This window comes from Microvirga lenta, from assembly GCF_020532555.1.
Taxonomy (GTDB): domain Bacteria; phylum Pseudomonadota; class Alphaproteobacteria; order Rhizobiales; family Beijerinckiaceae; genus Microvirga; species Microvirga lenta.
Map to the genome: position 1 here is coordinate 57672 of NZ_JAJBBR010000008.1, position 57138 is coordinate 114809.

At 66.5% G+C, this 57138-nt stretch carries 49 protein-coding genes (2 of these 49 running past the window's edge); 25 read left to right on the plus strand and 24 right to left on the minus strand.

From position 1 onward, the window contains the following. On the minus strand, positions 1–51 hold the 5' portion of the coding sequence (locus LGR44_RS12990) for a Crp/Fnr family transcriptional regulator (RefSeq protein ID WP_226741123.1). 636 nt of this gene lie to the left of the window's left edge; only the first 51 of its 687 coding nucleotides appear in the window; it begins with the start codon at positions 49–51; its stop codon lies beyond the left edge, outside the window. A gap of 174 nt (positions 52–225) precedes the next feature. Between LGR44_RS12990 and LGR44_RS12995 the strand changes: the two genes are divergently transcribed. Beyond that, positions 226–2103, plus strand: a complete 1878-nt coding sequence (locus LGR44_RS12995; RefSeq protein WP_226741124.1) for an ABC-F family ATP-binding cassette domain-containing protein — start codon at positions 226–228, stop codon at positions 2101–2103. 27 nt (positions 2104–2130) lie between these two features. Here LGR44_RS12995 and LGR44_RS13000 read toward each other — a convergent pair whose 3' ends face one another. From LGR44_RS13000 to LGR44_RS13015, 4 genes are all read right to left on the minus strand, one after another. Next, complete coding sequence (locus LGR44_RS13000; protein WP_226741125.1) at positions 2131–2508, minus strand: hypothetical protein; 378 nt, start codon at positions 2506–2508, stop codon at positions 2131–2133. 5 nt (positions 2509–2513) lie between these two features. Beyond that, positions 2514–4049, minus strand: coding sequence for a S10 family peptidase (locus tag LGR44_RS13005; RefSeq protein WP_226741126.1), 1536 nt, complete (start codon positions 4047–4049; stop codon positions 2514–2516). Positions 4050–4120: 71 nt separating this feature from the next. Beyond that, on the minus strand, positions 4121–4573 hold the full coding sequence (locus LGR44_RS13010; protein ID WP_226741127.1) for a DNA polymerase III subunit chi: 453 nt from the start codon (positions 4571–4573) through the stop codon (positions 4121–4123). Positions 4574–4641: 68 nt separating this feature from the next. Next, positions 4642–6132 (minus strand): leucyl aminopeptidase, encoded by a 1491-nt coding sequence (locus LGR44_RS13015; RefSeq protein WP_226741128.1) that lies wholly within the window; start codon positions 6130–6132, stop codon positions 4642–4644. A gap of 198 nt (positions 6133–6330) precedes the next feature. Here LGR44_RS13015 and lptF point away from each other — a divergent pair, with 198 nt between their 5' ends. The 5 genes from lptF to rsmA are packed head-to-tail and all read left to right on the plus strand — an operon-like array spanning position 6331 to position 13020. Beyond that, positions 6331–7482 carry an LPS export ABC transporter permease LptF gene (lptF, locus tag LGR44_RS13020; protein ID WP_226741129.1) on the plus strand — a complete coding sequence of 384 codons (1152 nt, stop codon included), beginning with the start codon at positions 6331–6333 and terminating at the stop codon, positions 7480–7482. Positions 7483–7484: 2 nt separating this feature from the next. Next, entirely contained in the window at positions 7485–8570 is a 1086-nt protein-coding gene (gene lptG / locus LGR44_RS13025) for an LPS export ABC transporter permease LptG (RefSeq protein WP_226741130.1), read from the plus strand. A gap of 36 nt (positions 8571–8606) precedes the next feature. Continuing rightward, a complete protein-coding gene (locus LGR44_RS13030; protein ID WP_226741131.1) occupies positions 8607–11150 on the plus strand; it encodes an LPS-assembly protein LptD in 2544 nt (847 codons plus the stop codon). Further along, entirely contained in the window at positions 11150–12169 is a 1020-nt protein-coding gene (gene pdxA, locus LGR44_RS13035; RefSeq protein ID WP_226741462.1) for a 4-hydroxythreonine-4-phosphate dehydrogenase PdxA, read from the plus strand. Before LGR44_RS13030 ends, pdxA begins: the two co-directional genes overlap by 1 nt. After that, entirely contained in the window at positions 12166–13020 is an 855-nt protein-coding gene (rsmA, locus tag LGR44_RS13040) for a 16S rRNA (adenine(1518)-N(6)/adenine(1519)-N(6))-dimethyltransferase RsmA (RefSeq protein ID WP_226741132.1), read from the plus strand. Before pdxA ends, rsmA begins: the two co-directional genes overlap by 4 nt. Positions 13021–13092: 72 nt before the next feature. On the opposite strand, the gene gmk is transcribed toward rsmA, so the two are convergent. The 8 genes from gmk to LGR44_RS13080 form a co-directional block, all read right to left on the minus strand. Beyond that, positions 13093–13734 carry a guanylate kinase gene (gene gmk, locus LGR44_RS13045; RefSeq protein ID WP_226741133.1) on the minus strand — a complete coding sequence of 214 codons (642 nt, stop codon included), beginning with the start codon at positions 13732–13734 and terminating at the stop codon, positions 13093–13095. Between the two features lie 15 nt (positions 13735–13749). Continuing rightward, positions 13750–14637 (minus strand): YicC/YloC family endoribonuclease, encoded by an 888-nt coding sequence (locus tag LGR44_RS13050; RefSeq protein ID WP_226741134.1) that lies wholly within the window; start codon positions 14635–14637, stop codon positions 13750–13752. A 77-nt stretch (positions 14638–14714) separates the two neighbouring features. Next, on the minus strand, positions 14715–16088 hold the full coding sequence (gene mltG / locus LGR44_RS13055; protein WP_226741135.1) for an endolytic transglycosylase MltG: 1374 nt from the start codon (positions 16086–16088) through the stop codon (positions 14715–14717). A gap of 95 nt (positions 16089–16183) precedes the next feature. Next, positions 16184–17446, minus strand: coding sequence for a beta-ketoacyl-ACP synthase II (gene fabF / locus LGR44_RS13060; RefSeq protein WP_226741136.1), 1263 nt, complete (start codon positions 17444–17446; stop codon positions 16184–16186). A 64-nt stretch (positions 17447–17510) separates the two neighbouring features. After that, positions 17511–17747 carry an acyl carrier protein gene (locus LGR44_RS13065; RefSeq protein ID WP_114185050.1) on the minus strand — a complete coding sequence of 79 codons (237 nt, stop codon included), beginning with the start codon at positions 17745–17747 and terminating at the stop codon, positions 17511–17513. 235 nt (positions 17748–17982) lie between these two features. After that, positions 17983–18720, minus strand: a complete 738-nt coding sequence (gene fabG / locus LGR44_RS13070) for a 3-oxoacyl-[acyl-carrier-protein] reductase (protein ID WP_226741137.1) — start codon at positions 18718–18720, stop codon at positions 17983–17985. A 10-nt stretch (positions 18721–18730) separates the two neighbouring features. After that, positions 18731–19678, minus strand: a complete 948-nt coding sequence (fabD, locus tag LGR44_RS13075) for an ACP S-malonyltransferase (protein ID WP_226741138.1) — start codon at positions 19676–19678, stop codon at positions 18731–18733. A gap of 57 nt (positions 19679–19735) precedes the next feature. Beyond that, positions 19736–19888, minus strand: coding sequence for a hypothetical protein (locus tag LGR44_RS13080; protein WP_226741139.1), 153 nt, complete (start codon positions 19886–19888; stop codon positions 19736–19738). A 1122-nt stretch (positions 19889–21010) separates the two neighbouring features. On the opposite strand from LGR44_RS13080, the gene rpoZ reads away from it, so the two are divergent. The 9 genes from rpoZ (at position 21011) to LGR44_RS13125 (ending at position 30881) form a co-directional block, all read left to right on the plus strand. After that, positions 21011–21418 carry a DNA-directed RNA polymerase subunit omega gene (gene rpoZ / locus LGR44_RS13085; protein WP_226741140.1) on the plus strand — a complete coding sequence of 136 codons (408 nt, stop codon included), beginning with the start codon at positions 21011–21013 and terminating at the stop codon, positions 21416–21418. 158 nt (positions 21419–21576) lie between these two features. Then, the gene (locus LGR44_RS13090) at positions 21577–23748 is read left to right on the plus strand and encodes a RelA/SpoT family protein (RefSeq protein ID WP_226741141.1); all 2172 of its coding nucleotides are present in this window, start codon (positions 21577–21579) and stop codon (positions 23746–23748) included. Positions 23749–23755: 7 nt separating this feature from the next. Further along, positions 23756–24457, plus strand: a complete 702-nt coding sequence (locus LGR44_RS13095) for a gamma-glutamyl-gamma-aminobutyrate hydrolase family protein (RefSeq protein ID WP_226741142.1) — start codon at positions 23756–23758, stop codon at positions 24455–24457. Between the two features lie 491 nt (positions 24458–24948). Further along, positions 24949–27102 (plus strand): peroxidase family protein, encoded by a 2154-nt coding sequence (locus LGR44_RS13100; protein WP_226741143.1) that lies wholly within the window; start codon positions 24949–24951, stop codon positions 27100–27102. A gap of 109 nt (positions 27103–27211) precedes the next feature. Then, positions 27212–27406: a hypothetical protein gene (locus tag LGR44_RS13105; RefSeq protein WP_226741144.1), complete on the plus strand. Its 195-nt coding sequence runs from the start codon at positions 27212–27214 to the stop codon at positions 27404–27406. 220 nt (positions 27407–27626) lie between these two features. Then, entirely contained in the window at positions 27627–28364 is a 738-nt protein-coding gene (locus tag LGR44_RS13110) for a hypothetical protein (RefSeq protein ID WP_226741145.1), read from the plus strand. A gap of 117 nt (positions 28365–28481) precedes the next feature. Beyond that, positions 28482–29264, plus strand: a complete 783-nt coding sequence (locus tag LGR44_RS13115) for an outer membrane protein (RefSeq protein ID WP_226741146.1) — start codon at positions 28482–28484, stop codon at positions 29262–29264. Between the two features lie 138 nt (positions 29265–29402). Beyond that, entirely contained in the window at positions 29403–29987 is a 585-nt protein-coding gene (pyrE, locus tag LGR44_RS13120; RefSeq protein WP_226741147.1) for an orotate phosphoribosyltransferase, read from the plus strand. Between the two features lie 246 nt (positions 29988–30233). Next, the gene (locus tag LGR44_RS13125) at positions 30234–30881 is read left to right on the plus strand and encodes a LabA-like NYN domain-containing protein (protein WP_226741148.1); all 648 of its coding nucleotides are present in this window, start codon (positions 30234–30236) and stop codon (positions 30879–30881) included. A 31-nt stretch (positions 30882–30912) separates the two neighbouring features. Here LGR44_RS13125 and smpB read toward each other — a convergent pair whose 3' ends face one another. Together smpB and dapA are read right to left on the minus strand one after the other, a co-directional pair. Beyond that, positions 30913–31386: an SsrA-binding protein SmpB gene (gene smpB, locus LGR44_RS13130; RefSeq protein ID WP_226741149.1), complete on the minus strand. Its 474-nt coding sequence runs from the start codon at positions 31384–31386 to the stop codon at positions 30913–30915. Positions 31387–31391: 5 nt separating this feature from the next. Next, positions 31392–32276, minus strand: coding sequence for a 4-hydroxy-tetrahydrodipicolinate synthase (dapA, locus tag LGR44_RS13135; RefSeq protein ID WP_226741150.1), 885 nt, complete (start codon positions 32274–32276; stop codon positions 31392–31394). Between the two features lie 188 nt (positions 32277–32464). Here dapA and LGR44_RS13140 point away from each other — a divergent pair, with 188 nt between their 5' ends. Beyond that, entirely contained in the window at positions 32465–34531 is a 2067-nt protein-coding gene (locus LGR44_RS13140) for a lytic transglycosylase domain-containing protein (RefSeq protein ID WP_226741151.1), read from the plus strand. A 40-nt stretch (positions 34532–34571) separates the two neighbouring features. After that, positions 34572–35453 (plus strand): alpha/beta fold hydrolase, encoded by an 882-nt coding sequence (locus tag LGR44_RS13145; protein WP_226741152.1) that lies wholly within the window; start codon positions 34572–34574, stop codon positions 35451–35453. A gap of 412 nt (positions 35454–35865) precedes the next feature. On the opposite strand, the gene LGR44_RS13150 is transcribed toward LGR44_RS13145, so the two are convergent. From LGR44_RS13150 to LGR44_RS13165, 4 genes are all read right to left on the minus strand, one after another. Then, entirely contained in the window at positions 35866–37149 is a 1284-nt protein-coding gene (locus LGR44_RS13150) for a porin (RefSeq protein WP_226741153.1), read from the minus strand. A 498-nt stretch (positions 37150–37647) separates the two neighbouring features. Next, entirely contained in the window at positions 37648–38763 is a 1116-nt protein-coding gene (gene hppD / locus LGR44_RS13155) for a 4-hydroxyphenylpyruvate dioxygenase (RefSeq protein ID WP_226741154.1), read from the minus strand. 86 nt (positions 38764–38849) lie between these two features. Next, positions 38850–39476: a maleylacetoacetate isomerase gene (maiA, locus tag LGR44_RS13160; RefSeq protein WP_226741155.1), complete on the minus strand. Its 627-nt coding sequence runs from the start codon at positions 39474–39476 to the stop codon at positions 38850–38852. Further along, positions 39473–39970, minus strand: coding sequence for a MarR family winged helix-turn-helix transcriptional regulator (locus tag LGR44_RS13165; protein ID WP_226741156.1), 498 nt, complete (start codon positions 39968–39970; stop codon positions 39473–39475). The genes maiA and LGR44_RS13165 overlap by 4 nt, the downstream gene beginning before the upstream one ends. A 126-nt stretch (positions 39971–40096) precedes the next feature. Between LGR44_RS13165 and hmgA the strand changes: the two genes are divergently transcribed. Continuing rightward, positions 40097–41464, plus strand: a complete 1368-nt coding sequence (hmgA, locus tag LGR44_RS13170) for a homogentisate 1,2-dioxygenase (protein ID WP_226741157.1) — start codon at positions 40097–40099, stop codon at positions 41462–41464. 6 nt (positions 41465–41470) lie between these two features. Here hmgA and LGR44_RS13175 read toward each other — a convergent pair whose 3' ends face one another. Both LGR44_RS13175 and LGR44_RS13180 read right to left on the minus strand, forming a co-directional pair. Continuing rightward, positions 41471–42457, minus strand: coding sequence for an endonuclease/exonuclease/phosphatase family protein (locus LGR44_RS13175; protein WP_226741158.1), 987 nt, complete (start codon positions 42455–42457; stop codon positions 41471–41473). 28 nt (positions 42458–42485) lie between these two features. Then, positions 42486–43574, minus strand: coding sequence for a TRAP transporter substrate-binding protein (locus tag LGR44_RS13180; RefSeq protein WP_226741463.1), 1089 nt, complete (start codon positions 43572–43574; stop codon positions 42486–42488). 80 nt (positions 43575–43654) lie between these two features. Here LGR44_RS13180 and LGR44_RS13185 point away from each other — a divergent pair, with 80 nt between their 5' ends. The 3 genes from LGR44_RS13185 (at position 43655) to LGR44_RS13195 (ending at position 45901) form a co-directional block, all read left to right on the plus strand. Then, positions 43655–44674 (plus strand): fumarylacetoacetate hydrolase family protein, encoded by a 1020-nt coding sequence (locus tag LGR44_RS13185; protein WP_226741159.1) that lies wholly within the window; start codon positions 43655–43657, stop codon positions 44672–44674. Continuing rightward, the gene (locus tag LGR44_RS13190; protein ID WP_226741160.1) at positions 44674–45030 is read left to right on the plus strand and encodes a VOC family protein; all 357 of its coding nucleotides are present in this window, start codon (positions 44674–44676) and stop codon (positions 45028–45030) included. Before LGR44_RS13185 ends, LGR44_RS13190 begins: the two co-directional genes overlap by 1 nt. A 109-nt stretch (positions 45031–45139) precedes the next feature. After that, entirely contained in the window at positions 45140–45901 is a 762-nt protein-coding gene (locus tag LGR44_RS13195) for a tellurite resistance TerB family protein (protein ID WP_226741161.1), read from the plus strand. Between the two features lie 59 nt (positions 45902–45960). Here LGR44_RS13195 and LGR44_RS13200 read toward each other — a convergent pair whose 3' ends face one another. Beyond that, the gene (locus tag LGR44_RS13200) at positions 45961–47952 is read right to left on the minus strand and encodes a methyl-accepting chemotaxis protein (RefSeq protein ID WP_226741162.1); all 1992 of its coding nucleotides are present in this window, start codon (positions 47950–47952) and stop codon (positions 45961–45963) included. A gap of 115 nt (positions 47953–48067) precedes the next feature. Then, positions 48068–49885 carry an ABC-F family ATP-binding cassette domain-containing protein gene (locus LGR44_RS13205; protein WP_226741163.1) on the minus strand — a complete coding sequence of 606 codons (1818 nt, stop codon included), beginning with the start codon at positions 49883–49885 and terminating at the stop codon, positions 48068–48070. A 111-nt stretch (positions 49886–49996) separates the two neighbouring features. On the opposite strand from LGR44_RS13205, the gene LGR44_RS13210 reads away from it, so the two are divergent. Next, positions 49997–52048 carry a sensor histidine kinase gene (locus tag LGR44_RS13210; RefSeq protein ID WP_226741164.1) on the plus strand — a complete coding sequence of 684 codons (2052 nt, stop codon included), beginning with the start codon at positions 49997–49999 and terminating at the stop codon, positions 52046–52048. A 13-nt stretch (positions 52049–52061) separates the two neighbouring features. Here the strand turns inward: LGR44_RS13210 and LGR44_RS13215 are convergent, their stop codons facing one another. Continuing rightward, positions 52062–53489, minus strand: a complete 1428-nt coding sequence (locus tag LGR44_RS13215; protein ID WP_226741165.1) for a coniferyl aldehyde dehydrogenase — start codon at positions 53487–53489, stop codon at positions 52062–52064. 232 nt (positions 53490–53721) lie between these two features. Between LGR44_RS13215 and LGR44_RS13220 the strand changes: the two genes are divergently transcribed. The 3 genes in view from LGR44_RS13220 to LGR44_RS13230 are tightly spaced (at most 50 nt apart) and all read left to right on the plus strand, a layout consistent with a single transcriptional unit that may run on beyond the window. Beyond that, complete coding sequence (locus LGR44_RS13220) at positions 53722–55332, plus strand: ABC transporter ATP-binding protein (RefSeq protein WP_226741166.1); 1611 nt, start codon at positions 53722–53724, stop codon at positions 55330–55332. Positions 55333–55382: 50 nt separating this feature from the next. After that, the gene (locus LGR44_RS13225) at positions 55383–56819 is read left to right on the plus strand and encodes an aldehyde dehydrogenase family protein (protein WP_264196527.1); all 1437 of its coding nucleotides are present in this window, start codon (positions 55383–55385) and stop codon (positions 56817–56819) included. Between the two features lie 34 nt (positions 56820–56853). Then, positions 56854–57138, plus strand: the 5' portion of a protein-coding gene (locus LGR44_RS13230; protein ID WP_226741168.1) for an SDR family oxidoreductase. It continues 465 nt past the right edge of the window; 285 of the gene's 750 nt are visible here — the first part of the coding sequence; it begins with the start codon at positions 56854–56856; its stop codon lies off the right edge, out of view.

The window sequence follows — 57138 nt, forward strand, 5'->3', positions numbered from 1 at the left end:
AAGGTCGATGTCCAACCCCTTGAAGAGCAAGACGCTCGCGAGCCGTGCCATCGTTCGCCTCCCTTCATCCCCTAAAGGGCCTTCCGAGCCACCTTAAGGCCAAGCTTCAATTATATAGCGTAGCCACTCTCAATAAAAGGTCCCGAAGAGGCGCCACATGCTGCTGTTGCTTCGGAAAATCGGCAACCGTCTTGTCAGGAACCCCATGACGGGCCAAAAGGCGCCATGCTTCACGTATCCGACCTGACCTATCGTATTGGAGACCGGCTGATCCTCGATCGGGCCTCCTTCGCCCTGCCCCCCGGCAGCAAGGTCGGCCTTGTGGGACGCAACGGCGCAGGCAAGACCACCCTGTTCCGCATCGTCCAGGGCGAGATCCCGGCGGAGAGCGGGGATATTTCCCTTCCCCGCGGCGTGAAGATCGGCGCCGTCGCCCAGGAGGCCCCCGGCGGGCCGGAGACGCTGATCGAGGTGGTGCTGGCCGCCGACAAGGAGCGCACTGCCCTTCTGGCGGAGGCCGAGACGGCGGACGGCTTCCGCCGGGCGGAAATCGAGACCCGGCTCACCGATATCGGCGCCTATTCGGCGCCCGCCCGCGCGGCCTCGATCCTGCACGGCCTCGGCTTCGACGCCGAGGCCCAGAACCGGCCCTGCTCGTCCTTCTCGGGTGGCTGGCGCATGAGGGTGGCCCTGGCCGCCGTTCTGTTCGCCGAGCCGGACCTGCTGCTCCTCGACGAGCCGACCAACTACCTCGATCTCGAAGGCACGCTCTGGCTCTACGACTATCTGGGCCGCTACCCCCACACGGTTCTGGTCATCAGCCACGACCGCGAACTCCTCGACACCTCCGTCAACCACATCCTGCACCTCGACCGGGGCAAGCTGACCATCTATCGCGGCGGCTACACCTCCTTCGCCAAGCAGCTCGCCGAGAAGCGCGAGCTGACCGCGAAGCTCAAGATGAAGCAGGAGGCGGAGCGCAAGCACCTGCAGGCCTTCGTCGACCGCTTCAAGGCGAAGGCCTCCAAGGCGCGCCAGGCGCAGTCGAGGGTGAAGCGGCTGGCAAAGCTCGAGCCCATCGCCACCATCGTGGAAGACGACGTGCTTCCCTTCGACCTGCCGAGCCCGGAACGCCCCCTCGCCCCACCGCTGATCGCCATCGAGAGCGCCGCCGCGGGCTACGGGGACCGGACGATCCTCGACCGCCTGAACCTGACGATCCAGCCGGACGACCGCATCGCGCTCCTCGGCGCCAACGGCAACGGCAAATCGACTTTCTGCAAGCTCATCGGCGGCAGGCTGGCGCCCCTGAAGGGCGAGATCCGCCGCCCGGGCAAGATGGAGGTCGCCTACTTTGCCCAGCACCAGGTGGACGAGCTGAACCCGAACGCCACCGCCTATGACCATGTGGCGAAGCTCATGCCCGACGTTCCGGTCGCCAAGGCGCGGGCCCGCGCGGCCCGGTTCGGCTTCGGCGGGCCCAAGGCCGACACGCCGGTCTCGTCGCTTTCCGGCGGCGAGAAGGCCCGCCTTCTCATGGGTTTGGCGGCCTTCCACGGCCCCAACCTGCTCATTCTCGACGAGCCGACCAACCACCTCGACATCGACAGCCGCACGGCCCTCATGGAGGCGATCAACGACTATACGGGCGCCGTGATCCTGGTGAGCCACGACCGCTTCCTGATCGAGGCCTGCGCCGACCGGCTCTGGATCGTCGGCAACGGCACCGTCAAGCCGTTCGACGGCGACATGGACGATTACCGGCAGCTCGTGCTTTCGGGCGACCTCGAACCGCAGAAGCGCCAGGACAAGCCTCAGGCTTCCGGGGCGTCGAAGGTGGACGAGCGCCGGGCCGCCGCCGAGCGACGCGTGGCGCTGGCACCCCTGCGCAAGAAGCTGGAGGTCCTCGAAGCCCGCATGTCCAAGCTCTCGGACGTGATCGCCAAGGTCGATGCGGCGCTCGCCGACGGCAGCGCCTTCCAAAAGGACCCGGCCAAGGCGAGCGAACTGGCCAAGATGCGCGCCGAGGCGGCACAGACCCTCGCCTCCGTCGAGGAGGAGTGGCTGACCGTCAGCAGCGAAATCGAGGAAGCTTCGGCCTGAGCCCGAAGCCGGTCAGGATGCGGCCCCTTACCTCACCACCCGGTCGAGCCGGTTGTTGACGAAGAAATAGAGCTCGCGACCGCCCGGCTCGGAATAGAGCACCTGCACCTCACGCTGGCCCTTGCCGCTCTCGCCGACGAGCACATCCGTCGCGGGTTTTCCTTTCAGGAGAACCAGTTCGCATTCCGTGATCCCGGGCGCGATGACGGTGGCCGTGGTGGCGGCGGTTCCGGTGCAGCGCCCGTCCGGCCCGAGCACCGGGCCGTCGACGACGGGTCCCGAGGCGGCCATGGGAGCCGGCGCAGAGGCAACGGTGGCGACGGCCGGCGCTTCCGTCCGGCCGCTGTTGCAGGCGGCCAGCCCAAGAGTCACGAGGGCCAGCATCGATACGACCTTCACACGCATTCCGTTCAATCCCTGTTACTCGCAGCCCGCGCCTGCAGGGCCTCCTCGAAGAGGCGCCGCACGTCGTCCCGGAAGGCCTGGCGCGAGTCCTGGCGCGAATAGAACATGTGGCCGCCTTCGTAAACCTCGAGGGACAGGCGCTTCTCCGGACCGAGATCCGGGATCTGGTTCATGATGAGCTGCGATGCGTAATAGGGCGTCACCAGATCGGTGAAGCCGTGAGTGACGAGAACCCTTAGGTTTCCGTCGAGCGCCATGGCCTGCCGCAGCTCCTCCACGCTTTCGGGAGCGTCGCGTCCGCCGCCCCACCTCCATGCCTGGTTCACACCGCCGTTGAGCAGGTTGTACCGGCCTTCCGCCTTGTAGTTCAGGGTCCTGGTGAGATGATCGATCGTGGCGCTCGTCAGAGGAGCGGTCATGCCGTCGAGGACAGGATCCTCATAGCGGGACATGTAGTTCGTGGGGTTGGGATCGGCTCCCGAGACATTGGTGTCGTAAGCGCTGACCACCGTCGAGGAGCCACGGCGCAACTCCCGCTGGAGGGTCGTCACGTCGATACGGCCGGCGAGACGGCGGACCAGATCGGCATCGAGTCCCGTCAGTTCGGTCACCCGGCGGGCGACGCGCTCCACTGCCTCCTTGTCCTGCACGCCGCGGATCAGATCGACCAGATACTCTCCCGAGGCATAGCGCTCGGCCTCCGCCAGAGCCTCCCGGGTGACCGGTCCTCGGTCGCTCATGGCCGCGGCGGCGGCGGAAGGCAGCCTTGCGGCGACGGCCCAGGGATCGGTCACGTCCTGATCGATCCAGGCGAAATCCAGAACGGGCGAGACGAGCACCAAACCGCTGAAGCCGATGCCCTGATCGCTTTGCAGCTTCTGAGCCAGCAGGGGACCGCGGAACCCGCCATAGCTCTCGCCGGCGAAGAACTTGGGCGATTGGAGCCGGTTCTTCTCCTTCAGCCAACGCATGACGAAGGCGGCGAGACCGTCGATATCGCCCTGAATGGAATAGAACCGCTCCCTAACCTGGTCGCCGCCGACGATGCGGCTGTACCCCGTTCCGGGCGGGTCGATGAAGACGAGGTCCGTGAATTCGAGCCACGTCTCCGCATTCGGGACCAGGCCCGGCGAAGCCGAAGGGTTGATGGTCGGGCCGTCCAGGGGAAGGCGCCAGGGCCCTATAGCCAGGAGATGGAGATAGGCCGACGAGGCTCCTGGCCCGCCGTTCACCGCGAAGGTCACCGGCCGTGTGGCGGGATCGGCGTCCTCCCGCGTGTAGGCGGTGAAGCCGATCTCGGCCTGCGGAGCTCCTTGCGGGTCGGTCAGGGTCAGGGAACCCGCCGTTGCGATGAAGCGCAAGGTCCGGCCGGGAAGCTCGAGGGTATGCCGTGTGACCGATTCCGGCGGAAGCTGCGCCTCGGGGCGCCGCGGCTCCGGCCGCTCCGCGGCCGGCCTCGCCTCCTGGGCCTGAAGCGTGAAAGGCGCCGCCAGGGACAGGCACAGCGCGGCGAGCAGGGAAAAACGGGACATCCGGGTCATCAAGGGGATCCTCCTGGCTTCCTTGCAAATGGGAAAGCCGCACCTGCGTTCCACAAACGATTCCGCGAGGTTCAGGCCTTGCGCTGCCAGCGGCCCCGCTCGTCCTGCTGCCAATAGGTGGCGTCGTGCCCCTCCTCCTTCACCTTTCGCCATTGGTCGCGCGCCAGGGCCAGGGCCTGGACGTCGCCTCCATCGAAGAGGATCGCGATCCTCTGATAGGCGGAGATGTCCGACGGCAGGTCGGCGCCCTCGGCCAGGAAGCGGATCGAGGCGCCGTTGGGATTGCCGTCGGAGAGGGTGATCAGCACGGGCTGGTCCGCCGCATGGGCCTCGCGGTCGGTGCCGTGCGGAAGAAAGCTCTCATCCGTGAAGGTCCAGAGGTGGTCGTCGAGGGCGGCCAGACGCTCCTCCGTCGTCACCTGGACCACCGCGCGCCAGTCCCGCTCCAGGGTCTTCTGGAGCAGGGTCGGGAGAACGGCCTCGAGAGGCTGGTTCTGGAGATGGTAGAAAAGGACCTCGGCCATCGCCTCTCACGATCCGAAAGGGCGGTGAGAGGCTGCGAGCTCCGGCAGGTCCTTTCTGGCCGTCATCCTCAACCCTCGTAGTGGTCCCGCACGAGGCGGTCGAGCAGGCGGACGCCCCAGCCGGAGCTCCAGCCCTTGTTGATCTCGGTCTGGGGCGAGCCCATGGCCGTGCCGGCGATGTCGAGATGGGCCCAGGGCACGTCGTTGACGAAACGCTGGAGCAGCGCCGCCGCCGTGCTCGACCCGCCGTGCCGGCCGCCGGAATTCTTCATGTCGGCGAATTTCGACTCGATCATCTTGTCGAATTCCGGACCGAGCGGCATCCGCCAGACCCGCTCGCCGGTGGCCTGTCCGGCCGCCGTGATGCGCTGGGCGAGTTCGTCGTTGTTCGAGAAGAGCCCGGCATATTCCTGGGCCAGCGCCACGAGGATCGCGCCCGTCAGGGTCGCCAGGTCGATCATGAACTTGGGCTTGAACCGCTCCTGCACGTACCAGAGCACGTCTGCCAGGACCAGACGGCCCTCCGCATCGGTGTTGACGATCTCGATGGTCTGGCCCGACATGGTGGTGACGATGTCGCCCGGGCGCTGGGCATTGCCGTCGGGCATGTTCTCCACGAGGCCGATGACGCCGACCACGTTCGCCTTCGCCTTCCGGCTGGCCAGCGCATGCATGAGGCCGACCACGCAGGCCGCGCCGGCCATGTCGCCCTTCATGTCCTCCATGCCGCCGCCCGGCTTGATGGAAATGCCGCCGGAATCGAACACCACGCCCTTGCCGATGAAGGCGACGGGCTTGTCGGCCGCCTTGCCGCCGTTCCAGCGCATGATGGCGACGCGGCTGCCGCGGACGGAGCCCTGCCCGACGCCCAGCAGCGCGCGCATGCCGAGCTTCTGCATGGCTTTCTCGTCGAGGATCTCGACCTCGACGCCCACCTTCGTCAGGGCCTCGGCCCTGGCGGCGAACTCCTTGGGGCCGAGCACGTTCGGCGGCTCGTTGACGAGATCGCGGGCGATGAGGACGCCGGCCGCCACGCCCTCGCGCGCCTTGTAGGCCTTCTTCATGGCCGCGGGATCCGCCACGCTGAAGGTCAGGCGGGTGGTGCCGTTCGGCTTGGAATCATCCTTCTTGGTCTTGTAGCGGTCGAAGCTGTAACGCCGGAGCTGGACCCCGAGCGCCATGTCCGCCACCGCATCCGGCGTCACGTCGATCCCGGGCATGTCGAGCACGGCGGTCGCGGTCTTGCCCGAGGCCTTGCCGGCGATCAGGCCGCCGAACTGCGCCCAGTCCAGGGAGGCCCGGTCCTTCTCGCCGCCGACGCCGATCACGACTAGGCGGTCCGCCGCAATGACCGTCGGCGCAGGAATGGTCAGGCTCGATTTGGCCTTGCCCTTGAAGCCCTCGGCGGCAGCGGCCCTGGCGATGAGATCGACAGCCTTCGGCCCGATCCGCTTCGCGACCGAGGGACTCGGCTTGAGATTTTCGTCGACGAAGACGATGAGATCACCGGCTCCGACGTCCCCATGGGCCTGGAAATCGATCTTGAAGCTGTCGGCCATGAAATCCTCTTGATGGTGGCTGCTGACGCCGGCTCGGGACCGGCTGCGACTTGTTGACATACAGCATATAGGGCACGGGATCACGCAGGCATTGCCGTGAAAGCGGCGCAATCCCAAGCTGTTGAGACGGCGCCGGCCTTGCCTGCGAGCAGGTGACAATGTACCCAGGGCGTTCGCGCCCAAGAGGCGAAGGGCTTCATGACACTTCTCGAACGATACATCCTGAAGATCGCATTCACGGCCTTTACCGCGTGCCTGATCGCCCTCACGGGGGTCATCTGGATCACGCAGGCCCTGCGGGAGCTCGACCTCCTGACCGGCAAGGGCCAGACGCTCTTCATCTTCATGACCGTGACGGGGCTGTCCCTGCCCGCCCTCATCAGCGTGATCTCCCCCGTCGCCCTGTTCCTGGCGACGATCTACGCGCTCAACAAGCTCAACAGCGATTCCGAGCTGATCGTCATGAGCGCCGCCGGCATGCGGCCGCTGCGCCTCCTGAGGCCGTTCGTCACCCTGGCGGCCTTCGTGTGCCTCGTCGTGGGAATGATCACCGTCTACGTGATGCCGGCGAGCTTTCAGGAGATGCGAAACCTCGTCACGAAGATCCGGGCGGACTTCGTGGCGACCATGGCCAAGGAGGGCCAGTTCATCACCCTCGAGAACGGCATCACCTTCCATTACCGCGAGCGTTCGGGCGATGCCCTGCTGGGCATTTTCATGGAGGACCAGCGGGAGAAGGACAAGGTCATCGTCTACCTCGCCGAGCGGGGACAGACGGTCGAGAACAACGGACAGGCCTATCTCGTCCTCGAAAAGGGCAGCGTTCAGCGCAAGGAGCCGAACAGCCGCGATTCGTCCATCGTGGCCTTCGAGCGCTATGCGGTCGATCTGTCGGCCTTCAACCAGGACGGCAACGGCGAGATCGTCTATCGCCCCCGCGAGCGGAGCACCACTCAGCTCCTCTTCCCCAATAAGGACGACGCCTTCTACCAATATCAGGAAGGCCGGTTCCGGGCGGAGCTCCACGACCGCCTTTCGTCCTGGCTCTACCCGCTCGCCATGATGATCATCGCCTTCGCGGCTCTCGGCGACCCGCGCACGACGCGTCAGGGGCGCGGCCTCGCCATTGCGACGGCGGTGGTGGCCGTGGTCGCGCTTCGAATCGCCGGCTTTGCCGCTTCGAGCGCCGTCGTGCGGTCGGAAGCGGCCGTCATTGCCGTCTATGCCGTTCCCCTGTCGGCGATCGTCATCTCCCTGATGCTGATCATGCAGGGCTCGACCACCAGAGCCATCCAGGCAAGGATCCGTGCCCTGATTCCCTCCAGAACCCCCGCCATCCGGAGGGCCTGAGCATGCTTATCGGCGCAACGCTCGGCACCTATTTCTCACGGCAGTTTCTGAAGACTATTTTCCTGGTCTTCGCAACGGTCTTCGCCCTCGTCTACACCCTCGATTTCGTGGAGCTGATGCGCCGGGCCGGCGATACGGAGGGAGCCACGGCCCCTCTCATGGCCCAGCTGGCCCTCTTCCGGACGCCGGCCATCGCCGAGCAGGTCATGCCGTTCGCCGTTCTCTTCGGAAGCATGGCCACCCTCCTGCAGCTCAGCCGCAAGCTCGAACTGGTCATCGCCCGGGCCGCCGGGATCTCGGCGTGGCAGTTCCTGCAGCCGGGCCTGTTCGTGGCGCTGGCGATGGGCATCCTTTCCGTAACGGTCTACAATCCTGTCTCCGCATTCCTGAAGCAGCAGGCCTCCGACATGGAGGCGAAGGTCTTCAGCAATCCCGTGCAAAGCAGGGACAAGCCGATCTGGATTCGGCAGAAGAGCCTCGACGGGCAGGCGATCTTCCGCGCCGAGGGAGCGCTCCAGGATTCCACGACGATCACCGGCGTCACCGTCTACGCCTTCGACAATTCGGGTGCCTTCAGCCAGCGAATCGAGGCCAAGGAGGCGACCCTTCACGAGGGCTACTGGGAGCTCAAGGAAGCCAGGGTCCTGAGCGCGACGGAGGAGCCGCATTCCTATGACCGGTACCAGGTTTCCTCCAGCCTCCAGCCTTCAGAGGTCAGGCAGAGCTTCACCAATCCCGACGCGGTCCCCTTCTGGAACCTGAAGGAAACGATCGACCGCCTGGAGCAGGCCGACATCAACACGACGGCCTATCGCCTGCATTACGACATCCTTCTCGCCCGCCCCCTTCTCTTCATCGCGATGGTTTTCGTAGCGGCATCGGTGTCGTTAAGATTCTTTCGATTTGGCGGTGTAGCGATGATGGTTCTGGGTGGCGTCGCCGCCGGCTTCATGCTTTATGTCGCGACGGAGCTTATGGCGGAGCTTGGGGCGGCCGGAATCATCAGTTCGGTTGTCGCCGCCTGGTTCCCTGCTGTAGTAGGCAGTTTGTTAGGGACTCTGGCGTTGTTGTACCAAGAGGACGGCTGACCGTTCTCGACAAAGGGGCGCGGTAGGGGAGTAGGCATGGAACGGTTCACGACAACGATCGCAACGTCTGCGGTCGCGATGGCGCTCCTTTGTGCCGTCGGGTCTGAGCCTGCGCTTGCCCAGTCCCTCAACGACGCCATCAGCGCGCGGGCGCAGTCCGGCTCGGGCCAGGACCGCCTCCTCGTCGATGCCAACGAGATCATCTACAACAACGACAACAACACCATCGCGGCCTCCGGCGATGTTCAGATGAACTATCAGGGCCGGACCCTGCAGGCCGATCGCGTCACCTACGACCGGAACACCGGGCGGGTTTTTGCCGAGGGCAATGCGAGGCTGACCGATTCGAGCGGCGCCGTCGTGACCGGCGACCGTTTCGAACTGACGGACGACTTCAAGAACGGCTTCATCAACTCGCTTCGGGTCGTCCAGACGGTCGAGGAGAACGGCCGTCCCGTCACGACCCGGTTCTCCGCCCCCCGCGCCGAGCGCTCCGAGGGCGAGACGACCGTTTTCGAGCGCGGCACCTACACCGCCTGCGAACCGTGCAAGGACAATCCGGAAAGGCCGCCGCTCTGGCAGGTCAAGGCCGCCCGGATCATCCACAACAACAGCGAACAGACGATCTATTACGAGGATGCGAGCCTCGAAATTCTCGGGTTGCCCGTCGCCTATCTGCCCTATTTCTGGACCCCCGATCCGACGGTCAAGCGCAAGACGGGCTTCCTGTCCCCGCGCTACGTCTATTCGAGTTCTCTCGGCATCGGCGCGTCGATCCCGTTCTTCTGGGCCATCGCACCCAACTACGATCTCACGGTCACACCGACCATCCTGAGCCGCCAGGGCGTGCTCGGGGAGGTCGAGTGGCGGCACCGTCTGGAGAACGGCGCGTATAACATCCGCGCCGCCGGCATCTTCCAGCGTGACGGGGACGCATTTCTCAGCAGCCCCTACGGGGCGGGCGACCGGGATGCGCGCGGCTCGCTGGAATCCACGGGTCTCTTCTACATCAACGAACGCTGGAAATGGGGCTGGGACGTCGCCCTGCTCTCGGACAAATGGTTCCTGCAGAACTACCGGATCCGCAGCGAAAGCCTCAGCTCGCTGTATGCCAAGGAATCGATTTCGACTCTTTACCTGCAGGGTCAAGGCGACCGTTCGTTCTTCGATGTCCGGGGGTACTATTTCCAGGGCCTCTCGACGAGCGACTGGCAGAAACAGCAGCCTGTCGTGCATCCTGTCCTCGACTATAACAAGCGCATCACCCCGGCCGGGATCGGCGGCGAATTCGCGATCGACGTGAACGTGACGAGCCTCTCTCGCGAGGCCGCTCAGTTTCAGAGTCTGACGAGCCAGAAGGGCTATCTCTTCGGTCAGTACGAGACCTGCGCCGTCTATGACCCGGAATCGTGCCTCGTTCGCGGCATCAGCGGTTCCATGTCGCGCGCTTCGGTCAACCTGTCCTGGCGTCGCGAATTCATCGATCCCATCGGGCAGGTTTGGACGCCGTTCACCTATTTCCGCGCCGATTCCTTCTGGATCGCCCCGGACTTCAACGGCTATCCGAACATCGAACTGTCGAACTTCATCGGCGGCGACGACGATTTCCTCTTCCGGGCCATGCCGGCTGTCGGCCTCGAGTACCGGTTCCCGTTCGTGGCCGATATCGGCACCTCGGGTACGCAGATCATCGAACCGATCGCCCAGATCGTTGCCCGGCCCAACGAGACTCGAATCGGACATCTGCCGAACGAGGACGCGCAGAGCCTCGTCTTCGAGGACAGCTCTCTGTTCGATTGGGATAAGTTCTCCGGCTATGACCGTGCGGAAGGCGGTGTGCGCGCCAATCTCGGCCTCCAGTACACTGTCACAGGCGCGGAAGGCTTCTATGCCAACCTACTGTTCGGCCAGTCCTTCCAAGTGGCGGGGCGCAATTCCTTCCGACAGGGAGATCTTGCGAATGTCGGCCCGGCCTCCGGCTTGGAATCCCGTGCATCGGACTATGTCGGCCGTTTCCAGCTCAAGCCGAACAACAATTTCTCGTTCGTGACCCGTGCCCGGTTCGATCAGGAGGATTTCAGCCTCAACCGCTTCGAAGCCGGCGTCACTGCGAACTTCGATCCCTACCTGCCGATCTCTGCGTCGCTCACCTATGCCCGATATGCGGCCCAGCCCGAGATCGGCTTCAATCATCGCCGCGAAGGCCTCCAAGCCTCTGCGCGGTGGAATATCACTCCGAACTGGTACGTCTCAGGCTCGGTCCTCTTGGATCTCGACCGTTATCTCCTCGCCCGCGATCTTTACGCTGCCCAGTACGCCGTGGACCCTGTGAATGCCGTCTACAATCGCACGGATTCGGCCTATGTCAGCTCCTTGGGCCTCGGCATCGGCTACATCGACGAGTGCACGACCTTCTCGGTCAACTACTCCGTGGCACCGCGCGACACGGCTATCACGTCGGGCGAGAGCGAGCGGAACCATACCGTGCTGCTGCGGCTCGAACTGCGGACGCTCGGTGAGGTCACGCTCAATCAGAATCTCGGCAACGAAGCCGGACAAGAAGGCGTTGCCGCCCAGTGATGGACGCGGACGGACGGCCGCTCCTCGTCACCCAGGGCGATCCGGCCGGCATTGGGCCTGAACTGACCCTCAAGGCATGGCTCCAACGGAAGGAGGCGCGCCTTCCGGCTTTCGCGGTCCTGGCCGATCCCGATCACTTGAACGGACTTGCCTCCAGATTGGGATGGAACATCCCCATCGTGCCGGTCCGTCCCGCCGAGGCTGTGGCCGCCTTCGATGGCGCCCTGCCCGTCATCCCTCTGAGTACCACCGTCAAAGCCAGCTCGGGGCAACCCGATCCCGCCTGTGCCCCTTCCGTGATCGAGGCCATCGAGACCGCCGTGCGCCTTGTCCGTAAAGGCGAGGCGCCGGCGCTTGTAACCAATCCCATCGCCAAGCATGTGCTCTACGATGCCGGCTTTCGGCATCCGGGCCACACGGAGTTCCTCGCCGCGCTCGCATCGGAAGGCGGGAGCGAGCCCCCGCATCCCGTCATGATGCTCTGGAGCGATGAACTCGCGGTCGTGCCCGTGACGGTCCATATCCCGGTCTCCTCCGTGCCCTCGGCCCTGACCACGGACCTGATCGTCCGGACCGGCCGCATCGTGGCGCGGGAACTGAAGGAGCGTTTCGGCCTTTCCCATCCGCGACTTGCCTTGGCGGGCCTTAACCCTCACGCAGGGGAGAGCGGGGCCATGGGAATGGAAGACGACCGCATTATCGCGCCTGCCATCGAGATCCTGCGGGCAGACGGCATCGAAGCGGCAGGCCCCCTGCCCGCGGACACGATGTTCCATGCCCGCGCCCGCCAGCGCTACGATGCGGCGCTGGCGATGTACCACGACCAGGCTCTGATCCCGATCAAGACCATCGCGTTCGACGAGGCCGTCAACGTGACGCTGGGGCTTCCCTTCGTGCGCACCTCGCCCGACCATGGAACCGCCTTCGACATCGCCGGCAAGGGCATTGCCCGGCCGGACAGCCTGATGGCGGCCATTCGCCTGGCCGCACGCCTCGGTTCGCGGCGGGATGCGCCATGAGCCAGATCGACGATCTGCCGCCCCTGCGCGAGGTGGTTCGCGCCCATGGCCTCATGGCCAAGAAATCCCTCGGCCAGAACTTTCTCTTCGATCTCAATCTCACCAGCAGGATCGCACGCTCAGCAGGCCCGCTGGAGGATGCCACAATCATCGAAGTCGGCCCGGGTCCGGGCGGGCTGACCCGCGCCATCCTGGCCGCCGGGGCCAAGCGGGTGATCGCCATCGAGCGCGATTCCCGGTGCATGCCGGTCCTCGCGGAGATCGCCGCCCATTATCCGGGCCGGCTCGAAGTCGTCGAAGCGGATGCCCTGGAATTCGATCCCCGGCCCATGGTCGGCAAAGGCACGGTCCGCATCATCTCCAACCTCCCCTACAACGTCGGCACCGCCCTTCTGACCGGCTGGCTCACGACGGAATCCTGGCCGCCCTGGTGGTCGTCGCTCACCCTGATGTTCCAGCGGGAGGTAGCCGAGCGCATCGTGGCCGACGAGAGCGACCCGAAGGATTACGGCCGCCTCGGCGTCCTCTGCGGATGGCGCACGCAGGCCCGCATTCTCTTCGACGTGCCGCCTTCGGCCTTCGTGCCGCCGCCGAAGATCACGTCGAGCGTCGTCCACCTGACGCCGCGGCCGGAGCCCCTGCCCTGTCGCATCGGCGCGCTGGAAGCGGTGACCCGCGCCGCCTTCGGGCAACGGCGCAAGATGCTGCGCCAAAGCCTGAAATCCATCACGCCGGACCCGTCCGCGGTCATTGCGGCAGCGGGCCTGGAAGAGAAGACAAGGGCCGAGAACGTTCCCGTGGAAGGCTATGTCGCCCTCGCGAACGCCTTGGATGACAGCCGGGAACAATGAGCCCCCTAGCCCGGGGTCTCAAGGCGGACAGCACGGTCCCCGGCACAGGCCCGAGACAGCGGCAGGGACGACCTAGCCGACAGGCTCCCCCAGCAACCCGTCGATGAAGCCTTCGAGTTCCACCTGGCGCTCGCGGCGCAGGCGCTCGGCGGCCAGGATGGACTTCAGGTCGCCATAGGTGCGGTCGAGGTCGTCGTTGATCAGCACGTAGTCGTAAGCAGCCCACTGGGCGATCTCGTCGCGGGCGTTGCGCAGGCGGCGGGCGATCACCTCGGGCGTGTCCTCGGCCCGGCGCTCCAGGCGCGCCTTGAGTTCGGCCATCGAGGGCGGCAGGATGAAGACGCTCACCACATCCGCGCGCATCTTCTCGACGATCTGCTTCGTGCCCTGCCAGTCGATGTCGAACATCATGTCCTCGCCTCGGGCGAGGGACTGCTCCACGGGCTTGCGCGGCGTGCCGTAGTAATTGCCGTGAACCTGGGCCCATTCGAGGAGATCGCCCCGGTCCCGCAGCTCCTCGAAATCGGCCACGTCTTCCATGAAATTGTAATGGACGCCGTTGATCTCGGACGGGCGCTTCTGTCGGGTCGTGACGGAGATCGACAGACGGATTCCCCGGTCCTCGCGCACGAGGTTGCGCGTGAGGGTCGACTTGCCCGCCCCCGACGGGGAGGACAGGATCAGGAGAAGACCGCGCCGCTTCAGTTCCACCACACCCGTACTCCCTTGCTACTCGACGTTCTGAACCTGCTCGCGGAATTGTTCGATCACGGCTTTCAGGTCAAGACCGATCCGCGACAGCGAGACGTCGTTGGCCTTGGCGCACAGGGTGTTCGCCTCGCGCCCGAACTCCTGCGCCAGGAAATCGAGCCGCCGCCCCACGGGACCGCCCTCATGCAGCAGCCCCCGCGCGGCATCCACATGCGCCCGCAGCCGGTCCAGCTCCTCGCGGATGTCGGCCCGGGCGGCGATGAGCACCGCTTCCTGGTGAAGCCGGGCCGGATCGAGGGCGGACTTGCCTTCGAGGATCTGGTCGATCTGCGCCTCGAGCCGCGAGCGGATCGCCTCGGGCCGGCGGGCCGGCGCCGCATCGGCCTCGTCCACGAGACGCGCGACGAGATCGAGATGCTGCCCGAGAACTCCCGCGAGCGCCTGGCCCTCGGTCCGACGGGCGGTCTTCAGCGCCTCGATGAGCGAGCCGACGCCGGCCTTCAGTGCCTGTACGAGAGCCTCGTCCTGCCCCGGATCGACGGCATCGTCGTCGAGTTCCACCACGCCGCGAACCGAGAGCAGCCCGTCGAGGGATGCGGGCTGGACGTTCGCGGGAAGCGACAGGCCGCCCACCGCTTCGAGGAGCGATTGCAGCACGTCCTGGTTCACCCGCAGCTTCGGCGCGGAGGAGGCCCTGGTGAGGGAAAGGTTCAACTGGCCCTGCCCGCGGGTGAGCGCCTTCATGATCTGGCCGCGTGCATCCTCGCCGACGGCGTCGAGGCCAGACGGCGTCCGCACGCGGATCTCCAGACCGCGCCCGTTGACGGTCTTGATCTCCCAGGCCCACTGATAGGAACCGGTGATGCCGGCTTCTCGGGCGAAGCCGGTCATGCTCGCAATAGCCATACGCTGAACCTCGGGCGGGATTGAAAAAGTGGCGCGACCATAATGCGCGCCCGCCTCCGCCACAAGCAGCGAAGCCGTCAGGGATCGGACAGGACGGGGACGTTCTTCGGCGAGTTCAGGTCGTAGGACTTGTTCTTGAGAGGATCCTTGTCGGTCCCCTCGCTGGCGTCGAAGCCCCGGGCGCGGCCGGCCGGGAGAGTTCCGCGCGCCACGTTGGTGGAGCCGCGGAGTTCCTGGTTCAGGCTGCCGGACGTACCGGGCGGAACGGCTCCCTCGCTCTCGGGCTCGACCCGATCCACGTCGTCCGGCGTCTCGGCCGCGCGGGCCTTCTCGATCTGGCGCCAGCGGGCGACGTTGCGCTGGTGCTGCTCGTAGGTTTCGGCAAAGGCATGGCCGCCGGAGCCGTCCGCGACGAAGTAGAGATCCTTCGTCCGCGACGGATTGGCGACGGCCTCCAGGGCGGCCCGGCCGGGATTGGCGATGGGCCCCGGAGGCAGTCCCTCGATCACGTAGGTGTTGTAGGGCGTCGCCGCCTCGATCTCGCTGCGCAGGATCCCGCGGCCGAGGGTGCCCTTTCCGCCGACGAGGCCGTACACGATCGTCGGGTCGGATTGCAGCTTCATGCGCTTCATGAGGCGGTTGATGAACACGCCCGCCACGCGGGTACGCTCATCGGCTCGTCCCGTCTCCTTCTCGACGATGGAGGCCAGGATGAGCATTTCCTGCGGGGTCTTGATCGGCAGGTCCGAGGAGCGGCGTTGCCAGATCTGCGTCAGGGCCTGCCGCTGCGCCGCCTGCATGGAATTGATGATCTGCTGGCGGGTCGTGCCGCGCTCGAACTTGTACGTGTCGGGCAGAAGCGTGCCTTCCCGCGGCGTCTCCATGATGTCGCCGGACAGGATCTCGTTCTCGTAGAGGCGCGCCACGATCTGCTCGCTGGTGAGTCCCTCGGGGATCGTGACCGAATGCAGGATGGCCTTGCCCTGGGCCAGGGTGTCGATGGCCTCGCTGATGCTGGTGCCCGCCTTGAACTGGAACTCGCCGGCCTTGAGCTGCCCCCGCTGCCGGCTGACCAGCGCGTAGACCTCGAACAGCAGGGGCTGCTCGATCACGCCTTCCCGCTTGAGGATGTCGGCGATCTCGCCGGTGCCGGTGTTGTGCGGAATCACGACGACCTTGTCGTTCTGCAGCGGTCCGTCAGTGGTCACCTCGCGCTCCAGCATGCCGAAGCCGAAGACGGCCGCGATGGCAAGCGCCACGAACAGGGTCAGGACGCCGCTCAAGATGGACAGGGGCCCGCCCCGGCGGCGGCGCAGGCGCGGCGGCGGCGGCGGGGCCGCCATGGGCTTGATGGCCTCGCTCGGAGATTTGGGAGCGAGGCGCGGCTGCTGCGCTTCCTCTTGGTGCGCTTCGGGCGACGAGATCAGAGTGTGCTTTTTTCTGCCGAACATCACGATGCTTTTCTGGTGCCGATCGGCGAACCTGCCGTCCCTCCGACACCCTAACGGGGATTATGGCGAAAAGCCGTAACGTGTCACCATAACGATCAGGAAACCCGTCGCATCACCAGCGACGCATTGGTGCCGCCGAACCCGAAGGAGTTGGACAGGACCACGTTGATTTCCTTGTTCTTCGCCTTGTGGGGCACGAGGTCGATCGGGGTCTCGACGGACGGATTGTCGAGATTGATCGTGGGCGGCACGACGCCGTCGCGCATCGCCAGGATCGAGAAGATCGCCTCCACCGCGCCGGCGGCGCCCAGGAGATGGCCGATGGCCGACTTGGTCGACGACATGGACAGCTTGCCGGCCGCGTTGCCGACGATGCGCTCGACCGCCTTCAGCTCCAGTTCGTCGCCCAGCGGCGTCGAGGTGCCGTGGGCATTGATGTAGTCGATCTCGGACGCGGAGATTCCGGCGCGCTTGATCGCGGCGGCCATGCAGCGATAGGCCCCGTCTCCGTCCTCGGACGGAGACGTGATGTGATAGGCGTCGCCCGACAGGCCGTAGCCGATGACCTCGGCATAGATCTTGGCGCCGCGCGCCTTGGCGTGCTCGTACTCCTCCAGCACGACGACGCCCGCGCCCTCGCCCATGACGAAGCCGTCACGGTCCTTGTCGTAGGGGCGCGACGCCTTCGTCGGCTCGTCGTTGTAGCCGGTGGACAGGGCGCGGCAGGCCGCGAAGCCGGCGATGGAAAGACGGTTGATGGGCGATTCCGTGCCGCCGGCCACCATCACCTCCGCGTCGCCGAGGGCGATGAGGCGGGCCGCGTCGCCGATGGCGTGCGAGCCGGTGGAACAGGCGGTCACGACCGCGTTGTTGGGGCCCTTGAGGCCGTGCTCGATCGAGACGTAGCCGCCTGCGAGATTGATGAGCCGGCCGGGAATGAAGAACGGCGAGACCCGGCGCGGACCGCGCTCGATGAGGGTCTGGGATGCCTCGTAGATGCCGCCGATGCCGCCGATGCCGGAGCCGATCAGCACGCCGGAAGCGCACTGGTCCTCGTACGTGGTGGGCTTCCAGCCCGCGTCGTCGAGGGCCTGGGTGGCGGCCGCCATCGCATAGACGATGAAGGGATCGACCTTGCGCTGCTCCTTCGGCTCCATCCACTGGTCGGCGTTGAAGGTGCCGTTGGTGCCGTCGCCACGCGGGATCTGGCAGGCGATCTTGCAGGCCAGGTCGTCCACTTCGAAATCGGTGATCCGGTCGGCGCCGCTCTGCCCGTCGCGGATACGGGCCCACGTCTCCTCGACGCCGCAGCCCAGCGGGGTGACCATGCCAAGACCGGTGACGACAACACGCCGCATGATGTTTCCTGCCCTTTGAACAAAATACGGGCGTCGGATGGCAATCCGACGCCCTCGTGGCTTTTTAGGCCGCGTTCTTCTCGAGGAACTTGATCGCGTCGCCGACCGTCACGATGGTCTCCGCCGCGTCGTCCGGGATCTCGACGTTGAACTCTTCTTCGAACGCCATGACGAGCTCGACGGTATCCAGGCTGTCGGCGCCCAGGTCGTCGATGAAGTTGGCATTGTCGGTGACCTTGTCGGCTTCGACGCCCAGGTGCTCGACAACGATCTTCTTCACGCGATCAGCGACGTCACTCATCGTTTTTTCCTCAGTGGCTGCCGCCTCAGGATTGGGCGGATCAAGAAATTGAAATTGGATCAGCTGCTCAGCTGACAACGCTGGAACCGCTAACTTGCGTCGTGCAAAGCCGCATTTTTGAGCGTCGGTCAACCCCTCCGACCAAATCGAGCTCATGATTAACACAAGCTTATCGGCTCTGGCGAGGGGTTCGCGAGCACTCGCAAACAGATTCCGAAAGGGCCGCCAAGCCCTTTTAGAACATGGCCATTCCGCCGTTCACGTGCAGGGTGTGGCCCGTCACGTAGCCGGCTTCCGTCGAAGCGAGATAGACGACGGACGACGCGATTTCGCCGCCCTGGCCGAGGCGGCCCATGGGGATGGTGCCCAGGATTCCCTCGCGCTGCTTTTCGTTGAGAACGTCCGTCATGGGCGACTCGATGAAGCCCGGGGCGACGCAGTTCACGGTGATATTGCGGCTCGCCACCTCCGCCGCAAGGGCCTTGGTCATGCCGATGAGGCCCGCCTTCGAGGCGGCGTAGTTGCCCTGGCCCGGATTGCCGGTGGAGCCCACCACCGAGCCGATATTGACGATGCGGCCGTAGCGGCGGCGTATCATGGTCTTCACGGCCGCCCGCGAGAGGCGGAAGGCGGCGGTCAGGTTCACGGCGAGCACCGTGTCCCACTCGTCGTCCTTCATGCGCATGAAGAGGTTGTCCTTGGTCACGCCCGCGTTGTTGACCAGGATGTCGAGCCCTTCCATGGCCGATTCCGCCGCCGGAACAAGGGCTTCCACCGAGTCCTTGTCGGACAGGTTCGCCTCGACCACGTGGACCCGCTCGCCCAGGGAGGCGGCCAGTTCGTCCAGGGCGGCCCGGCGGGTGCCGGACAGGGTGACGGTCGCGCCCTGCGCGTGCAGCGCGCGGGCGATGGCGCCGCCGATGCCGCCCGTGGCGCCGGTGACGAGAGCCTTGCGGCCGGAAAGATCGAACATGCGAGGTTCCTTATCCTTGCAGGGAAGCTTTGAAGGCGGTCACGTCGTCCGGGGCGCCCAGCGCGGTGGCCGAGGCTCCTGCCGCGATGCGTTTCACGAGTCCGGTCAGCACCTTGCCCGAGCCGACCTCGTAGAACGCTTCGACGCCCTGGGAGGCCATATAGGCCACGCTCTCGCGCCAGCGCACCGTTCCCGTGACCTGACGGACCAGGGCGTCGCGGATGGCGTCGGGATCGCCGATGGGAGCCGCCTCCACGTTCGCCACCACTGGCACGACCGGCGCATGGACCGTCACCCTGGCCAGCGCCTCGCGCATGGCGTCGGCGGCGGGCTGCATGAGGGCGCAATGGAAGGGGGCGGACACGGCCAGCATCACGGCGCGCTTGGCGCCCTTCTCCTGGGCGATGGCGACGGCGCGCTCGACCGCCGATTTATGGCCCGAGACCACGACCTGCGCCCCGCCGTTGTCGTTGGCCGCGTCGCAGACCTCGCCTTGAGCCGCCGCGCGGGCGACCTCGAGGGCGGCATCGTATTCGAGGCCCAGCAGCGCCGCCATGGCGCCCTGCCCGACCGGCACCGCCTCCTGCATGGCATTGCCGCGAATCCGCAGCAGCCGGGCCGTGTCGGCGATCGTGAGGCTGCCGGCGGCGGCCAGGGCCGAGTACTCGCCCAGGGAGTGGCCGGCCACGAAGGCGGCATCCCTCCCGAGGTCGAGTCCGGCCTCGGCCTCCAGCACCCGGACCATGGCCAGGCTCACGGCCATCAGGGCCGGCTGGGTGTTGGCGGTCAGGGTCAGCTCGTCCGCAGGCCCCTCCCACATGATGGCCGAGAGCTTCTGCGACAGCGCCTCGTCCACCTCGTCGAAGACCGCTTTCGCCTGAGGAAACGTCTCGGCGAGGGCCTTGCCCATGCCGACCGACTGACTTCCCTGCCCCGGGAAGATGAATGCGCGCTTCATCGAGAGCCGCCCTTTCACTGGAAACCGGGCGCCGACTCGCACCCGGACGCGCGCGAGTCAAGGCGAAGAGCGCGCTCCCTCGCACTTGGACTGTTCATAGCTCCAGGCGCCGCCATCGTCCAAACAGGCGTCGATCATCCCGGATTCGGTGAAATTGCTCCAGAACCAGACCACCGCCCAGAACGAAGCCAGGGCCAGCAGGATCAGCACGTGCCATCTCAGGCGCTCATTCAAAAAGTACCTCCTCATGGAGCCCTCCAGATTTGACCTTAGGGAAGATTGCCTAACGTCACGCTTGGCCGGGGTGCGGCGGCGCACTCCCGAAGCGCAAAAGGCACGGGTTCTCGGGCTCCGGGCGTGCTGCGCGGAACCGTGTGGCAGTCGAGGGGGCGCGAGGAGCGAACCGGCTCGAAGGGTGGTGGTGATGGAGAAGAGCCGGATGGCCCCTCGCGCACGGTTCTTTTCAGGCGTTCAGGCGGCGCTGGTCCGTGAACGGCCGCAGGCGGACGCCGCACGCCTGGTGCGGCCGGGCCTGCGACCCGCTCCGGCCCCAGGGCGGGTGCCTGGGCCTCCTGCCGCACGGGGTAGCGTCGCCCCGTGCGCAGGACCGTGCCCGGTCCCACAATCACGACGCCTCGCGAGCGCGCCCCTCGGAGGACCGGACAGGAACGATATAGCTTAGCTTGGTGCGGCCGTCAAGAACAAAATGGGAACGTTTCTGCCGATGCTGCGGTGTCTCGCCGGCGCATGAAGGCGCGTGCCACTCACCTGTCATTCCGGGGCCGCGCAGCGGAGCCCGGAACCCATAAACTCGACAGGTTCAAGAAAAGACTGTGAGCGCTTCGCTTCATCCTGCGCCGTCAGCGGCTATGGGTTCCGGGCTCGGCTCTAGCGAGCCGCCCCGGAATGACGGGCGTGGGAGCACCCCAGCGCTGCTTGAGGGCGTGGATGGCCGGGACAGGCCCGGCCATGACGGAGGTGGAGCCGACCTGCTCTCCTCCCCCTTGTGGGGAGGAGGTGGAGGTGGGGGTGTGAGCGCCGTCCTTGGTTCCAGTCCTGCGCTCACACCCCCACCCTGGCCCTCCCCACAAGGGGGAGGGAATGGCGGTGCGCCATCACCGCCAAATCCTACAGCGGTCTCATCCTCCCCCCTCATCCTGAGGAGCCACGCCAGCGGCGTCTCGAAGGAGGCTCGAGCGCATTCCGGAAGCCGTACGGCGCCCGCGGGTGCCCCCTGCCCCGGCCAGGAGAGCCTTCCCCTTGTCTTCCTGCCACTTACGGTGTATCCAGCCCGTCTTCCGATATTTTCGAACCTCAAGAAGGAGCCTCTTCATGGCTCGTGTGACCGTCGAAGACTGCATCGACAAGGTCGACAACCGGTTTGAGCTCGTGCTGCTCGCCAGCCATCGGGCGCGCCTGATCTCGTCTGGTTCGCCGCTCACCATCGACCGCGACCGCGACAAGAACCCCGTGGTGGCGCTGCGCGAGATCGCCGAGCAGACCATCGCTCCCGACGACCTGAAGGAGCAGCTCATCCATTCGATGCAGAAATACGTCGAAGTGGACGAGCCCGAAGCGGAGGCCGTTCCGCTGCTCGGCAACACCGCCGCCGCCGCCTCGGCCAGCAAGGACAACGACACGGACGTCCAGTTCGACCGCATGAGCGAGGAAGACCTCCTCCGCGGCCTGGAGGGCCTCGTTCCTCCGAGCAGCAGCGCGGACGACGACGACCGCGAGTAAGCCCGACGACAAAAAATTTCTCGAAAAGCCCGGCTCCAGGCCGGGCTTTTTCGTTAACAGCAGGTGAGGCAATCGCGAGCCTTGCGGTTCTGCTCTGTTCCACAATATCTTTTTAACTTCAGCCGCCTAAACCGTTTTGGAAAGGAGATGGCCGCCGAATGATGCGCCAGTACGAACTTGTCGAGCGGGTCAAGCGCTACAACCCCTCGGCCGACGAGGCGCTTCTCAACCGCGCTTACGTGTACGCCATGATGGCGCACGGCAACCAGAAGCGCGCATCCGGCGACCTGTTCTTCGGCCATCCCCTCGAAGTCGCGGCCATCCTGACCGAGCTGAAGCTCGACGACGCCACCATCGCGGCCGCCGTGCTCCACGACACGGTGGAGGACACCGAGGCGACTCTCGACGAGATCAACAAGACCTTCGGCCCCCAGATCGGCGCCCTCGTGGACGGCCTCACCAAGATCAAGCGGCTCGACCTCGTGTCGAAGCGGGCGGCCCAGGGCGAGAATTTCCGCAAGCTGCTTTTGGCCATCGCGGACGATGTGCGCGTCCTCCTGGTGAAGCTCGCCGACCGGCTTCACAACATGCGCACGCTCCAGTTCATGACGCCGGAGAAGCGCAAGCGCATCGCCGAGGAGACCCTCGAGATCTATGCCCCGCTCGCCGGGCGCATGGGTATCCAGGAGATGCGCGAGGAGCTGGAGGACCTGTCGTTCCAGAACCTCGACCCCGAGGCCTACGAGGCGATCAACCGCCATCTCCACGAACTGACCCTCAAGAGCGAGAAGCTGGTCGAGGAGATCGAGCAGGACCTGACCGCCAAGCTGAAGGCCCAGGGCATCGAGGCGAGCGTCAGCGGACGCCAGAAGCGCCCTTATTCGATCTGGCGCAAGATGGAGCGCAAATCGGTCTCCTTCGAGCAGCTCTCCGACATCTTCGGCTTCCGCATCATCGTGGACACCGTCGACGAGTGCTACCGGACCCTCGGCGTCGTGCACACCTCCTGGCCGATGGTGCCCGGGCGCTACAAGGACTACATCTCGACGCCCAAGCAGAACGACTACCGCTCGATCCACACCACGGTGATCGGCCCCGGCAGCCAGCGCGTCGAGCTGCAGATCCGCACCCTGGAGATGGACGAGGTGGCGGAATACGGCATCGCCGCCCATGCCCTCTACAAGGAGGGCATCAACGGCAATTCCCGCCTCGCCAACGAGAGCCGCGCCTATCAGTGGCTTCGCCGCACCATCGACCTGCTGGCCGAGGGCGACAATCCGGAAGAGTTCCTCGAGCACACCAAGCTCGAACTGTTCCACGACCAGGTCTTCTGCTTCACCCCGAAGGGCCGCCTCATCGCCCTGCCGCGCGGGGCGACGCCCATCGACTTCGCCTATGCGGTCCACACGGATGTCGGCAACACCGCCGTCGGCTGCAAGATCAACGGCCGCATGTCCCCGCTCCTGACGGAACTGCAGAACGGCGACGAGGTCGAGATCATCCGCGCCGAGGGGCAGACCCCTCCGGCCGCCTGGGAATCCCTCGTCGTCACCGGCAAGGCCCGCGCCTCGATCCGCCGCGCAACCCGCGCCGCCGTGCGGCGGCAATATACGGGCCTCGGCCACCAGATCCTGGAGCGCGCCTTCGAGCGCGCCAACCGCCCCTTCTCCGACGAGAAGCTGAAGGGCGCCCTGCCCCGCCTGGCCCGCGCCTCCATGGAGGACGTGCTGGCCGCGGTCGGCCGGGGCGAGATGTTTTCGGGCGACGTGGTCCGGGCCGTCTATCCCGACTACAAGGACGAGCGCCGGGCGGGAGCGGACGGCCAGTCGGCCAAGCCCAACGGCGCGGCGAAGGACGGGTCGGGGGATCACGCATCGGGTGGCATCCCGATCCGCGGCCTCAACCCGGACATGCCGATCCGCTTCTCGCCGGAAGGCGGCGCCGTGCCGGGCGACCGGATCGTGGGCATTCTCACCCCCGGCGAAGGCGTGACCATCTATCCGATCCAGTCCCCCTCCCTGGCCGCCTACGACAACGAACCGGACCGCTGGATCGACGTGCGCTGGGACCTGGAAACCCACGATCCGCAGCGGTTCCCGGCCCGCATCAAGCTGCAGTCGATCAACGAGCCGGGCTCCCTCGCCCAGATCGCCCAGGTGATCGCCGATCACGACGGCAACATCGACAACGTGGCGATGAAGCGCCGGACCCAGGACTTCACCGACGTCACCATCGACCTGACGGTGTGGGACCTGAAGCACCTCAACGCCATCATCGCGGAGCTGCGCGCCAAGCGCGTGGTGAGCCGCGTCGACCGAGTCACCGGATAGCCAGAGCATGAGCCGCAAGCCCCGCATCGCCGTCATCATGGACGAGAACACCAGCGTCGACGGCACGCGCTACGACACGTCCAAGAGCTATTTCGCCGCCATACACCGCGCCGGAGGCCTCCCGTTCGGCATCCCGTACCTGGCGGATCTGGTCGCCCCGGTGGTCGAGGAGTTCGACGGCTTCCTGAGCGTGGGCGGCCGGATCGGCTTTCCCGAGGCCTGGTATGTGGACGGCGACCGCTCGCAATACCAACGGTCCGACCGCCTCGCCGTCGAGCAGGCGCTGATGGAGGGCTTCCTCGCACGGGACAAGGCGGTTCTCGGCATCTGCAACGGCATGCAGATGCTCGGATGCCTTCATGGCTGCCGCATGGTGTCCGACGTGCATGCCTCGTGGCCCGGCGCGCTCAACCACGACAAGCGGGACTTGCTCCATGACGTGACCATTCGGAGCGGCACGAAGCTGGCCGGGCTTGTCGGAGCGGAGACGTTCGAGGTGAACACCTTCCACCGGGAGGCCCTCGTCGAAGTGTCGGACGGCGTCGTCGCCGCCGCGCACGGCCCCGACGGCGTCATCGAGGCGATCGAGGTTCCCGGCCGGTCCTTCGCTCTCGGCCTGCAATGGCACCCGGAAAAGTTCGCGTCCGCCGATCATCCCGGCACGCGTGTGTTCGACGCCTTCGTGCAGGCGGCACGCCGCACGGACTGACCGCGGCGCCGGGAAAAGCACGCCCGGAGGCGTGAATTCTTTCCCCTCGGGCCCGCCGGACGCTCCCAACCGCCATTAATGGGTATGCCCCTTAAATCCGTCCGCCGCGCGCGGGCGGACGGCTTCTGCCTGCGCCCGACCGAAAGCACACTACTCCTAAGCATGAGAATGGAGACGCCCGGAGGCTGAATTTATCCGTCCGCACAGGAATCGAGCGCTGTGCTTTTATTCAGAATGATGCCGGCGGCAAAAAGTATCCGAAGAGTTAATCCATGAAATACGTTCACAATATCGCGAACGAAACGCATCATCTCTTCGACCCGCAGAGGTCTTATTAGTTCAGACTGAATAAAACATACGAATACGACTGTATTAAGCCCATTGTGCTGGGCGTTCCAGCGCGTTCCTGAGCGTCATTACTGCATCGCGGCCATCGGCACCGGCTTCTGGCCTTCCGAACGGCTGCCAGAAACACACGAGGGGAACCACACATGCCGATCAGCAGCCTTTACTCGTTCCTGAGGGACCTCCTGGTCCGCAATCCGGACGGCACCGGCAACAACCTTCTTCACCGGGACTGGGGTTCGGCCGGGCATGAATTCGTGCGGGTGACGCCGAACAGCTACCTCGACGGCAAGGGGCAGATGGAGGTGAGTCCCAGCCCGCGGCTGATCAGCAACACCATCATGGCCCAGCCCAAAGGATCCGACGGCAAGGATCTCGATATCCCCAACGCGGCCGGCCTCAACGAATTCCACCAGTTCTTCGGCCAGTTCCTGACCCACGACATCGCGGAGGCGCCCCTCGGGCCGAACGGCGTCGATCCGCCCCTGTTCCTCGAAGGCCTGCCCTTCCCGTTCAACCGCACGCCCTTCGAGGAGGTGGGCGGCGTGCGCCAGCAGCACAACGAGGAGACCAGCTTCCTCGACCTGTCGGCCGTCTACGGCCGGAACGCGACGATCCTCAACCTGCTGCGCGACGACATCGTCGTGAACGGCAAGACGGTCCAATCCGCCAAGCTCCTCACCTCCGGAAACGCGGACAACCTGCTGCCGACCTTCGCGCAGGTCGCCGCCGACTCGGGCAAGACGGTGGACGAGGTCCGTTTCATCATCAACGGCACCGCGCCGGGTGCGTTCGACCCGAACCAGTATGTCGCCGGCGACAACAGGGCCAACCAGAACGCGGCCCTCCTCACCCACCAGACCATGTGGGCGCGCGAGCACAACTGGCAGGTCGAGCGCCTTGCCGAGAAATTCCCCACATGGTCGCAGAACCAGTTGTTCGAGGCCGCGCGCACCATCACCGAGGCCGAGTGGCAGCACGTGGTCTACAGCGAGTACCTGCCCAAGCTCCTCGGCACGAAGGCGCTCAGCGCCTACAAGGGCTACAAGTCCACGGTCGATCCTTCCGTGATCAACGAATGGACGACCGTCGCATTCCGGTTCGGCCACGACCAGTCGAGCAACGTGTTCAAGACCCTCGGCGAGGACGGCTCCGCGCTCGCCTCGTTCACCCTGGGCCAGTCCTTCGCCCTCGCCAACACCGCCCAGGCGATCCGCACGAGCGGCAGCATGGACGAATGGGTGCGCGGCCAGCTTTCCCACTACACGCAGGAGCTCGACGGAAAGGTGGTGGACGGCAACCGCAACGCCCTGTTCGGCATCCCGGGCGCGACCGTGGATCTGAACGTGTTCGACATCCAGCGCGCCCGCGATCACGGGGTCGGCAACTACAACAAGCTGCGCGAAGGGCTGGGCCTCGCCACCTATGCGAGCTTCGAAGAGTTCGCCGCCGCCAACGGGCTCGACACGAACACGCTGGATGCGTTGAAGAGCGTCTATACCGCGGGCATCGGCACGATGGATTCCCTCGTCGGCGGCCTCCTGGAGAAGAACCACCGGGATTCGCAGCTCGGCGAAACCTTCACCCGGCTGACGGTGATGCAGTTCGAGCGCCTGCGCGACGGCGACCGGTTCTATTACGAGAACCGCCTGAAGCTCAGCCCCGACGTCCTTCAGGACGTGAAGTCGACCTCGCTCGCGGACATCATCGCCCGCACCAGCGGCGTCAAATACGTCTATCACGATGCGTTCGCCGCCCATGAGCGGATCGGCGGCACGTCGGGCTCCGAAACCCTGAACGGCACCCAGAAGGCCGATCTCATCTTCGGCCTCGAAGGAAACGACACCTCGAGTGGCGGCGCCGGCAACGACGACCTCCACGGCGATCAGGGCGACGACAAGCTCGACGGCGGCACCGGCAGGGATCTCCTGAAGGGCGGACTCGGGACGGACTGGCTGGATGCCGGCGCGGACAAGGACGAGGACAGGTTCGTCTTCGACACCGCCCTCGGCGCGGGCAATGTCGACACGATCAAGAACTTCACCAACAGGGACAAGATCTGTCTCGACAAGAGCGTCTTCACGGCGCTCGGGAAGGAGGGAACCCTGTCCAAGGCCGCCTTCCACGTCTCGAAGACCGCGGCCCTCGCGGGCGCCCGCGACGACCGGATCATCTATCAGGAGAAGACCGGGAACCTCTATTACGACCCCGACGGCACCGGAGCGGGCCAGGCCCAGCAATTCGCCAAGCTCGATCCGAAGGTGGTCCTGAACAACCTGGACTTCGTCGTGATCTCCTGAACCCTCGGCCCCGCCCTCCCGGGCGGGGCCGCCCCCGTGCCCGGCGGTTGACAGCCCTTCCCTATCGTTATCCATTGGCGCCCGTCCGCGTGAATCAAGGAGGGAGCCGATGGACCGCTGGCCGATCCCGGGAACGCAGGCCTGGCCCACCGGATGGCGCCTCGCCGTCCTCGCGGCGAGCATCGTTGCCGCCATCGCCATCGCCCAGGTGGCCGGCTGGGGCTTCTTCGGCGCCCTCCTGCTCTCCATCCTCGTGGTCCCCGTGACGGACCTGCTCTTCCGCCGCCTCGCATCGAGACGCTGATCCCAGACTGTCCGAATTTCGCTCGTTTGCCTCGTGATGACTCACGCATCACCATGCGCTCCGACAATCGTCCTATGCCGGTCCAGGCTATTGCCTGCGCTCCCGGCAACATTCGGGTCGTTTCTCCACCCGTTCGACTGGCGCAATTCGCCGGTTAGGCATTTGTTAACTCAAGTATCTTTCACTGACTGAAATTAATTCATCCATCGGACTAGATATTTTGTCTTTTCACTTATCGGCGCTTCGCCTTTGCCTTCCGGCTTCTCTCGCATTCCTCTCCCTTCTCCCCGGCGCGTCCCGCGCGGCGGACGACGAGATCTGGAATTCCAGGATCACGCAGGCCTGGCTCGACGATCATGTCGCCTTCGCCAAGAGAACGCCTCCCACCCGCCTCCGCTATTCCCTGGGCGGCACGCAGGTCTGGTCGAACGGCCTTGTGCCCTCCAGCTTCCAGGCCTTCGCGACCGCGCCCTCGGACCAGGTCGTCGGGGCCAAGCTGAAACCGTTCTACGACTTCTCCTTCCTGATCGGCACCGAGCTCGTCCGCTCGGGCGACACCACCCGCATCCTGTCGTCGAACGTGAACTGGGAAACGTCCTGGTCGCGCAATCTGCAACGGCTCGGCGGGCTCAAACTCGGCGTTGCGACCACGGGATCGGTCGGCAGCCAGGATGCGGTCTATTCGCAGTCGGTCAGCGGAACCCTCGGGCTCCCGCTCGCCATGCCGCTCGAGAAATGGACCATGGAGATCCGGCTTTCGCCCAGCATGAGCCTGAACACGTCGAACGGAGAAATCGGCACCCACCTCACATCGGAGATCGTCAGCCAGCACGTGCTCGGCTCGCCCGTCAGCGAGTTCAAGTCCGTCCTGAACCTCAAGCTCGGATACGATCTCGCGCCCGATACGCGCCCGGCGGCCTTCGCGGGGCTGGAGATCAGGATCACGCCCAATCTCTGATTACCATTGGTAAACCACACGGGCCGGAATCGCCCGCCGCAGGCCGTTTGTTGCCGTTGCGTAACTGACAAATCTACCTCTTCTGGGTAAGTCCTGGACACCGTCTTGAGGTGTCCAATGAAAAACGTTCTTCTCGTCTCGTCCGCCCTGCTGGCGCTCACCGTTTCGGCCCAGGCCGCCGACCTTCCCTATCGCAGCGCCCCTGCCCCTTACGCGGCGGCTCCGCTCTTCACCTGGACGGGCGCGTATGTGGGCCTCAACGGCGGCGCTCTCTGGGCCAACCGGTCCACGCCGATCCTGTGGGACGCAGAGGGCGTGCCGTTCCCGGGCCCGATCTCGGGCAGCAACACCACGGGCGTCAGCGTCGGCGGCACGGCCGGCTACAATTTCCAGCTCGGCCCGAACGTCGTCGCGGGCGTCGAGGGCGATCTGTCCTGGGCCAACATCAACCGCAAGAGCCGCCTCCTCGGGGTCGACGACGACAACGGCGACCTGACGGTCACCACCGGCGAGTTCGCCAACAAGCTCGAATATTTCGGCACCCTGCGCGGCCGCGTCGGCTTCCTGGCGATGCCGTCGCTGCTCGTCTACGCCACGGGCGGCCTCGCCTATGCGGACGTGAAGCACACGGCTTCCGGCTCCTCCACCGACATTGACGGCACGGAGGTCTCCTTCGGGTCCAAGTCCAGCAAGAAGTGGGGCTATGCGGTCGGCGCCGGCGTCGAATACGCGCTCACCAACAACTGGTCCGTGAAGGGCGAATACCTCTATGTCGGCCTGTCCGACACCAAGTACCCCATGCACGACCTCGCCGACGGCGAGGCGATGGCGCTGGTGAAGGAGCACAACGACTTCTCGACCGTGCGGCTGGGCCTCAACTACCGCTTCGGCGGCTTCTAGGACGGATCGCATCGCGATGCCCGCAAGGCCCGGCTTCTCCGCCGGGCCTTTTCCTTGAGCGGCGGGGGCTGCTCGATCGGTGGGGCTTGCCTCCCGTCGAGACGCCTGCCAAACAGCGCTCGCGCAGGAGACCAAGCCATGACCCAGAACGAAGTCCTCGACGAATTCCGCTCCGCCGGCGCCCTGCTGGAAGGGCATTTCATTCTCTCGTCGGGCCTGCACAGCCCGGTCTTCCTGCAGAAGATGTTCGTGTTCCAGGACCCGGTCCGGACCGAGCGGGTCTGCAAGGCCCTCGCGGAAAAGATCCGGCAGGCCTACGGGCCGGTGGACTACGTGGTCTCCCCCGCGGTCGGCGGCATCGTGCCCGGCTACGAGACGGCCCGGCATCTCGGCTGCAAGGCGATCTTCGTGGAGCGCGAGAACGGCGTCTTCGTGCTCCGGCGCGGCTTCACCATCCCCGAAGGGGCCAGGATCGTCATGGTGGAGGACATCGTGACCACGGGCCTCTCCTCCCGCGAATGCCTCGCGGCCCTGCGCGAGCACCCGGGCGAGATCCTCGGCGCCGCCTGCCTGATCGACCGCTCGGGCGGCAAGGCCGATCTCGGCGCGCCTCTCGTCTCCCTGGTTCAGCTCGACATTCCGGCCTATCCGGCCGACCAGCTCCCGCCGGACCTGGCGGCCCTTCCGGCGACCAAGCCCGGAAGCCGCAATCTTAGAACATAGAAAAAGCTGTTTACTGTCTTATAAAAGGCTTGACCCGAGACCTGCCATTATCTTGACACAAAGATGGCAGGTCGCTTTACTGTTTATAGTTTAATTTTTACTCACCAGACGGGTAAATAGCAGCCTGAAAACGGGCACGTCGTAAAACTGACGCGTAATTGTATTGCAACCGCGAATGATTTTGATGTCGCTCTTTCAGACACGGCTTCTATCCAGGCCCTGACGGCTCCGAAACAGAGAACAAGAATGTCAGGCCAGCAACGGATCGCGCTCTTCATCGACGGCGCCAACCTCTATGCCACGACGAAGACCCTTGGCTTCGATATCGACTACAAGCGCCTGCTCAAGGAATTCCAGGGCCGCGGCACGCTCGTGCGGGCGTTCTACTACACGGCCCTCGTGGAAGATCAGGAATATTCCTCGATCCGCCCGCTGATCGACTGGCTCGACTACAACGGCTACCGCGTGGTGACGAAGCCCACCAAGGAGTTCGTCGATTCCTCGGGCCGCCGCAAGGTGAAGGGCAACATGGATATCGAGCTCGCCATCGATGCGCTGGAGCTCTCCCCCTATATCGACCACATGGTCCTGTTCTCGGGCGACGGCGACTTCCGCTCCCTCGTGGAAGCCATGCAGCGCCGGGGGGTGCGGGTGTCCGTGGCCTCCACGGTGACCACCCAGCCCCCCATGGTGGCGGACGAGCTGCGCCGTCAGGCGGACGAGTTCCTCGACCTCGCCCACCTCGCCTCCCGGATCGGGCGCGATCCGTCCGACCGGCCGCAGCGGCCCGCGGGCGAGAACCACGAGCGTCCGCGCCCCCAGGGAGCGCCGAACAACGGCCTGGAGCGCCGCTACGGCATCCGCCAGCCGCAGGACGAAGACTTCGACATCTGAAGCAGGATAAGGGCTGGCCGGAGAGAACCCGTCAGCCCTTCTGGCGCATGAGGCGCGCCTTCTCGCGGTCCCAGTCGCGTGACTTCTCGGTCTCGCGCTTGTCGTGGAGCTTCTTGCCGCGTCCCAGTCCCAGCTCCACCTTCGCCCGGCCGCGGTCGTTGAAGTAGACCCGCAGCGGAATGACCGTGAAGCCCTCGCGCTGGGTGGCGCCGATCAGCTTGTTGATCTCCCGCTTGTGCAGCAGCAGCCGGCGCGGGCGCCGGGTTTCGTGGTTGAAGCGGTTCGCCTGCAGGTATTCCGGGATATAGGCGTTGTAGAGGAACATCTCCTCGCCCGACGGCCCGGCATAGGCCTCCCCGATGGTGGCCTTGCCCTGGCGCAGGGATTTGACCTCCGTGCCGGTCAGCGCGATGCCGGCCTCGTAGGTGTCGAGGATCTCGTAGTTGAACCTCGCCTTCCTGTTGTCGGCGACGACCCGGTGGGCGTTCTTCTGATTGTTCTTCATGGCGCTCAAGCGTTGATCAGGCCCGCATGGGTCATGGCGGAGCGGATCACCTGCTTCGTGCCGTCCGAGACCGGCAGCAGCGGCAGGCGCACCGTATCCTCCATGAGGCCCAGCACGGACGCGGCATATTTCGCCGGGGACGGGTTGGTTTCTACGAACATGGCCTCGTGCAGGGGCATGAGCCGGTCCTGCACCTTCAAGGCGGCGGCATAGTCGCCGCCCAGGCAGGCCTCCTGCATCTCGGAACAGAGCGCCGGCGCGACGTTCGCCGTCACGGAGATGCAGCCATGGCCGCCATGGGCCATGAAGCCGAGGGCGGTGGCGTCCTCTCCCGAGAGCTGGATGAAATCGGGCCCCATGACCTGACGCTGCAGGCTGGCGCGGGCGAGGTTGGCGGTCGCGTCCTTCACGCCGGCGATGTTCTTGAGCTCGTAGAGCCGCGCCATGGTGGCGACGGACATGTCGATCACCGACCGGCCCGGGATGTTGTAGATGAAGATCGGAATGCCGATGGCATCGTTGATGGCCTTGAAGTGATGGTACAGGCCTTCCTGCGTCGGCTTGTTGTAGTAGGGCGTCACGATGAGGACCGCGTCGGCCCCCACCTTTTCCGCGTGCTTGGAGAAGGCCACGGCCTCGGCGGTGCTGTTGGAGCCGGCGCCGGCGATGACGGGGACCCGGCCCTTCGCCTCCTCGACGCAGATCTCGACGACCCGGTCGTGCTCCTTGTGGCTCAGGGTCGGGCTCTCGCCGGTCGTGCCGACGGGCACGAGACCGTGGGTGCCGTTCTCGATCTGCCAGTTGATGAAGGCCCGGAACGCCGCTTCATCGACGGCCCCATCCTTGAAGGGGGTCACAAGAGCCGTGATGGAGCCTTTGAATTGGGTCATGGGTAATCCTCAAGAAAGATGCGCCGGGTTCTGGAAGCCCATCGGGCCTTACACATAAGAGCTGCGGCGCATCGGCGCAAACCGCCCTTTGGCCTGTTGTCCTAGCCCGGCTCTTGGTGTTTCCTCAAGTGAAACGTCGTCATCGCCAAATGGTGACGGTGGCATAAGGGGATCTCATGAGCCTAAAGATGCGCCTTCTCACGCGCCTGATGGCGTCTGCAGCTCTCGTCCAGCTTTCGGCCTTCGCCGTGCAGGCCGATCCCTCTCCGGCGCCCGCACAGCCGGAGGCCGCGGTCGCCGCTCCGGCTCCGGAAGGCCAGCCGGCCGCCCCGGCGGAAGGCTTCGTTCCCCTGCAGAAGGTCGACGGCGACCTGGATCACCTGCCCTCGATCCTCAAGGCCTACCGCGACGGCGACTGGACCGAGGCCACGATCCTGAAGACCAAGCTCACCCAGCCCGCCGCCGTGGCGCTGACGGAGTGGTTCGCCATCCGCGGCGGCATCCCGGTCGGGTTCGACCGGATGATGGCCTTCCAGAAGGATTATCCCGACTGGCCCGTGACGACCCTGCTCCGGCGCAAGGCCGAGGAGGCGCTGGTGGCCGAGCGCAGGCCCTCCTCCGAGGTTCGCGCCTTCTTCGCCCATCAGGCGCCGCTGACCGCATCGGGCCGGATCGCCCTTGCCTTCGCCCTGAAGGCGGACGGCCTCGAGGCGCAGGCCAACGACCAGATCCGCCACGTCTGGCGCGAGGACAGCTTCGGGAACGACCTGGAGCGCCGCATCCTCGACCGGTTCCCCGGCGTGCTGAGCCAGGCGGATCACCGCTTCCGCATGGAGCGCTTCCTGCTCAAGGAGAACTGGGGCGCCGCCACCCGCGCCGCCGGCCATGCGGGCAACGACTACGCCACCCTCGTGAAGGCCCGCATGGGCATCTTCCAGGGCAAGAAGAAGGCCGAGAAGGCCTTCGCGGCCGTTCCCGCGGCCCTGCGCAAGGACCCCTCCTATCTGTTTTCCCGCGCGCTCTTCCTGCGCCGGAGCAACAAGCTGGTCGAGGCTGCCGCCGTGATCCAGGCGGCGCCGCGCGACCACGAGCTGCGCGTCGACGGGGACGAATGGTGGGCGGAGCAGCGCCTGATCACCCGGACGCTCCTGGACAAGGGCGACGCCAAGAACGCCTACGAGGTGGCGAGCCACCACGCGGCGGAATCGCCGGCCCAGCAGATCGAGGCGGAGTTCCATGCCGGCTGGATCGCGCTCCGCTTCCTGAACGACCCGACGAGCGCCGCCCGGCACTTCGCCACGGTTGCGAAAACCGCCTCGACGCCGATCTCGGTGGCGCGGATCGCCTATTGGCAGGGACGCGCCGCGGAAGCGGCCGGCGCGGAGGCGGATGCGAAGCTCTTCTACGAGCGCGCCGCCGACATGCCGACGACCTATTACGGCCAGCTCGCCATGGACAAGCTCGGACGGAAGGTGCCCCTGCGCAGCGCCGATCCGCTCTCCGAGGAGGAGCGCAAGGCGTTCGAGGCCCTGGCTCCGGTCCAGGCCGTGAAGCTGCTGCAGCAGATCGACGAGCCGGACCTTGCCCTGTCCCTCTACATCGACCTTGCGCAGACCCTCTCCGACCCGGGCAAGCTCGACGCCCTGGCCGGCGTCGCCACGGCGGAGAACAATCCCCGGGCGGTCCTCGCCATCGGCAAGATCGCCACGCAGCGGGGCTTCCCGCTCGACACCCATGCCTATCCGCTCGCGGCGATCCCGGATTTCGAGCCGGTCGGCGACGAGGTGGAGCCGGCGATGGTCTATGCCATTGCCAGGCAGGAAAGCGCCTTCAACCCGCGCGCCGTCTCCAGCGCGGGGGCGCGCGGCCTGATGCAGCTGATGCCCGCGACCGCGAAGCGGACCGCGAAGCGGTTCAAGGTCGATTTCGACCTGCAGCGCCTGACGCAGGACCCCTCCTACAACGCCAAACTCGGCGCGGCCCATCTCGGAGAGCTGATGGAGGACTGGAAGGGGTCCCACATCCTCGCCTTCGCCTCCTACAACGCAGGCGGCGGCAACGTGATCAAATGGGTCAGGGCCTACGGCGATCCGCGCCAGCCGCACGTGGACGTGGTGGACTGGATCGAGCGGATTCCCTTCTACGAGACGCGCAACTACGTCCAGCGCGTGATGGAGAACCTTCTCGTCTACCGCCAGCGGATGGAAGAAAAGGAAGCGCCCGCCACGGCGGACGCGACAGCGACCGATTATTGAGGCAGGATCCCTCCCGTCGAAAACAGGGGTGGGGCGAGACATGAACGGCGGCTTCCGAGATCTCTTCGTATCGGCCGCCGACGGCCTTCGTCTCTATGCGCGCGATTACGGCCCCGAAATCGGAGGAGCCCTGCCCGTCGTCTGCCTGCCGGGACTGGCCCGGACCTCGGGGGATTTCCACGAACTGGCGGAAGCCCTCAGCCGGGACGAGGCCCGGCCGCGCCGGGTTCTGTCCCTGGACTATCGTGGACGCGGACGCTCCGACTGGGACAAGGACTGGCGCAATTACGACGTCCGCATCGAGCTGAACGACACCCTGCAGGTTCTCACCGCCGCCGGGATCGACCAGGCGGTCTTCGTCGGCACGTCCCGGGGCGGCCTGATCACCATGGCCCTCGGCGCGATCCGACCGACGCTGCTTCGCGGAGCGGTGCTCAACGATGTGGGACCGGTGATCGAGGGCAAGGGTCTCGTTCGGATCAGGAGCTATGTCGGCAAGCTGCCGCAGCCGCGCACGATGCAGGAGGCAGGCCAGATCCTGAAGCGCATTTCCGACGCCCAGTTCCCGCGCTTCACCGAGGAGCAGTGGGAAAAGCTGGCGCGAGGCACCTGGCACGAGAACGGCGACGGCCTTCGGCTCAACTACGACCCCAAGCTCATGAAAACCTTGGAGGCCATCGATCTCGAGATGCCGCTTCCGGTCCTGTGGCCCCTGTTCGAAGGATTGGCTCCCGTGCCGGTTCTCGCCGTCAGGGGCGGCAACTCCGACCTGCTTTCGGCCGAGACCCTGAGGGCGATGCAGGAAAAGCACCCGCGCCTGACCGCCATCACCGTGCCCGACCAGGGACATGCGCCGGCCTTCGAGGGCGACCTCATCGAAGCCGTCAGGCGCCTGATCGCCGAGGCCGAGAGCGCAGCCTGAAGAACCGGACTGAAAGGCAATCTGCACGTCCGGGGGGTCGATGCGATGCTCTCGTCTAAGGCGAAAGCATCGTCGAGCGCACAAAACCGGATCCGCTTGCGCGCGCGATGCCATAGCGGGAGTGGCTCCGGCCTTCCGCGCCGGGGACGCCGCGGCTCCCGGGAGTGAGAAACCTCCCGGCCGCAAGGCCCGGCCTGCCGCAAGCACCGCGCCGCAGGAATGCACGGGAACGACTGTGCACGGGCGCAAGCAGCCCCGCGCTCCGGCTGCCGGTTCGGCGATTTTCCTGATGAGAAGACGGCCGACCCTGGCGCCGCTTCACGACATGCCGTTCATGCGCGCCGGCCGACCGCACAAAAAGAAAACCCCGGTGTTGCCACCGGGGTTTCCTCTACCAATCGGGTTGAGCCGATTAGAAGTCGCGCTGAACGCGGATACGACCTTCCCAGGAGCTGTCGGAGCTCACGAGCTGACCGCTCGGGAGCAGGACGCGACCGCGGGGATCGAGGTTGGAGTACATGACTTCAACACCCAGATCGAGGCCGGACACCGGCTGCCAGAACACGTTAGCGCCAACGCGCCACTCGTTGAAGTCGTTCAGGCCAGCGTAGACGCCGGTGGGGAGCAGGGTGGCAGCGCCACGGCCGTATTCCACACGAGCGTACGAACCGAAGACGTTCGAACGGATCTGCGGGGTCCAGTAGTGGCGCAGGCCACCAGCGATCGACCAGCCTTCGCCGCGCTCGATGTCGCCCGTGATGGCATTGATGTAAGCGTCATCAATGCCAGCCGCGAGAACGCCGATGCCGAGCGTCGAGCCGAAGCCGAGGTACGACAGAGCGCCGTTGGCGTAGGTAGCAGCGAACCACAGAGCATCGCCGGGAGCGAGCATCGGCAGGTTGAAGGCGCCGCTCAGCTGAGCAGCCCAACCGTACTCGGTGTCCGGGATGTTGACGAGGCCGCCGCCGACCGGGAACAGGTTGGCGCTGCTGAGCTGGGTAGCCGCACCGGAGAGCTGGATGTTGCCCCAGGTGCCGACGTACTTGACGTTACCGACGACGTTCGGGAGGCGCTGGCCAGCGTAGACCAGGTCGAGAGCGTTGCCGCCGCCAGCGATGAAGCCGGTGGTGCGACGGGAGATGCCGTCTTCGATGCCGATCGAGGCCGAGAAGCCGTTGCCGAAAGCGAAGGTGTAGGCAAAGGTGTTCACGTCCGGCGCGTCGTCGAAGCGCAGGGTGCCCATGTGGCCGGTCGGCAGGTCGCCGTTAGCGAAGAACGACGTCACCCGACCAGCGGTCAGGCCGCCGAACTGGACGAAGGCCTGCGAGAGACCAGCGGAGTCCGAACCGAACGGACCCGTGTTGCGGATCAGGTCGTAGCGGATGTAGGCGCGCAGGAGGCCGTAAGCGGTGGCCGTGCGGGTGTCGACGTTCAGACGACCACGAGCGTGGAAGCCCGTGACGTTGTCGAGGCGGGTCACCGGCTCACGATAGCCGAAGTCCGCGCGGACGCGGCCGCCGATGCGCAGGCAGGTTTCCGTGCCCGGGATGTAGAAGAAGCCTGCACCGTAGGTGGAGCAGACGCGAACGTACTCAACAGGAGCAGCCTTCCGAACGGGAAGATCCGCAGCCTGGGCGCTCACGACGGCGGCGAGACCCGCAGCCGATCCGAGCAGAAGGCTCTTAACGAGCTTCATGGTTGACCTCCAAAGTTTCGAGACCCTTGGGGGGCCGGGTTTGTGCCTCGAGTGCTTCAACGAAGCCTAAACACGTCCCTTTTCCCCTAGGACTTGACGTCTCCAGCCCCATTGGCCGGAAATCACCAAATCACGACCGGGGTGCCCCCGTCGCTGAAGCCACATTAGCCAGCCCCGTTTCGCAAGCAACAGAATGAAGGCCCAAAACGGGCGCCAAGGGGGGCTTTTCGAGGGCATGTTGCACAAAGGCAACGATTCCGCCCACGCCCATTTACCTTTCGTAAAGATTTGCCGCCACTCCCTAACAAACCCTTAAAATGAAAGGGCTTTGCGGAGCATGACCGGCCGTCCGGGCCGGCAGAATCGTTCTGCCGATGGCCTCAGGTCCTGGTGGCAGGCTGTGAATAAGTTGGGGGCTCCGCGGCCGGGAATTCCCTCCTGCCCCAACGCAAAGAGGCCGGGGCGAGCCCGGCCTCCGACGAATCGTTGTTACGTGCCTCAGGCGACCTTGGGCTTCAGAACCCCGCGACGGATCTGGTCCTCCTCGATGGATTCGAAGAGCGCCTTGAAGTTGCCCTCGCCGAATCCGTCGTCGCCCTTGCGCTGGATGAACTCGAAGAAGATCGGCCCGATGGCGGTCTTGCCGAAGCGCTGGAGCAGCACCTTGGTGAAGCCGCCCTCCACCACGCCCTCGCCGTCGATGAGGATGCCGTTCTTCTTCAGCCGGTCGAGGGGCTCGCCGTGCTTGGGCAGGCGCTTGTCGATGCGCGAATAGTAGATCTCGTTGGGGGCCGGCATGAACTCCACGCCCGCGTCGAGGAGGGCCTCGATGGAATCGTAGAGGTCGTAGGAGCCCAGCGCCACGTGCTGGATGCCCTCGCCCTTGTATTCCTGCAGGTATTCCTCGATCTGCCCGCTCTCGCCCGCATCCTCGTTGATCGGAATGCGGATCTTGCCGTCCGGGCTGGTCATGGCGCGGGAATGCAGGCCGCTTACCTTGCCCTCGATGTCGAAGTAGCGGATCTGGCGGAAGTTGAAGAGCCGCTCGTAGAAGGCCGCCCATTCGTTCAGGCGCCCGCGATAGACGTTGTGGGTGAGGTGGTCGATGTAGTGCAGGCCCACGCCGTGCGGCCTGGGATCGGGCTCCCCGAGCCATTCGAAATCGACGTCGTAGATCGAGCCCTTCGCGCCGTAGCGGTCCACGAGGTAGATCTGGAGTCCGCCGATGCCTTCGATGGCGGGAATCTCGAGCTCGTTCGGGCCGGTCTGGGTCTGAACCGGCTTGGCGCCGAGCTTAAGGGCGCGGTCGAAGGCCTGCTTCGCGTCCACCACCCGGAAGGCCATGGCGGGAGCCGAGGGACCGTGCTGGCTGGCGAATCGCTCGGCGAAGGAGCCGGGCTGGGCGTTCACCACGAAATTGATGTCGCCCTGCCGGTAGAGCAGGACGTTCTTGGAGCGGTGCTTCGCGACGAGGCTGAACCCCATCGCCTTGAAGAGCCGGTCGAGCTCCTGCGGATCGGGATGGCAGAACTCCACGAACTCGAAGCCGTCGGTCCCCATCGGGTTTTCTTCGGAAATGGCCGGCGGCGGCGCGTCGTGCGGGAATGGTCCCATGGTTTCCTCCTGTTATGCTTCGGCCTTCGCAGGCCTGCTCGTCGAAACAACGCATCCGCCCCGGCGGCGGATGCGATCAGTCGTCTCTAGGCCGCGTCCGGCTGGCGTTCGGGCGCGGCATCCTGGAAGGCCCGGTGCGCCATGCACGCGGCCTCCACGGCGGCGATCCTGGGAAAGGCGTCGAGCGCGACGTTGAAGCGCCGGGCGTTGAAGACCTGCGGCACGAGATAGACGTCCGCGAGGGTCACGCGCGGGCCGAAGGCGTAGGGGCCCGGCCCGAGCATCGTCTCGATGGCCTCGAACCCCTGCCGGACCCAGTGGGCATACCACTCGTCGGCTGCCGCCTGGTCGTGCCCCAGCTTGTTCTTGAGGTAGCCCAGGGTGCCGGAATTGTTCAGCGGATGGATATCGCAGGCGATCAGGCTGGCGACGGCGCGAACCTTGGCGCGGTTGACCGCGCCGACCGGAAGCAGCGGCGGCTCGGGATAGACCTCGTCCAGATATTCGAGAATGGCGGGCGACTGGGTGAGGATGGCGTCGCCGATATCGAGGGACGGCACGCGCCCCTGCGGGTTCATGGCCCGGTAGCCGTCGCCGCGCTGCTCGCCCTTGAGAAGGTTGACCGGCAGGGATTCGTAGGAGACGCCCTTGAGGTTGAGGGCGATCCGCACCCGATAGGCGGCGGAGGAGCGGAAATAGGTATAGAGCTTCACGCCTCGCCCTCCCCTTCCGGCGCGAGCGACCGGGCATGAAGTGTGAGCTTCTCGACGAGGCCGCCCAGGGTTTCCAGCTCCTCGGGGCTCAGCACCGAGACCAGGCGGTCCTCGAAGGCCAGCGCCTGCGGGGCGAGGGCGTCGTAGATGGTGCGCCCCTCCGGCGTCAGGGCCAGCAGCTCCTCGCGCCGGTCGTCCTGGTTGGGCCTGCGGACGATGAGCCCCCTTTGCTCCAGGGACGAGACGGCGCGGGAGACGGTGGATTTGTGCATGACCCCATGGGCCGCGATGTCCCGCGCGGTGCGCACGTCGTACTGCCCGAGCGTGGCGACGACCCGCCAGGCCGGAATCGAGAGGCCGAACCGCTCCGCATAGATCTGCGCAAGCGCGTTGGACGTCAGGCTCGCCAGAACGTTGAGCCGATAAGGCAGGAAACGCTCCAGAACCACCCGGGGCTCGAGCGCCTCCTTCTTTGCTGCGGAATGAGAAGCCATCATTGACATCAATCGTTGCCAGTGCAACTAATAAGGAAAATTCGTTGCACTGGCAACTAGATTTATGTGCCGCAAGGTCAATATCCTTCAGGCATTCCGACAACGGATCATCCAGGGAGAGCGCTCATGAACGTCCAGAACCCTTCCCTGCAGGGCCAGGCCGCCGACCGGATCGAGAGCGCCATTCAGCCCGGCTACATGTCGGGCTTCGGCAACGGCTTTGAAACCGAGGCCCTTCCCGGCGCGCTGCCCATAGGGCGCAACTCGCCCCAGAAATGCGCTTATGGCCTCTATGCGGAGCAGCTCAGCGGTTCGCCCTTCACCGCGCCGCGCACCACCAACGAGCGCTCCTGGCTTTATCGCATCAGGCCCACCGTGACCCATTGGGGGCAGTTCCGAAAAGCGGATATCGGCCTGTGGCGCACGGCCCCCGCCCATGAGGTGGACGTGCCGATTGCCCCCATGCGCTGGGACCCGATCCCGATTCCGGACGGGAAGATCTCCTTCCTCGAAGGCATCCGCACCATCACCACCGCCGGCGATGCGGGCACCCAGGCCGGCATGGGCGCGCATGTCTATCTCGTCACCCGCTCGATGACGGACGAATACTTCTACAATGCCGACGGCGAGATGCTGTTCGTGCCGCAGCAGGGAGGCCTGCGCCTGTGGACCGAGTTCGGCATCATCGACATCGAACCGGGCGAGGTCGCCGTCATTCCGCGCGGCGTGAAGATCCGGGTGGAGCTGACCGGCGGGCCCGCGCGCGGATATCTCTGTGAAAACTACGGCGGCGCGTTCACTCTGCCGGAGCGCGGCCCCATCGGGGCCAATTGCCTTGCCAATCCGCGGGACTTCCTCACGCCCGTCGCGGCCTACGAGGACAAGGATGCGCCCTCGACGATGTACGTGAAATGGGGCGGCGCGCTCTGGGCCGCGGATATCGAGCATTCCCCGCTCGACGTGGTGGCATGGCACGGCAATTATGCACCTTACAAGTACGACCTGCGCCGCTACTCGCCGGTGGGGCCGCTTCTCTACGATCATGCCGACCCGTCGATCTTCACCGTGCTGACCTCGCCCTCCGAGACGCCCGGCACCGCCAACATCGATTTCGTGATCTTCCCCGAGCGCTGGCTGGTGGCCGAGAACACCTTCCGCCCCCCGTGGTACCACATGAACGTGATGAGCGAGTTCATGGGCCTGATCTACGGCGTCTACGATGCGAAGACCGGTGGCGGATTCGTGCCGGGGGGAATATCGCTGCACAACACGATGCTGCCGCACGGGCCCGACGTGGACTCGTTCGAGAAGGCGAGCAACGTCGAATTGAAGCCCCACAAGCTGGAAGGCACCATGGCCTTCATGTTCGAAACCCGCTTTCCGCAGAAGGTGACCGCCTTCGCCGCGCAGACCGAAGCGCTGCAGAAGGATTACGGCGCCTACGGGCACAAGCTGAAGAAGCACTTCGATCCGAACCGGCGCGAGCCGAAATAGCCGGGATCAGGGCTCCGGCTCGAAAGCCAGGTCGGCAATGACCGGAAGGTGATCGGAGCCCACGTCCGCACCGACCCAGGCCCGGACGATCCTTACGTTCGGACTGGCGAGAACATGATCGATCATGAGTCCGAACAGGGGCACGCGCGACAGCCACGTCGCCGCCAGCCCCCGTTCCGGCGGGTTGCCGCGAACGCCTGCGCCCTGAGTGAAACGATAGAAGGCATGAGACCAGGGCGTGAGATTGAGATCGCCCATCACCACCGCCTGCTGCAACGGTGCGGCGCGGACGGCGGCAGCGGCAGCATCGAGCTGCGCCCGCTGGCGCCGGCCCTCCCTGCCGAAGGGACGGGCCGCGTGAAGCCCCACGATCGTGATGCAGCCCTGCCGGGACTGCGCTCCGCAAAGCCGAGCCGAGAGAACCGGAAGGTAGGGCGCCACACTCCGGTCCATGGACCAGTCTTCGATTCGCCACCGGCTCAGCAGAACCACGTCGAAGGGCGAGCCGCGACGATACTCGGTCCGGTGCGGATAGGCGTCCCTCAGCCCGGCCAGGATTGCGCCATCGTCGGCGGGCATTTCCGTGAACATGACGACGTCCGGATCCTCCGACGCGATCAGGCGTCGGACGGCGTCCATGTCGGCTCCTTCAAGATGCAGATTGAGGGTCAGAACCCGCAGATCCGCCCGCTCGGCGCCCGCTGCCCTGGCGCTGCCGGAGAGATAGGGAAGCAGGGGCACCGCGTTGGCGGCGACGAGGACCAGGCACAGGATCGCTGCCGCCCGGGACCGTGCGAACAGCGCCGTCGCGAGGCAGACGAGGCTGGCGGCCGCAAGCTGCGGCCGGAAATGTGACGCGATGTCGAACAGCCACCACCAGGCACCGAGGAAGCTCGCCACGGTGGCGACACCGAGCAGCGCCGCCAGCACGACCGACGGCGCCGCCAGTCGTCCTGCCCCCGCCCGGGCCAAGTCCTGGCCCGGGCGGGGCATGGGTGTCCCCGGCATCAGCACCCGGACATCAGACCCGTCCGCGGGTGCGGATCATGAAGGTGTCGAAGGCGTATTCGTTGAGCTGCCACCAGGGCAGCACCTCGGCCCGGTAGGCCGTCATCGAATCGTAGCCCTTCTTGAATTCCGGGCTCTTGGCGGAGAGTTCGGCATAGAGCTCGTTCGCGGCCTTGAGCGAGGCCTCCATGATCGGCTGCGAGAACGTGCGCAGTTCCGCGCCGGCGCCGACCATGCGGCGCAGGGCGTTGCCGTTCACCGCGTCGTACTTGGCCAGCATCCAGTTGTTCGCCGCCTCGCAGGCGTTGAACAGGATGGCCTGATAGTGCTTCGGCAGCTCGTTGTACTTCTGCTGGTTGACCACGAGGTGGAGCATGGCGCCGCCCTCCCACCAGCCGGGGGCGTAGTAGTACTTGGCCACCTTGAGGAAGCCGAGCTTCTCGTCGTCGTAGGGGCCGACGAACTCGGCCGCGTCGAGGGTGCCGCGCTCCAGGGCCGGATAGACGTCGCCGGGCGCGACCTGCTGCGGCACCACGCCGAGCTTGGCCAGCACCATGCCGCCGAGGCCGCCGATGCGGAACTTGAGGCCCTTCAGGTCCTCGATTGTGTTGATCTCCTTGCGGAAGAAGCCGCCCATCTGGGTGCCGGAATTGCCGCAGGCGAAGGAGGTGGCGTTGAACTTCGCCAGAGCGTCGTTGACGACTTCCTTGCCGCCCGCGAAATGCCACCAGGAATGCTGCTGCCGGGCATTGAGGCCGAAGGGGATGCCGGTTCCGAGCGCCAGGGTCGGGTCCTTGCCGAAATAGAAGTAGACCGGGGTGTGCGCGCATTCCACGGCGCCGTTCTGCACGGCGTCGAGGGCCTGCAGGCCGCCGACGATCTCGCCGGGGGCGAAGACCTGGATCTGGAATTTGCCGTCCGTCGCCTCGGCCATGTACTTCGAGAAGGTCTCGGCCGTACCGAAGATCGTATCGAGCGATTTCGGGAAGCTCGACGTCAGGCGCCAGCGAATCTCCGGCATCGACTGGGCAATCGCCGGTGCGGCCACCGTGCCGGCCGCCGCCGCGAGCCCGGCTCCTTTCAGGAAGTTTCTTCTTTTCAACGTCATTGTGGTCATCAGGCGTTTCCCCGCGAAATTTTCCGTTGCAAGCTCAGTAAATCACAACAACCCGGTCGGTGGCTATGAAGCTTTCTTCCCTCAAGCAAGGCCGTGATGGCCGCCTCGTCGTCGTCTCGAGAGACCTGACTCGCGCAACGGACGCATTCTTCATCGTTCCGACGCTGCAGCAAGCCCTCGACGATTGGGACAGGGTCGAGCCCCTGCTCCGGGACCTGGCCGAGCAGCTCGAACACGGCTCGGTGCCCTCGTTCCGCTTCCACGAGCACGATTGCGCCTCCCCCCTGCCCCGCGCCTATCAATGGGCCGACGGCTCGGCCTATGTGAACCATGTGGAGCTGGTGCGAAAGGCCCGCGGGGCCGAGATGCCGGAATCCTTCTGGACCGATCCGCTCATGTACCAGGGCGGCTCCGACAGCTTCCTCGGCCCGCGCGACCTCGTCTTCGCCGCCGACGAGGCCCACGGCATCGATTTCGAGGCCGAAGTCGCGGTGATCACGGGCGACGTGCCCATGGGGGCGACCCGCGAGGAGGCGGCCGCCGCGATCCGGCTCATCGTCCTGGTGAACGACGTCTCCCTGCGCAACCTGATTCCCGCCGAACTGGCGAAGGGCTTCGGCTTCTTCCAGGCCAAGCCCTCCTCCACCCTCTCGCCCGTGGCCGTGACGCCCGACGAGCTGGGCGACGCCTGGGACGGCGGCAAGCTCCACCTGCCCCTGATCTCGACCCTCAACGGCAAGCCCTTCGGCTGCCCCAATGCGGGGGTCGACATGACCTTCGACTTCCCGACCCTGATCGCCCACGCGGCGAAGACGAGGCCCCTCGGGCCGGGCACCATCATCGGCTCCGGCACCGTCTCCAACAAGGACAAGGACGGCGGCCCCGGCAGGCCCGCCGCCGAAGGGGGCCTGGGCTATTCCTGCATCGCCGAGCAGCGCACCGTCGAGACCATCCTGCAGGGCCAGCCCAGGACGCCCTTCCTGCGCTTCGGCGACACGATCCGCATCGAGATGAAGGACAAGGCCGGCCATTCCATCTTCGGCGCCATCGAGCAGGAGGTGGCGGCATACCGCAAGGAGGCGTGATGCTGCGCATCGACCACGTCCAGCTCGCGATCCCAGCGGGCGCCGAGGAGACCTGCCGCCGCTTCTACGTCAGCGTCCTCGGCATGGAGGAGGTCGCGAAACCGGCGGCCCTCGCGGCTCGCGGAGGGCTCTGGCTCAGGTCGGGCGCGGTCCAGATCCACCTGGGCGTCGAGGTGGATTTCCGCCCGGCGCGCAAGGCCCATCCCGCCATTGCGGTGGCCGACCTCGACGGCCTCGCCCGCACGCTCGCCCGGGCCGGGCACGAACCGACCTGGGACGACGCCATCCCCGAGATCCGCCGCTTCTATGTGGCGGACCCGCTCGGAAACCGGCTGGAATTCATGGGCTCGCCCTGAATTATTCGACATCTGCACCGGTCCGAACGCCGCGGGCGTGCATCTATCGAGGAACTCTTCCCAATTCCCTGCCTTACTCAGGTGAGTAGAGGTGACAGGGAGCAAAGGCATGAATCTCGGCAGCATTCTGGACAGTCTCATGGCGAGTCAGGGGCAGCAGCGGCACCGGCAGCAGGGCCCCTTCGGCGGGCATCCGGGCCAGGGGCGCATGGGCGGACGGCAAGGCGGAATGGGCGATCTGGGATCGATGATCCCCGGCGGGATGGGCGGCCTTGCCGGCGGCAGCCTGCTGTCGCTGATCCTGGGCTCGCGCGGCGGCCGCTCCAAGGGCGGATCGCTGCTCAAGGCCGGCGGCCTCGCGGTGCTCGCGAGCGTCGCCTTCAAGGCCTACCAGGATTGGCAGGCGCAGCAGATGCCGAGCGTCGGGCAGAAGGGGAACATCCCGCCCCAGCCTCCGGCAGGCAGCGGCTTCCGCCTGGAGGAGGAAACGGACAAGGACGGCAACGAGATGGGCCTCGCCCTCGTGCAGGCCATGATCTCGGCCGCCAAGTCGGACGGGCACCTGGACGGCGAGGAAAGCACGCGCATCCAGGAGCAGATCCAGCAGCTCGGCCTCGGCAGCCAGGAGAAGGCGTTTCTGCTCGACCTGATGGCCAAGCCCGCGGATGCCGCCGCCGTCGCCCGCCTGCCCCGGACCAAGGAGCACGCCGCAGAGCTCTACGTGGCCTCCCGGGTCGCGATCGGGGACGTGGATACGCCGGAGGAGAAGGCCTATCTCAGCCGTCTCACCGCCCTGCTCGACCTGCCGGGCGATCTCGTGGCGCATCTCGATGCCCAGATCGACGCCGCCCGGCGGTCGGTGACCTCCTGATGCGCGAACGGCCGGTCCCATGGGACCGGCCGCTTGCATCGTCGTAAAGGACGGGCGCCTCAGGCGGCCCGGACCGTCTCCAGGAAGCGGCCGATCTCGGCGCCCAGGCGCTCCGCCTGACGCTCCAGCGCCACGGACAGGTCCGCGACGGCATGGGCCGCCTGAAGCGACTGGGTGGCGACCGTCTCGGTGGTCTGGATGGCGGAAGCACCCGCCTGGGCCTCGCTGGAGACCTGGCTGACGCTGCGGGCGATCTCGGAAACCGCCGCCGTCTGCTGGCCCACGGCCGCCGCCACGGACGACACCACGGAGGCCAGGCTCTCCACCGTCTCCTGCACCGAGCCGAGGGCACCCAGCGTGTCCTGCGAGGCCGCCTGGACCGCCTCGATCTGCCGGGCGATGTCCTCGGTAGCGCGGGTGGTCTGGCTGGCCAGCGCCTTGACCTCGCTTGCCACCACGGCGAAGCCGCGACCGGCCTCCCCGGCCCGGGCCGCCTCGATGGTGGCGTTGAGGGCGAGCAGGTTGGTCTGCTCGGCGATGCTGCGGATGAGGTCCGCCACCTCGCCGATCTGCGAGGTCGCCGCCGACAGGGCCGACATGGAGTGGGACGCGCCCCGTGCCTCGGCGACCGCGCGTTCGGACGCCCGGGTCGACTCGCTGGTCTGGGCCGCCACCTGGGCCAGGGACGCATCGAGTTCCTCCGCGGCGCTCGCCACGGCAGAGACGTTCTGCGACGCCCGCAGGGTCGCGTCGCCCGCCACCTGGGCCTGTTCGGTCACGTGGTGAGCGGAGCCCTTGAGCTGCCCGGAGGCCGAGGCGAGGTCGTCGGTGGCCCTGCGGACCTCCGCCAGGATCTCCTCGACGGAGGCGTCGAAGGCGCTGATCGCTCCGGCGATGGCCGAGGCCCGCTGGGCCTCGAACGCGGCCATGCCCTCGCGCTCGCCGGTGAGGCGCTCGCGCTCGCGGGCGTTGTCGCGGAACACCAGGACGGTGCGCGCCATGGCGCCGATCTCGTCGGACGCGGCGGTGGACGGGATTTCCGTGGAGGCGTCGCCGTCGGCCAGGCGCTGCATGGCGCGTTGCAGGCGGACGAGCGGCAGGGAGATCGAGCGTCCCACGAGCATGGTCAGGGTCAGGCCGAGGACGAGGGCCGCGCCCATCACCCAGAGGATGAGCGTGAAGGTCCGCTCCTGCGAGGCGATCAGCTGCGCGCCGGTCTTGTCCGCCTCCGCCCGCACCTTCGTGAGCAGCTGTTCGAGGGTCGGGACGAGCAGGTCGAACTGGCCCATCAGGCGCTCGCCTTCTCCCATCACCTTCTTCTCCAGCTCCGCCCAGGCATTGAAGGCATCCCGATAGGCTTCGCCCGCAGCCGCGATGGGGCCGCGCAACGCCGCCGCATCCCCGCCGAGGCGGGGAATGGCCCGCGTGAAGCGGCCCTGGTCGACCTCGAAGGCGCCCAGGATCATGTCTTCCAGCTCGCGCTGCGCCCGCGCCTCCTGCCGGAACATGCCGAGCGTTGCCGCCCACACGCGCACCGCGTCGAAATCCTCGCTGCTGGCGAGGGGCCGGGCGGTCTTTTCGAGAGCCGTGGCCGTGGTCAGAAGGCGTCCGCGGGCGCCCTCCTCCGCCTGGTAGCCGACCTCCGCATAGAGCCTGTCGAGCTCCTTCGCCTGCTCGCTCAGGGCCGCCGCGCGCTGGGCGAGCTCCTGGACCTCGGGCTCGATCAGGGCCGCACCCGGAGCCGCCTTGATCTCGTCGAGCCGCGAGACGAGCGCCCCGTGCTGTTCGGTGAAGGCCTGGGCGAGATGGCCGAGGCGGGTCGCCGTCCATTCGCGGGCCGTGACCTTCAGGGCATCGGCGCGGCCCCGGAACTGGTAGGCCTTCTCGGCCAGGGCCGCATAGGTCTGCTGGCCTTCGAGGGCCTGCTCGACCTCGCTGCGTCCGGTCTGGAACACCGCCCCGATGATTCCGAAACCCAGCACCATCACGCCGCTGAGCGCGGCGACACGCACGCGAACAGACGGCCACCGCAAACGCGCAAGAGACGACATTGCCCCAATCTCCGAACATGACTTTACGTCACCATGTCGCAGGAGGCGTTAACGATGGCTTATTTCCTGTGGCGCGATGAAGGCGGACCGGATTGCGAGCTGAAACGGATTGCGGTCAGCCGTCGAGTTCCTCGCGCAGCATCTCCAGTTCGAGCCAGCGCTCTTCCGCCGCGCTGAGTTCCGTCTGCAGCTGCGCGAGGGCATCCATCGCCTTCTGGAAACGGGCAGGGTCGCGGGAGTAGAGGTCGGGATCGGCTAGGATCTCCTGCACCTTGGCGATCTTCGCCTCCATCTCGCCCATGCGCTTGGGCAGGGTCTTGAGGTCGTGCTGCTCGTTGAAGCTGAGCTTGCGCTTGGACGCGGCAGCGGAGGACTGGTTCGACGACGACGTGTCGCCTCCCCTGGGCTTGGCTTCCTTCTCCACCGTCCTGGCCTGCACGCCCTGGCCGCGCTGGGCGACCATGTCCGTGTAGCCGCCGGCATATTCGAGCCAGCGGCCCGTGCCCTCCGACACCAGGACGGAGTTCACGGTGCGGTCGAGGAAATCGCGATCGTGGCTGACGAGGATGACGGTGCCGGAATAATCCGTGATCATTTCCTGGAGCAGGTCCAGGGTTTCCAGGTCGAGATCGTTGGTGGGCTCGTCGAGCACCAGCAGGTTCGAGGGCTGCGCCAGGGCCCGGGCGAGCATCAGGCGATTGCGCTCGCCGCCCGAGAGCACGCCGACCGGCGTGCGCGCCTGTTCGGGAGAAAACAGGAAGTCCTTCATGTAGCCGATGACGTGCTTGGTCTGCCCGCCGATCACCACCGTGTCGCCGCGTCCGCCGGTCAGGGTCTCGGCCACGGTGGCGTTCGGGTCGAGGCTCATGCGGCGCTGGTCGAGCGTCACCATCTGGAGATTGGCCCCCAGCCGCACCCGCCCCTCGTCCGGCGCGACGACGCCGGTGAGCAGGTTGATGAGCGTGGTCTTGCCGGCGCCGTTCGGCCCGATGATGCCGAGGCGGTCTCCGCGCAGAATGCGCAGGGAGAGGTCCGACACGATGGGACGGCCGTCGTAGGATTTCGACACGCCCTCGGCCTCGACCACGAGGGTTCCGGACTGCTCGGCCTCCGCGAGGCTGATGCTCACGGTGCCGACCGCCCGCTTGCGGTCGCGGTGCTGCTGGCGCATGGCCTGGAGGTTGCCGAGGCGGCGCACGTTCCGCTTGCGCCGCGCCGTCACGCCGTAGCGTAGCCAATCGGCCTCGGCGACGAGCTTGCGGCCGAGCTTGTGATGTTCGGCCTCCTCCTGCTCCAGAACCTGGTCGCGCCATTCCTCGAAATGGGCGAAGCCCTGGTCCATGCGGCGCGTCCGGCCCCGGTCGAGCCAGACCGTGGCCTGCGACAGGCTCTCCAGAAAGCGGCGGTCGTGGCTGATGAGAACCAGGGCGGAGCGCAGGCTCTTCAGCTCGCTTTCGAGCCACTCGATGGCGGGAAGATCCAGATGATTCGTCGGCTCGTCGAGGAGCAGGATGTCGGGCGCGGGCGCCAGAACCTGCGCCAGGGCAGCCCGGCGCGCCTCGCCGCCCGAGAGCCGGGAGGGCACCTCCTCGCCGGTCAGGCCGAGCTGTTCGAGCAGGTAGCGCGCCCGGTAGGGATCGTCCCCCGGTCCGAGGCCGGCCTCCACATAGGCCAGCGTGTTCGGATAGGCGCTCAGGTCCGGCTCCTGGGCGAGGTAGCGCACCGTCGCGCCGGGCTGGACGAAACGCTTGCCCCGGTCGGCTTCGACGAGTCCCGCCGCGATCTTGAGCAGGGTCGACTTGCCCGAGCCGTTGCGGCCGACGAGGCACGCGCGCTCGCCCGGCGAAACCGACAATTCGGCGCTCTCGATCAGCGGCGTGCCGCCGAAGGTGAGCGCAATATCTTGGAGGAGAAGAAGAGGAGGAGCAGCCATTCCCGCTTCCGTGGCATCTCCAGGCCGCATAAGCAAGATCGTGATGCTGCGTCAGGGTGGACGCTTGCCGATCTTTGTGGTCCCCTGTCTTCCCGCAAGCTGGACCTTTGCATGACACTGACGAAGCGGCTGCTTCTCCTGGCGCTGATCTCGGTTCTGCCGGCGCTCGTGATCTGGACCTATACGGAAGTCTCCCTTCGTCGCGCCCGTGAAGCTGAAGTGAACGATCTCGCGATCCGTCAGGCGGGAGTCGCCGCATCGGAGCTCGAGCGCATCTTCGACGGCATCCAGAGCCTCCTGATCGCGGTGGACGAAACGCCCTCGATTCGCACCTTCAATGCGCCGGCCTGCAGCAACTACCTGCGCGCGCTGCAGCAGAAGGTCCCGTACCTTCTGGCCTTCGTGGCGCTCGATCTCGACGGCCGGGTGCGCTGCCAGCAATCGCCGCTTCCCGTCAGCCTGACCCAGTTCAGCGGCCGCCCCTATTTCCAGGATGTCCTGCGGGAGCGGGGCTTCGTCGTCGGCACCTACACGCCCGAATTCACCGAGGGCGGGCTCGGCGCCCATCCGGTCCTGCCGCTGGCGATGCCGATCTGGAGCGACGACGGAGAAGTCAGCGGTGTCATCGCCACCGCCCTCGATCTGCGGTGGCTCGGCCAGAAGCTGAAGGAGCGCGTGCTTCCCGCAGGCGGGTCCGTCACGATCGCCGACCGGAACGGCATCATCCTCGCGCGGGAGCCCCTCCCGGAACGGTTCATCGGAACCAGGATTCCCGAGTCTTTCCGGGAGATCGTCCATTCCAACCATGCCGGGAGCTTCGAGGCGGTCAGCCAGGACGGCGTCAGGCGCATCCTGGGCTACATCCCGGTCCAGATGCCGCCGAAGGGTCTCTATGTCAGCGCCGGCCTGTCGTCGAAGGCGGCCTTCAGGACGATCAACCAAGCCTCCCGGCGCGGCTTCATGCTCATCGCAGCCGCCCTGATCCTTGCGCTCTCCCTGTCCTGGCTCATCAGCCGCACCTTCATTACCAAGCCGTTCGACATGATGACGGACGCGGTGCGCGCCTGGCGCCGCGGCAACTATCTCGCGCGCATCAACCTGCCCGGAAGCCCGGGCGAGCTCGGTGTTCTGGCGAACGCCTTCAACGATCTGATGGACGATGTCGCGGAGCGGCAGAAGGCCCTGCAGGCGAGCGAGGAACGCGCGCGCCTCGCCCTCGATGCCGGCCATATGGGGACCTGGTGGTACGACCACCTCAGGGGAGCCGGAGGCTGGTCGAGCCAGTCGGCCGCCCTTCTCGGCCTGCCTCCCGAGAAGACGACGATCACCATTCCCGAGTGGCGCGAACTGGTGCATCCCGACGATGTGGACAGCGTCTTCGACAAGCTGCGGGCGGCGGTTCAGGGAAAGGGCGAGTACGAGGACGAGTACCGCGTGCGACACCCCGGCGGAGAGGTGCGCTGGATCAACGCGAAGGGCCGCGTCTTCTTCAACTCGCAGGGAAAGCCGGTCTACTTCGTCGGAATCTTCCAGGACGTGACCGACCGCAAGCAGGCCGAGGACCAGCAGCGGTTCCTTCTCGACGAGCTGAACCACCGGGTGAAGAACACCCTCGCCACGGTCCAGTCCATCGCGGCGCAGACCCTGCGCTCCGCGGGAAACTCCGCGGGCTTCAAGGAGGCCTTCGAAGGGCGGCTGCTGGCCCTGTCGAAGACCCACGACCTCCTGACGCGCAACTCCTGGCGCGATGCCGATCTGCACGATCTCGCCCGGCAGGAGCTCGCCCCCTACCGCCGGAACGGCGACGACAGGGCCGTCATCGAGGGCCCGAAGGTCAACCTTCCCGCCCGCTATGCCATCAATTTCGGGCTGGTCCTGCACGAGCTGGTGACGAATGCGGCCAAATACGGGGCGCTCTCGACGCCGTCAGGGCAGGTCGAGGTCACATGGTCCGTCATCGCGGATCCCGAGCGCCCGAAGCAGCTTCGCCTGCATTGGAGCGAAAGGGGCGGTCCCCTGGTGGAGAAGCCGAAGCGCCAGGGCTTCGGTTCGCGGCTGATCCGCCGCAGCATCGAGGGCGAGTTGTCGGGCTACGTGGTCATCAACTTCGCGCCGACGGGCGTCTCCTACGACGTCTCCGTTCCCCTGCCCGCAGATTCCTGAGGGCGCTGCCCGGTCAGCGCAGGATCAGACCCAGCAGGCGCTCCATGCGCTTGCCGTAAGGCGGCTTCGTCATGCCCGCCCCGTTGAGGCGCGCCTGGCGGAAGACCGATTTCGCGTGGCTGAAGGTGCGAAAGCCCGCCTCGCCGTGATAGGCGCCCATGCCGCTCTCGCCGACGCCGCCGAAGGGCAGCTCCTCCTGCACGCAGTGCAGCAGCGTGTCGTTGACGGCCATGCCGCCGGCGACGACCCGCTGAACGCCGTACTCCACCGTCTCCTTGTCGTGGCTGAACAGATAGAAGGCCAAGGGGCGCGGACGCTCGCCGATATACCCGAAGGCCTCCTCCAGCGTGTCGTAGGGCACGATGGGCAGGACGGGCCCGAAGATCTCCTCGCGCAGGGCCAGGGCGTCATCGGGCGCACCGAGGAGGAGAACGGGCGCGATCTTGCGCCCGGAAGCCTGGAGCGTCTCCCCGGCGGGATTGACCTCGTGCGCTCGGGCGCCGCGCTCTAGGGCATCCGCGACGAGGCGGCCGATCCGCTCGTAATGCCGGTCGTTGACGATGGCGGTGTAGTCCGGGTTCGCGCCGAGCGTCGGGTAGAGCTTCGTCGCCGCCGCCTTGAACGCCTCGACGAAGACCGTTTCGCTGCCGCGCGGCACCAGAACGTAATCCGGCGCGATGCAGGTCTGGCCCGCATTGAACAGCTTTCCGGCCGCGATGCGCTCCGCCGCCTTGTCGAGAGGGTAGTCGGGCGCGACGAGAGTGGGGGATTTGCCGCCGAGTTCGAGGGTCACGGGAACGAGGTTCTCGGACGCCGCCCGCATGACGTGGCGCCCCACGGCGGTGGAACCCGTGAAGAGGAGGTGGTCGAACTTGAGGGCGGTGAACGCCTCCGCCACGTCCGGCCCGCCCTGCACGACGGCGACCTCGTGCGGCTTGAAGACCTCGCCGATCACCGTCTCCAGCAGGGCCGAGGTCGCAGGCGTGATCTCGGAGGGCTTGATCATGACCCGGTTTCCGGCGGCAATCGCGCCGGCAAGCGGCGCGAGGGCGAGCTGCACCGGATAGTTCCAGGGGGAAATGATCCCCACCACGCCGAGCGGCTGGTAGACGACGCGTCCCGAGGCGGGCTTGAACATCCACTGGATCGGTCGGCGGCGCGGCTTCATCCAGCGCCGGAAATTCCGCCTTGCGTGGCGCAGGCCCGCGACTACCGGATAAAGGTCGGCCAGCTTCGTCTCGTGGACGGAGCGGTGTCCGAAATCCTGCCGGACGGCGTCGGCGAAGTCATCCGTATGACGCAGGACCGCATCCGCGAGCCCCTTCAGCGTCTCCGCCCGCCGCTCCACGGTCAGCGGGCCTTCCGCCCGCAAGGCATGGCGCTGCGCGGCCAGACAGGCGGACAGACGCTCCTTGGTCGGATTGGTCACTGAATCGCGCATCGTCCGGGAAAAGCCCTCCAGGGGAAGGGTTAGATATGGGGAATCCCGACCGGTTCTCAACGCGGCCGGCCTTAGACATTGGGCTCAGACCGCCCCATCTCCCGTTGCCCGCAGACGGGCCTTTTCCCAAGCCAAGCCGCTGCGGCGGATTGACGGAGCGGCACATATGGCGAGGATGATCGCCGCCCTGCCCTGCGCCCTGCTCCGGCATCGCAGATCCTAGGAGAATTGGATGGCGAGCTCCTCCCCCGTGCTGAAGATCGAGAACCTGTCCCTCGGTCTGCCCAGGCTTGCGGATCGCGATTACGCGATCAGGGACCTGTCGCTCTCGATCCATCCCGGCGAGACGCTCTGCGTCGTGGGCGAATCCGGTTCGGGCAAGTCCATGACCGCCATGGCGACCATCGGTCTCCTGCCGCGAAGCGTGCAGGTGCTGTCGGGGGCGATCACCCTCGCGGGGATCGACCTTCTGTCCCTCACCGAGGAGGAATGGTGCGACGTGCGGGGCCGAGACGTGGGCACCGTGTTCCAGGAGCCGATGACCTCCCTCAACCCGGTCATGCGGGTCGAGGACCAGATCGCCGAGACGTTCCGGGCGCATGGGCTCCTCAGCCAGACGGCGCGCCGGAAGCGCACCCTGGAGCTTCTCGACGAGGTCAACCTTCCCCATCCCGAGCTCATCGCCCGCGCCTATCCGCACGAGCTCTCCGGCGGCCAGCGCCAGCGCGTGATGATCGCCATGGCGCTCGCCCTGGAGCCGAAGCTCCTCATCGCCGACGAGCCGACCACCGCCCTCGACGTGACCACCCAGGCCCAGGTCCTGAAGCTCATCGACAACCTGCGGCGCAAGAAGGGCACGGCGGTCCTGTTCATCACCCACGATTTCGGCGTGGTGGCGGAGATCGCCGACCGGGTCGCGGTGCTGCAGCAGGGCGAGCTGGTCGAGCAGGGACCGGCCGAGCAGGTCCTCACCCGGCCGCAGCACGACTATACGAAGCGGCTCCTGGCCGCCGTGCCGTCCCTGACGCCTCCGCAGCCGAAGGCTCTGGCGGGAGAGCCCATCTCCCTCAAGGTCGACCGCCTGACCAAGACCTATGGCGGACGCGGCTTCTTCAGCAAGGGCCGCGAGGTCCAGGCGGCGGATGCGGTGAGCTTCGACATCCGGCGAGGCGAGACCCTGGGGCTGGTGGGGGAATCGGGCTCCGGCAAATCCACGGTGGGCCGCTGCGTCCTGCGCCTGATCGAGCCCGATGGCGGGCTCATCGAGATCGGCGACCTGCCTTTCAGCGCCCTCTCCCAGAGGGATCTGCGGCCGCAGCGGCGGCGCATCCAGATGGTGTTCCAGGACCCCTTCGCCTCCCTCAACCCCCGCCGGACCGTGGGGCGCATCATCGCCGAGGGGCCGATCACGCAGGGCGAGGACGCGGGCGTGGCCCTGTCGCGGGCGCGGGAGCTTCTGGAGCTGGTGGGCCTGCCCGCCAACGCGGCCGACCGCTATCCGCATGAATTCTCCGGCGGCCAGCGCCAGCGCATCGGCATCGCCCGGGCGCTCGCCATGCGGCCGGACGTGCTGGTGGCGGACGAGGCCGTCTCCGCTCTCGACGTCTCCGTCCAGGCGGAAATCCTCAAGCTGATCCGCAACCTGCAGGAGGAATTCGGCCTGGCGATCCTCTTCATCACCCACGACCTGAGGGTGGCGGCGCAGATCTGCGACCGCGTGGCAGTCATGCAAAAAGGGCGGATTGTGGAAATGGCCGAAACGGCTCAACTTTTCGCCGAACCAAAACATGCCTATACGCGCCAGCTCCTCGCTGCCGTACCGGGCACGCACAGAATGACCTAAGGAAGGATGGAAACGTGGACGAGCAGGCGAGCTTCACCGTAGCGCCGGACATGGTTCACCAGAACCTCATCGGCGGACGCAATGTACCGGCATCGGACGGAGCGATGCTCGACGTCCTGTCCCCGGTGGACGGCTCCCTCTTCGCCCGCATCGCTTCCGGCACGGCGGCAGACGTGGACGCGGCCGTCAAGGCCGCCCGCGCCGCCTTCGAGGGCTCCTGGGGCAGGCTGACCGCCACCGAGCGCGGCCGCCTGCTCATGCGCCTCGCCGCCGCCGTGGAGGCCCGGGTCGACGAACTCGGCGAGCTGGAGAGCCGCGACAACGGCAAGCCGCTCCGTCAGGCCAAGGCCGACGCCGTGGCGCTCGCGCGCTATTTCGAATTCTACGGCAGCGCCGCCGACAAGCTGCACGGCGAGGTCATTCCCTACCTCAACACCCATTTCATCGGCGTCGAGCGCGTGCCGCACGGGGTGACGGGGCATATCGTGCCCTGGAACTACCCGATGCAGATCTTCGGCCGTTCCGTCGGCGCGGCGCTGGCAGCCGGCAACGCCACCGTGGTGAAGCCCGCGGAGGACGCCTCGCTCACCATCCTGCGCGTGGCGGCGCTCGCCCGCGAGGTGGGCTTCCCCGATGGCGCACTCAACGTCGTCACCGGGCTGGGCCGCACGGCGGGCGCGGCGCTCGCGGGACATCCCGGCATCGACTTCCTGTCCTTCACCGGCAGCCCGGAGACGGGCACGGCCGTGCAGACGGCGGCGGCACAGAACCACGTGGGCGTCACCCTCGAACTCGGCGGCAAGTCGGCCCAGGTGGTGTTCGACGACGCCGACCTCGACCGGGCGCTCCCCGTGCTCGTCAACGCCATCATCCAGAACGGCGGGCAGACCTGCTCGGCCGGAAGCCGGCTTCTGGTCCAGCGCGGCATCTTCAAGGACGTGGCCGCTGCGGTCTCCGAACGCTTCCGCAATCTGCGCGCCGGACGCCCCGATGCGGAGCCCGATCTCGGCCCGATGATCAATCAGGCGCAGCAGCGCCGCGTCCAGAGCTATCTCGACCGCGCGGCGGGAGAAGGGCTCACGGTCGCGGCCTCCGGCAGCGTCGCGCAGGACGCCCCCAAGGGCGGCTACTACGTGGCGCCCACCTTCTTCGCGCCCGTCGCCCACGAGAGCATCCTGTCCCAGGAAGAGGTGTTCGGCCCGGTTCTCGTGGCGACGCCCTTCGAAGACGAGGCCGAGGCGATCCGCCTCGCCAACGGCACGCCGTACGGCCTTGCCGCAGGCGTCTGGTCCCGCGACGGCATGCGCTCGACCCGGGTCGGCCGCGCCATGCGGGTGGGCCAGGTCTTCGTGAACTGCTACGGCGCAGGCGGCGGCATCGAGCTGCCGTTCGGCGGGTTCGGCCGCTCGGGCCATGGCCGCGAGAAGGGTTTCGAGGGACTGATCGAGTTCACCACGACCAGAACCATCGTCATCGCGCACGGGTAAGAACCCGGCCGAAACACATCAAAAGGGGATCAGCATGAAACGCCTTGAAGGCAAGGTGGCGCTCGTCACGGGCGCCGGCTCCGGCTTCGGCCTGGGCATCGCGGAAACGTTCGCGCGCGAGGGCGCCAGGGTCGTCATCGTCGACATCAACCAGGAGGCCGCGAAGGCGGCGGCGGGCAGGATCGGCGATTCCGCCCTCGGGCTCGCCACCGACGTCTCCAAGGCCGCCGACGTGCAGGCGGCGGTGCAGAAGACCCTCGACGCCTTCGGCCGCCTCGACATCGTCGTGAACAATGCGGGCATCACGCACCGCAACCGG

Excerpts from the sequence above, each read along its gene's own strand:
- LGR44_RS12995 (WP_226741124.1), top strand. The coding sequence starts at position 226 with ATGCTTCACGTATCCGACCTGACCTATCGTATTGGAGACCGGCTGATC.
- LGR44_RS13000 (WP_226741125.1), bottom strand. The coding sequence starts at position 2,508 with ATGCGTGTGAAGGTCGTATCGATGCTGGCCCTCGTGACTCTTGGGCTG.
- LGR44_RS13005 (WP_226741126.1), bottom strand. The coding sequence starts at position 4,049 with ATGACCCGGATGTCCCGTTTTTCCCTGCTCGCCGCGCTGTGCCTGTCC.
- LGR44_RS13010 (WP_226741127.1), bottom strand. The coding sequence starts at position 4,573 with ATGGCCGAGGTCCTTTTCTACCATCTCCAGAACCAGCCTCTCGAGGCC.
- LGR44_RS13015 (WP_226741128.1), bottom strand. The coding sequence starts at position 6,132 with ATGGCCGACAGCTTCAAGATCGATTTCCAGGCCCATGGGGACGTCGGA.
- lptF (WP_226741129.1), top strand. The coding sequence starts at position 6,331 with ATGACACTTCTCGAACGATACATCCTGAAGATCGCATTCACGGCCTTT.
- lptG (WP_226741130.1), top strand. The coding sequence starts at position 7,485 with ATGCTTATCGGCGCAACGCTCGGCACCTATTTCTCACGGCAGTTTCTG.
- LGR44_RS13030 (WP_226741131.1), top strand. The coding sequence starts at position 8,607 with ATGGAACGGTTCACGACAACGATCGCAACGTCTGCGGTCGCGATGGCG.
- pdxA (WP_226741462.1), top strand. The coding sequence starts at position 11,150 with ATGGACGCGGACGGACGGCCGCTCCTCGTCACCCAGGGCGATCCGGCC.
- rsmA (WP_226741132.1), top strand. The coding sequence starts at position 12,166 with ATGAGCCAGATCGACGATCTGCCGCCCCTGCGCGAGGTGGTTCGCGCC.
- LGR44_RS13050 (WP_226741134.1), bottom strand. The coding sequence starts at position 14,637 with ATGGCTATTGCGAGCATGACCGGCTTCGCCCGAGAAGCCGGCATCACC.
- mltG (WP_226741135.1), bottom strand. The coding sequence starts at position 16,088 with ATGTTCGGCAGAAAAAAGCACACTCTGATCTCGTCGCCCGAAGCGCAC.
- fabF (WP_226741136.1), bottom strand. The coding sequence starts at position 17,446 with ATGCGGCGTGTTGTCGTCACCGGTCTTGGCATGGTCACCCCGCTGGGC.
- LGR44_RS13065 (WP_114185050.1), bottom strand. The coding sequence starts at position 17,747 with ATGAGTGACGTCGCTGATCGCGTGAAGAAGATCGTTGTCGAGCACCTG.
- fabG (WP_226741137.1), bottom strand. The coding sequence starts at position 18,720 with ATGTTCGATCTTTCCGGCCGCAAGGCTCTCGTCACCGGCGCCACGGGC.
- fabD (WP_226741138.1), bottom strand. The coding sequence starts at position 19,678 with ATGAAGCGCGCATTCATCTTCCCGGGGCAGGGAAGTCAGTCGGTCGGC.
- rpoZ (WP_226741140.1), top strand. The coding sequence starts at position 21,011 with ATGGCTCGTGTGACCGTCGAAGACTGCATCGACAAGGTCGACAACCGG.
- LGR44_RS13090 (WP_226741141.1), top strand. The coding sequence starts at position 21,577 with ATGATGCGCCAGTACGAACTTGTCGAGCGGGTCAAGCGCTACAACCCC.
- LGR44_RS13095 (WP_226741142.1), top strand. The coding sequence starts at position 23,756 with ATGAGCCGCAAGCCCCGCATCGCCGTCATCATGGACGAGAACACCAGC.
- LGR44_RS13100 (WP_226741143.1), top strand. The coding sequence starts at position 24,949 with ATGCCGATCAGCAGCCTTTACTCGTTCCTGAGGGACCTCCTGGTCCGC.
- LGR44_RS13105 (WP_226741144.1), top strand. The coding sequence starts at position 27,212 with ATGGACCGCTGGCCGATCCCGGGAACGCAGGCCTGGCCCACCGGATGG.
- LGR44_RS13115 (WP_226741146.1), top strand. The coding sequence starts at position 28,482 with ATGAAAAACGTTCTTCTCGTCTCGTCCGCCCTGCTGGCGCTCACCGTT.
- pyrE (WP_226741147.1), top strand. The coding sequence starts at position 29,403 with ATGACCCAGAACGAAGTCCTCGACGAATTCCGCTCCGCCGGCGCCCTG.
- LGR44_RS13125 (WP_226741148.1), top strand. The coding sequence starts at position 30,234 with ATGTCAGGCCAGCAACGGATCGCGCTCTTCATCGACGGCGCCAACCTC.
- smpB (WP_226741149.1), bottom strand. The coding sequence starts at position 31,386 with ATGAAGAACAATCAGAAGAACGCCCACCGGGTCGTCGCCGACAACAGG.
- dapA (WP_226741150.1), bottom strand. The coding sequence starts at position 32,276 with ATGACCCAATTCAAAGGCTCCATCACGGCTCTTGTGACCCCCTTCAAG.
- LGR44_RS13140 (WP_226741151.1), top strand. The coding sequence starts at position 32,465 with ATGCGCCTTCTCACGCGCCTGATGGCGTCTGCAGCTCTCGTCCAGCTT.
- LGR44_RS13145 (WP_226741152.1), top strand. The coding sequence starts at position 34,572 with ATGAACGGCGGCTTCCGAGATCTCTTCGTATCGGCCGCCGACGGCCTT.
- LGR44_RS13150 (WP_226741153.1), bottom strand. The coding sequence starts at position 37,149 with ATGAAGCTCGTTAAGAGCCTTCTGCTCGGATCGGCTGCGGGTCTCGCC.
- hppD (WP_226741154.1), bottom strand. The coding sequence starts at position 38,763 with ATGGGACCATTCCCGCACGACGCGCCGCCGCCGGCCATTTCCGAAGAA.
- LGR44_RS13165 (WP_226741156.1), bottom strand. The coding sequence starts at position 39,970 with ATGGCTTCTCATTCCGCAGCAAAGAAGGAGGCGCTCGAGCCCCGGGTG.
- hmgA (WP_226741157.1), top strand. The coding sequence starts at position 40,097 with ATGAACGTCCAGAACCCTTCCCTGCAGGGCCAGGCCGCCGACCGGATC.
- LGR44_RS13175 (WP_226741158.1), bottom strand. The coding sequence starts at position 42,457 with ATGCCCCGCCCGGGCCAGGACTTGGCCCGGGCGGGGGCAGGACGACTG.
- LGR44_RS13185 (WP_226741159.1), top strand. The coding sequence starts at position 43,655 with ATGAAGCTTTCTTCCCTCAAGCAAGGCCGTGATGGCCGCCTCGTCGTC.
- LGR44_RS13190 (WP_226741160.1), top strand. The coding sequence starts at position 44,674 with ATGCTGCGCATCGACCACGTCCAGCTCGCGATCCCAGCGGGCGCCGAG.
- LGR44_RS13195 (WP_226741161.1), top strand. The coding sequence starts at position 45,140 with ATGAATCTCGGCAGCATTCTGGACAGTCTCATGGCGAGTCAGGGGCAG.
- LGR44_RS13200 (WP_226741162.1), bottom strand. The coding sequence starts at position 47,952 with ATGTCGTCTCTTGCGCGTTTGCGGTGGCCGTCTGTTCGCGTGCGTGTC.
- LGR44_RS13205 (WP_226741163.1), bottom strand. The coding sequence starts at position 49,885 with ATGGCTGCTCCTCCTCTTCTTCTCCTCCAAGATATTGCGCTCACCTTC.
- LGR44_RS13210 (WP_226741164.1), top strand. The coding sequence starts at position 49,997 with ATGACACTGACGAAGCGGCTGCTTCTCCTGGCGCTGATCTCGGTTCTG.
- LGR44_RS13215 (WP_226741165.1), bottom strand. The coding sequence starts at position 53,489 with ATGCGCGATTCAGTGACCAATCCGACCAAGGAGCGTCTGTCCGCCTGT.
- LGR44_RS13220 (WP_226741166.1), top strand. The coding sequence starts at position 53,722 with ATGGCGAGCTCCTCCCCCGTGCTGAAGATCGAGAACCTGTCCCTCGGT.
- LGR44_RS13225 (WP_264196527.1), top strand. The coding sequence starts at position 55,383 with ATGGTTCACCAGAACCTCATCGGCGGACGCAATGTACCGGCATCGGAC.